This is a genomic window from Streptomyces sp. NPDC005955, from assembly GCF_042871255.1.
Classification (GTDB): domain Bacteria; phylum Actinomycetota; class Actinomycetes; order Streptomycetales; family Streptomycetaceae; genus Streptomyces.
The window spans coordinates 463,275-519,812 of record NZ_JBIAIF010000004.1 but is presented as its reverse complement, the minus strand read 5'-3'; the positions used below and the strand labels follow the sequence as shown (position 1 = coordinate 519,812).

General features: G+C 73.2%; 52 protein-coding genes (1 of these 52 cut by a window edge). 16 read left to right on the top strand and 36 right to left on the bottom strand.

The features are described 5' to 3' along the window. Positions 1-1,381, top strand: the 3' portion of a protein-coding gene (locus ACFYOU_RS13980) for a hypothetical protein (RefSeq protein ID WP_385761605.1). It extends 113 nt beyond the left edge of the window; the window shows 1,381 of its 1,494 coding nt (coding positions 114-1,494); its start codon lies beyond the left edge, outside the window; its stop codon occupies positions 1,379-1,381. A gap of 24 nt (positions 1,382-1,405) precedes the next feature. On the opposite strand, the gene ACFYOU_RS13975 is transcribed toward ACFYOU_RS13980, so the two are convergent. Continuing rightward, the gene (locus ACFYOU_RS13975; RefSeq protein ID WP_391305603.1) at positions 1,406-2,851 is read right to left on the bottom strand and encodes a SpoIIE family protein phosphatase; all 1,446 of its coding nucleotides are present in this window, start codon (positions 2,849-2,851) and stop codon (positions 1,406-1,408) included. Positions 2,852-3,226: 375 nt separating this feature from the next. Further along, positions 3,227-4,249, bottom strand: coding sequence for a Gfo/Idh/MocA family oxidoreductase (locus ACFYOU_RS13970; protein WP_391305601.1), 1,023 nt, complete (start codon positions 4,247-4,249; stop codon positions 3,227-3,229). A 298-nt stretch (positions 4,250-4,547) separates the two neighbouring features. On the opposite strand from ACFYOU_RS13970, the gene ACFYOU_RS13965 reads away from it, so the two are divergent. After that, on the top strand, positions 4,548-5,825 hold the full coding sequence (locus ACFYOU_RS13965) for a cytochrome P450 (protein WP_391305599.1): 1,278 nt from the start codon (positions 4,548-4,550) through the stop codon (positions 5,823-5,825). On the opposite strand, the gene ACFYOU_RS13960 is transcribed toward ACFYOU_RS13965, so the two are convergent. The 8 genes from ACFYOU_RS13960 to ACFYOU_RS13925 all read right to left on the bottom strand — a co-directional run bounded on the left by ACFYOU_RS13960 (position 5,788) and on the right by ACFYOU_RS13925 (position 13,558). Beyond that, positions 5,788-6,687: an SPFH domain-containing protein gene (locus ACFYOU_RS13960; RefSeq protein WP_391305597.1), complete on the bottom strand. Its 900-nt coding sequence runs from the start codon at positions 6,685-6,687 to the stop codon at positions 5,788-5,790. The two genes, ACFYOU_RS13965 and ACFYOU_RS13960, sit on opposite strands and share 38 nt — an antisense overlap. Before the next feature lie 86 nt (positions 6,688-6,773). Beyond that, a complete protein-coding gene (locus ACFYOU_RS13955) occupies positions 6,774-7,532 on the bottom strand; it encodes a GntR family transcriptional regulator (RefSeq protein WP_389767602.1) in 759 nt (252 codons plus the stop codon). A 71-nt stretch (positions 7,533-7,603) separates the two neighbouring features. Further along, entirely contained in the window at positions 7,604-8,317 is a 714-nt protein-coding gene (gene deoC / locus ACFYOU_RS13950; protein WP_391305595.1) for a deoxyribose-phosphate aldolase, read from the bottom strand. A gap of 104 nt (positions 8,318-8,421) precedes the next feature. Then, entirely contained in the window at positions 8,422-8,877 is a 456-nt protein-coding gene (rbsD, locus tag ACFYOU_RS13945) for a D-ribose pyranase (protein ID WP_391305593.1), read from the bottom strand. Positions 8,878-8,918: 41 nt separating this feature from the next. Continuing rightward, positions 8,919-10,454, bottom strand: a complete 1,536-nt coding sequence (locus ACFYOU_RS13940; RefSeq protein WP_391305591.1) for an ATP-binding cassette domain-containing protein — start codon at positions 10,452-10,454, stop codon at positions 8,919-8,921. After that, on the bottom strand, positions 10,454-11,488 hold the full coding sequence (locus ACFYOU_RS13935; RefSeq protein WP_391305590.1) for a substrate-binding domain-containing protein: 1,035 nt from the start codon (positions 11,486-11,488) through the stop codon (positions 10,454-10,456). Before ACFYOU_RS13935 ends, ACFYOU_RS13940 begins: the two co-directional genes overlap by 1 nt. Before the next feature lie 145 nt (positions 11,489-11,633). Then, positions 11,634-12,644 carry an ABC transporter permease gene (locus ACFYOU_RS13930; protein ID WP_391305587.1) on the bottom strand — a complete coding sequence of 337 codons (1,011 nt, stop codon included), beginning with the start codon at positions 12,642-12,644 and terminating at the stop codon, positions 11,634-11,636. Then, positions 12,641-13,558 carry a PfkB family carbohydrate kinase gene (locus tag ACFYOU_RS13925; protein ID WP_391305586.1) on the bottom strand — a complete coding sequence of 306 codons (918 nt, stop codon included), beginning with the start codon at positions 13,556-13,558 and terminating at the stop codon, positions 12,641-12,643. Before ACFYOU_RS13925 ends, ACFYOU_RS13930 begins: the two co-directional genes overlap by 4 nt. Positions 13,559-13,734: 176 nt before the next feature. Here ACFYOU_RS13925 and ACFYOU_RS13920 point away from each other — a divergent pair, with 176 nt between their 5' ends. Then, positions 13,735-14,220, top strand: coding sequence for a DUF5709 domain-containing protein (locus ACFYOU_RS13920; protein ID WP_389766210.1), 486 nt, complete (start codon positions 13,735-13,737; stop codon positions 14,218-14,220). Positions 14,221-14,328: 108 nt separating this feature from the next. Beyond that, positions 14,329-14,844: a DinB family protein gene (locus ACFYOU_RS13915; RefSeq protein WP_391305585.1), complete on the top strand. Its 516-nt coding sequence runs from the start codon at positions 14,329-14,331 to the stop codon at positions 14,842-14,844. A 31-nt stretch (positions 14,845-14,875) separates the two neighbouring features. Here the strand turns inward: ACFYOU_RS13915 and ACFYOU_RS13910 are convergent, their stop codons facing one another. Next, complete coding sequence (locus ACFYOU_RS13910; RefSeq protein ID WP_387001264.1) at positions 14,876-16,105, bottom strand: DUF4032 domain-containing protein; 1,230 nt, start codon at positions 16,103-16,105, stop codon at positions 14,876-14,878. Between the two features lie 142 nt (positions 16,106-16,247). Here ACFYOU_RS13910 and ACFYOU_RS13905 point away from each other — a divergent pair, with 142 nt between their 5' ends. Then, positions 16,248-16,646, top strand: a complete 399-nt coding sequence (locus ACFYOU_RS13905) for a hypothetical protein (RefSeq protein WP_389766216.1) — start codon at positions 16,248-16,250, stop codon at positions 16,644-16,646. 73 nt (positions 16,647-16,719) lie between these two features. On the opposite strand, the gene ACFYOU_RS13900 is transcribed toward ACFYOU_RS13905, so the two are convergent. Both ACFYOU_RS13900 and ACFYOU_RS13895 read right to left on the bottom strand, forming a co-directional pair. Continuing rightward, entirely contained in the window at positions 16,720-18,021 is a 1,302-nt protein-coding gene (locus tag ACFYOU_RS13900) for a cation:proton antiporter (RefSeq protein ID WP_391305583.1), read from the bottom strand. Between the two features lie 4 nt (positions 18,022-18,025). Then, complete coding sequence (locus ACFYOU_RS13895; protein ID WP_385495830.1) at positions 18,026-18,511, bottom strand: cation:proton antiporter regulatory subunit; 486 nt, start codon at positions 18,509-18,511, stop codon at positions 18,026-18,028. A 314-nt stretch (positions 18,512-18,825) separates the two neighbouring features. Here ACFYOU_RS13895 and ACFYOU_RS13890 point away from each other — a divergent pair, with 314 nt between their 5' ends. Next, positions 18,826-19,791 (top strand): histidine kinase, encoded by a 966-nt coding sequence (locus ACFYOU_RS13890; RefSeq protein WP_391305581.1) that lies wholly within the window; start codon positions 18,826-18,828, stop codon positions 19,789-19,791. Then, complete coding sequence (locus ACFYOU_RS13885; RefSeq protein ID WP_391305579.1) at positions 19,788-20,561, top strand: response regulator; 774 nt, start codon at positions 19,788-19,790, stop codon at positions 20,559-20,561. Before ACFYOU_RS13890 ends, ACFYOU_RS13885 begins: the two co-directional genes overlap by 4 nt. A gap of 3 nt (positions 20,562-20,564) precedes the next feature. Here the strand turns inward: ACFYOU_RS13885 and ACFYOU_RS13880 are convergent, their stop codons facing one another. The 5 genes from ACFYOU_RS13880 to ACFYOU_RS13860 all read right to left on the bottom strand — a co-directional run bounded on the left by ACFYOU_RS13880 (position 20,565) and on the right by ACFYOU_RS13860 (position 25,254). Continuing rightward, entirely contained in the window at positions 20,565-21,020 is a 456-nt protein-coding gene (locus ACFYOU_RS13880; RefSeq protein WP_387001252.1) for a peroxiredoxin, read from the bottom strand. Between the two features lie 206 nt (positions 21,021-21,226). After that, on the bottom strand, positions 21,227-21,670 hold the full coding sequence (locus ACFYOU_RS13875) for an SPW repeat protein (protein WP_389766224.1): 444 nt from the start codon (positions 21,668-21,670) through the stop codon (positions 21,227-21,229). Between the two features lie 243 nt (positions 21,671-21,913). Next, positions 21,914-23,035, bottom strand: coding sequence for a hypothetical protein (locus ACFYOU_RS13870; RefSeq protein ID WP_391305577.1), 1,122 nt, complete (start codon positions 23,033-23,035; stop codon positions 21,914-21,916). Positions 23,036-23,087: 52 nt separating this feature from the next. Next, positions 23,088-24,194, bottom strand: coding sequence for a hypothetical protein (locus ACFYOU_RS13865; RefSeq protein WP_391305575.1), 1,107 nt, complete (start codon positions 24,192-24,194; stop codon positions 23,088-23,090). Between the two features lie 202 nt (positions 24,195-24,396). Beyond that, positions 24,397-25,254: a methyltransferase gene (locus ACFYOU_RS13860; RefSeq protein ID WP_391305804.1), complete on the bottom strand. Its 858-nt coding sequence runs from the start codon at positions 25,252-25,254 to the stop codon at positions 24,397-24,399. Between the two features lie 488 nt (positions 25,255-25,742). Between ACFYOU_RS13860 and ACFYOU_RS13855 the strand changes: the two genes are divergently transcribed. Then, complete coding sequence (locus ACFYOU_RS13855; RefSeq protein WP_389766447.1) at positions 25,743-26,723, top strand: hydroxyacid dehydrogenase; 981 nt, start codon at positions 25,743-25,745, stop codon at positions 26,721-26,723. Between the two features lie 48 nt (positions 26,724-26,771). On the opposite strand, the gene ACFYOU_RS13850 is transcribed toward ACFYOU_RS13855, so the two are convergent. The 6 genes from ACFYOU_RS13850 to ACFYOU_RS13825 form a co-directional block, all read right to left on the bottom strand. After that, positions 26,772-27,536, bottom strand: coding sequence for a PIG-L family deacetylase (locus ACFYOU_RS13850; protein ID WP_391305573.1), 765 nt, complete (start codon positions 27,534-27,536; stop codon positions 26,772-26,774). A 7-nt stretch (positions 27,537-27,543) separates the two neighbouring features. Then, on the bottom strand, positions 27,544-28,302 hold the full coding sequence (locus tag ACFYOU_RS13845; RefSeq protein ID WP_391305571.1) for an MBL fold metallo-hydrolase: 759 nt from the start codon (positions 28,300-28,302) through the stop codon (positions 27,544-27,546). 91 nt (positions 28,303-28,393) lie between these two features. After that, entirely contained in the window at positions 28,394-29,662 is a 1,269-nt protein-coding gene (locus ACFYOU_RS13840; RefSeq protein WP_391305570.1) for an MFS transporter, read from the bottom strand. A 250-nt stretch (positions 29,663-29,912) separates the two neighbouring features. Then, entirely contained in the window at positions 29,913-30,425 is a 513-nt protein-coding gene (locus tag ACFYOU_RS13835; protein WP_391305568.1) for a lytic polysaccharide monooxygenase, read from the bottom strand. A gap of 508 nt (positions 30,426-30,933) precedes the next feature. Further along, the gene (locus ACFYOU_RS13830; RefSeq protein ID WP_391305567.1) at positions 30,934-31,593 is read right to left on the bottom strand and encodes a response regulator; all 660 of its coding nucleotides are present in this window, start codon (positions 31,591-31,593) and stop codon (positions 30,934-30,936) included. Next, positions 31,590-32,918 carry a histidine kinase gene (locus ACFYOU_RS13825; RefSeq protein WP_391305565.1) on the bottom strand — a complete coding sequence of 443 codons (1,329 nt, stop codon included), beginning with the start codon at positions 32,916-32,918 and terminating at the stop codon, positions 31,590-31,592. Before ACFYOU_RS13825 ends, ACFYOU_RS13830 begins: the two co-directional genes overlap by 4 nt. A gap of 133 nt (positions 32,919-33,051) precedes the next feature. Here ACFYOU_RS13825 and ACFYOU_RS13820 point away from each other — a divergent pair, with 133 nt between their 5' ends. Continuing rightward, entirely contained in the window at positions 33,052-33,963 is a 912-nt protein-coding gene (locus ACFYOU_RS13820) for an ATP-binding cassette domain-containing protein (RefSeq protein WP_391305563.1), read from the top strand. After that, positions 33,960-34,805, top strand: a complete 846-nt coding sequence (locus tag ACFYOU_RS13815; RefSeq protein WP_391305561.1) for an ABC transporter permease subunit — start codon at positions 33,960-33,962, stop codon at positions 34,803-34,805. The genes ACFYOU_RS13820 and ACFYOU_RS13815 overlap by 4 nt, the downstream gene beginning before the upstream one ends. A gap of 340 nt (positions 34,806-35,145) precedes the next feature. Here ACFYOU_RS13815 and ACFYOU_RS13810 read toward each other — a convergent pair whose 3' ends face one another. Then, positions 35,146-35,514 carry a hypothetical protein gene (locus tag ACFYOU_RS13810; protein ID WP_391305560.1) on the bottom strand — a complete coding sequence of 123 codons (369 nt, stop codon included), beginning with the start codon at positions 35,512-35,514 and terminating at the stop codon, positions 35,146-35,148. A 317-nt stretch (positions 35,515-35,831) separates the two neighbouring features. Between ACFYOU_RS13810 and ACFYOU_RS13805 the strand changes: the two genes are divergently transcribed. Beyond that, the gene (locus ACFYOU_RS13805) at positions 35,832-38,222 is read left to right on the top strand and encodes a phosphoketolase (RefSeq protein WP_391305558.1); all 2,391 of its coding nucleotides are present in this window, start codon (positions 35,832-35,834) and stop codon (positions 38,220-38,222) included. A gap of 89 nt (positions 38,223-38,311) precedes the next feature. On the opposite strand, the gene ACFYOU_RS13800 is transcribed toward ACFYOU_RS13805, so the two are convergent. Next, entirely contained in the window at positions 38,312-40,084 is a 1,773-nt protein-coding gene (locus tag ACFYOU_RS13800; RefSeq protein ID WP_391305801.1) for an ABC transporter transmembrane domain-containing protein, read from the bottom strand. A gap of 234 nt (positions 40,085-40,318) precedes the next feature. Beyond that, positions 40,319-40,759: an OsmC family protein gene (locus tag ACFYOU_RS13795; RefSeq protein WP_391305556.1), complete on the bottom strand. Its 441-nt coding sequence runs from the start codon at positions 40,757-40,759 to the stop codon at positions 40,319-40,321. A 264-nt stretch (positions 40,760-41,023) separates the two neighbouring features. On the opposite strand from ACFYOU_RS13795, the gene ACFYOU_RS13790 reads away from it, so the two are divergent. Then, entirely contained in the window at positions 41,024-41,656 is a 633-nt protein-coding gene (locus ACFYOU_RS13790) for a hypothetical protein (protein ID WP_391305554.1), read from the top strand. A gap of 63 nt (positions 41,657-41,719) precedes the next feature. Here the strand turns inward: ACFYOU_RS13790 and ACFYOU_RS13785 are convergent, their stop codons facing one another. Next, positions 41,720-42,376 (bottom strand): hypothetical protein, encoded by a 657-nt coding sequence (locus tag ACFYOU_RS13785; protein ID WP_391305552.1) that lies wholly within the window; start codon positions 42,374-42,376, stop codon positions 41,720-41,722. A 274-nt stretch (positions 42,377-42,650) separates the two neighbouring features. On the opposite strand from ACFYOU_RS13785, the gene ACFYOU_RS13780 reads away from it, so the two are divergent. Beyond that, complete coding sequence (locus ACFYOU_RS13780; protein ID WP_387001215.1) at positions 42,651-43,013, top strand: DUF6479 family protein; 363 nt, start codon at positions 42,651-42,653, stop codon at positions 43,011-43,013. 73 nt (positions 43,014-43,086) lie between these two features. Here the strand turns inward: ACFYOU_RS13780 and ACFYOU_RS13775 are convergent, their stop codons facing one another. Then, positions 43,087-44,136 carry a pentapeptide repeat-containing protein gene (locus tag ACFYOU_RS13775; protein ID WP_391305551.1) on the bottom strand — a complete coding sequence of 350 codons (1,050 nt, stop codon included), beginning with the start codon at positions 44,134-44,136 and terminating at the stop codon, positions 43,087-43,089. A gap of 419 nt (positions 44,137-44,555) precedes the next feature. On the opposite strand from ACFYOU_RS13775, the gene ACFYOU_RS13770 reads away from it, so the two are divergent. After that, on the top strand, positions 44,556-45,368 hold the full coding sequence (locus ACFYOU_RS13770) for a VOC family protein (protein WP_391305549.1): 813 nt from the start codon (positions 44,556-44,558) through the stop codon (positions 45,366-45,368). A gap of 68 nt (positions 45,369-45,436) precedes the next feature. Next, the gene (locus tag ACFYOU_RS13765; protein WP_389766250.1) at positions 45,437-46,207 is read left to right on the top strand and encodes a hypothetical protein; all 771 of its coding nucleotides are present in this window, start codon (positions 45,437-45,439) and stop codon (positions 46,205-46,207) included. A gap of 11 nt (positions 46,208-46,218) precedes the next feature. On the opposite strand, the gene ACFYOU_RS13760 is transcribed toward ACFYOU_RS13765, so the two are convergent. The 7 genes from ACFYOU_RS13760 to rho form a co-directional block, all read right to left on the bottom strand. Beyond that, on the bottom strand, positions 46,219-47,271 hold the full coding sequence (locus tag ACFYOU_RS13760; RefSeq protein ID WP_391305547.1) for a glutathione S-transferase C-terminal domain-containing protein: 1,053 nt from the start codon (positions 47,269-47,271) through the stop codon (positions 46,219-46,221). 81 nt (positions 47,272-47,352) lie between these two features. Continuing rightward, positions 47,353-48,393, bottom strand: coding sequence for a PHP domain-containing protein (locus ACFYOU_RS13755; protein ID WP_391305545.1), 1,041 nt, complete (start codon positions 48,391-48,393; stop codon positions 47,353-47,355). Between the two features lie 86 nt (positions 48,394-48,479). Continuing rightward, positions 48,480-49,058 (bottom strand): hypothetical protein, encoded by a 579-nt coding sequence (locus ACFYOU_RS13750; protein WP_391305544.1) that lies wholly within the window; start codon positions 49,056-49,058, stop codon positions 48,480-48,482. 5 nt (positions 49,059-49,063) lie between these two features. Further along, positions 49,064-49,987 carry a zinc metalloprotease HtpX gene (htpX, locus tag ACFYOU_RS13745; RefSeq protein WP_391305542.1) on the bottom strand — a complete coding sequence of 308 codons (924 nt, stop codon included), beginning with the start codon at positions 49,985-49,987 and terminating at the stop codon, positions 49,064-49,066. A 117-nt stretch (positions 49,988-50,104) separates the two neighbouring features. Beyond that, positions 50,105-51,133, bottom strand: a complete 1,029-nt coding sequence (ligD, locus tag ACFYOU_RS13740; RefSeq protein WP_391305540.1) for a non-homologous end-joining DNA ligase — start codon at positions 51,131-51,133, stop codon at positions 50,105-50,107. An 82-nt stretch (positions 51,134-51,215) separates the two neighbouring features. Next, positions 51,216-52,244 (bottom strand): methyltransferase, encoded by a 1,029-nt coding sequence (locus tag ACFYOU_RS13735; protein ID WP_391305539.1) that lies wholly within the window; start codon positions 52,242-52,244, stop codon positions 51,216-51,218. 260 nt (positions 52,245-52,504) lie between these two features. Beyond that, complete coding sequence (gene rho / locus ACFYOU_RS13730) at positions 52,505-53,668, bottom strand: transcription termination factor Rho (protein ID WP_391305537.1); 1,164 nt, start codon at positions 53,666-53,668, stop codon at positions 52,505-52,507. A 695-nt stretch (positions 53,669-54,363) separates the two neighbouring features. On the opposite strand from rho, the gene ACFYOU_RS13725 reads away from it, so the two are divergent. Continuing rightward, on the top strand, positions 54,364-56,538 hold a 2,175-nt coding region (locus tag ACFYOU_RS13725), incomplete at its 3' end, for a GDSL-type esterase/lipase family protein (protein ID WP_391305535.1).

The following is a 56,538-nucleotide window of genomic DNA, read 5'->3' as shown; positions in this document are numbered from 1 at the left end:
GCTGGCCACCGACACCTCGCGGGTGCGGCGTTGGATCGACACGGGGGAGATTCCGCGCGATCCGGTGCCCAGGGTGTTGGCGGCGCTGTTCACCGAGCGGCTCGGCCGTGTCGTGACCACTGAGGATCTCGGTCTGGTCCGGCACGGGCGCCCTGGCAAGCGGCGCGACGCCGGGAGTGCGGAGCACCCCGACGGCGTGCCCTGGGCCCCCGACCGGACGGCCGCGGTCCTCACCGAATTCACGGGAATGGACCTCATGCTCAACCGACGCGGCTTGGTGGGCGCGGGTGCCGCGCTCGCCGCTGGCTCAGCACTCAGCAGCGCCATGCACGACTGGCTGCACACCGATCCGGCCCTGGCGGCCGACGCCCCCCTCATGTTCGATCCGTTGCGCGCCGACCCCGCCGGGGCCGACCGCTACGAGGCGGCCCCCATCGGTTTCCAGGAGATCGAGGGGCTGGAGACCTCGGTGGAGGTGTTCCGCAAATGGGACGCGTCCCGGGGCGGCGGACTCCAACGCAAGGCCGTGGTGGGCCAGTTGAACGAGGTGGGCGGCATGCTGTCGTACCGCCACCCCGAAGCCATCCAGAAGAGGCTGTGGGGCGTCGCGGCCAATCTGGCCGTCCTCGCCGGCTGGATGTCCCACGACGTCGGCCTGGAGCCGACCGCCCAGAAGTACTTCGTCATCGCCGCCCATGCCGCCCGCGAGGGCGGTGACCGGCCCCGGGCCAGTGAGGCCCTGTCCCGGGCCGCCCGGCAGATGGTGCACCTGGGCCGCCCCGACGACGCGCTCGACCTGATGAAGCTCGCCCAGTCGGGCTCCGGGGACGAGACCCTGCCCCGCACCCGCGCGATGCTCTACACCATCGAGGCGTGGGCCCAGGCATCGATGGGGCGGGGCCAGGCCATGCGCCGCACCCTGGGGCACGCGGAGGACCTGTTCGGGTCCGACCGCAGCGACGTGCCCCCGCCGAGCTGGATGCAGATGTTCGACGAGGCGGACCTGCACGGGATGCAGGCCCTGGCGTACCGCACCCTCGCCGAACACGAACCGGCGGCGGCGCACACGGCGCAGCGGCACGCCCTGCGCGCACTGGCCCTGCGCAAGGAGGGGTACGACCGGTCGCAGATCTTCGACCACATCTCGATGGCTTCGGCCTGCTTCATCGCCGACGACCCGGAACAGGCCGATGTGTACGCCCGCCTCGCCCTGTCCTCGATCGGGGCGAACTCCTCGCACCGCACCTGGGACCGGCTGCGCGAGATGTACCGCTTGACCAGCCAGTTCTCGGGCTATCCGAAGATCGAGGACCTGCGGACGAGCATCGAACTGGTGATGCCCAAGGAGAAGCGCCGGGGAGGAGGGGCCGCCACGGCGTGACGACCGGGAGGACGGACCGCCCGTTCAGTCGGTGACCCGGGCGACGAGCACGCAGGCGTCGTCCTCGCGTTCCCGCTCACCCAGTTCCTCGACCACCAGTCGTACGCACTCCTGTGCGCAACCGGCCCGGGCGAACCGCGGTGCCAGGGCGAGCAGCCGCTGGGTGGCGGCGGTACCGGAGTGCCGGGGGACGAGTCCGTCGGTGTGGAGCAACAGCAGGTCACCGGGGTCCAGTTGCTCCTCGGCCTGGGCGTAGACGGCTCCCGTGGTGGCGCCGAGGAGGACACCGTCCGGTGGGCGCAGCGCACGCCCCGTCCCGTCGCGGAACAGCAGCGGGGCGGGGTGTCCGGCCTGTGCCCATTGCAGGGTGCGGGAGGCCGGTCGGTAGCGGCAGACCACGGCGCTGCCCAGGGAGGGTTGGACCGAGGCGTCGAGGAGGTGGTTGAGCAGTCCCAGGAGCGGGGCGGGCGCGGAGCCGGCCGTGGCCGTGGCGCGCAGACCGCCGAGCAGCAGGGCCATCCCGGAGGTGACGGAGACGCCGTGGCCGGTGAGGTCACCGACGCTGACCAGGACGTCGGAGTCCGGCAGTTCCAGTGCGTCGTACCAGTCGCCGCCAATCAGTGCGCTGGTCGAGGACGGCAGGTAGTGGGCGGCCAGGTCGAGCCCCGGGCCCCGGCGCGGGTAGCGCAGGGGCCCGCCCCACGGCGGGAGCACGGCTTCCTGGAGGGCGACGGCCACCTGGTGGGCGGCCCGTTCGACGTGGTCCTCGTGGTGCAGGGACTCGCGAGTGCGGCGCACGTCCCGTTCGCTGCGCCGTAGTTCGGTGACGTCGCGCACCACGGCCCACATGGCGGCGGTGCTGCCGTCGACGTCGAGGACGGGTTCCCCGGCCATGTGGACGGTGCGCTCGGTGCCGTCGGGGCGGGCGATCCGGAACTCGCCGTCGAGGGGTTTGCCGTCGATCAGGCAGCCGGTGACCATCGCGGTGAGCAGCGGTTGGTCCTCGGGGTGGACCAGCGAGGGGAGTTCGTCGAGGGTGAGCGGTGGGGTGGACGGGTCGAGGCCGAGGATCGCGTACAACTCACCGGTCCAGACGGCTTCGTCGGTGAGGAGGTTCCACTCCGCGCCACCCGCGCGGGCGAGCGGGGAGCCGGGGCGGCGCTCGGTGCCGGGGTGTCGGCCCGCAGGGGTCAGGACGCTGGGCGTGCCGCGGTCCGGGGTGCTCCGGACGTCCGGCGGTCCCTCGCGCAGTTGGGCGAGGTGTCCGTCCAGGTCGCCCAGGTGGCGCAGGGCCAGGTCGCACAGGGCCCGCCGCCACCGCGCTAGGGACTCGTCTCCGGGAGGGGTGCCGCGGCGCACCGCGTTGATGTCCCCCCGCAGTCGGCGGGTCTGCGTGATCAGCGAGTCGACCGGGTCATGCGGCGGGGGTGACGGGTCTGCGACGCGGTCCGCGAAGACATGGGGTGGCATGACGTACTCCGGAGAGGGAACGGTACGGCCAGGACGAGCGGGAGGACCGGGTACGACTGTCGCACAGCGCGGCAGGTGCCGTAAGGGATTTGGCAACACCCGAGAGGGGGTTGCGCAAGGCATATGCCTAAGGCGATACAGGTGGCCCCGTTCCCTGTGTCGACCGTGAGGGCGCTCCAGTCTCCCACTCCGTGCGTTTGGCTGGTGACGCGGGGTCATCGATCGCATGCGCGAATGCGATATGCAGCAAATGGCCCCGTTGGGTGATTGCGGGGCAATGTCGGGTTACCGTGGGTTGCGTGGCGTGAATCACATATGCCATGGGTGTGCGGTCCGTCCGAAGCGCCCCGCCCTCGCACCCGTTCCGGTCCCGCCTCACTCCCGTGGCGCGTACAGCGCCGGTCGCTCCGGCGGCGTCAGGGTGACCCGGCTCCCCGTCCGCCCGGCCCGGACCCCCGCCTCGGCGACCAGCGCCGCCGTGTACCCGTCCCAGGCGCTCGCGCCCGTCGTGCGGCCCGCCCGGACGTCCGCCACCCAGGACCGCACCTCCCGGTCGTACGCATCCGCGAAGCGCGGCAGGAAGTCCTGCGGAACCTCCCGCACCGCACCCGCCGCCGACTCCACCACGGGCCCCGGCTCCGCGCCGATCCGTACCGCTCCCCGCTCGCAGACCGCCTCGCACCGCACCTGGTAGCCGAAACCGCTGTTCACGAAGACCTCCACGTCCACCAGCACCCCGCCCTCGGTCTCGAACAGCACGAACTGGGGATCGGCCAACCCGGCCGGTGCGAACCCCGACGGGCGCGGCCGCAACGCCGTCACGGCCACGACCTCCTCCCCGAGCAGCCAGCGCGCCGCGTCGATCTCGTGCGCCACCGAACTGCTGACCAGCATCTGCGAGGTGAATCCGGGCGGCGACGACACATTGCGGTGCACGCAGTGCACCATCAGGGGCCGCCCCAGCCGCCCCGAGCGCAGCACCTCCCGCAGCCGCAGGTACTCGCTGTCGCTGCGCCGCATGAAGCCGAGCCGCAGCAGCCGGCGGCCGAGCCGTTCCTCGGCCGCCACCACCCGCAGCGCCGCCTCGGCCCCGGTGGCCAGCGGCTTCTCGCACAGCACCGGCAGCCCGCGCGCGAACGCCGCCAGCACCGCCTCCTCGTGCGCCTCGTCCGGGGAGGCCACCAGCACGGCGTCCACCCCGGGCGCGTCCAGGGCGCCGAGCGGATCGGTGTGCACGACCACGTCGTCGATCCCCGCCGTGGCGCTCCGCGCCCGCTCCGCGTCCGGATCGGCCACCGCCACCACCCGCGCGCCGGGGGTGACCCGGTCGATCCGCCGTACGTGATCGGCGCCCATGCGGCCGGCGCCCAGCACCGCCACCCCCACGCTCCGGCTCACCGACGTCCTCCCCACGACTCGAAAGCACCACGCCACGGGCGTCGGCCCGCGCCCCGGCATCGTGCCACGGCCGCCGTGCGGTCGGCCCCCGGGTCGCCGGGGCGTCTGCTCCGTTCGGGCGGCGGGCGGAGCGGGAGGCGTCGGACGGGTGCCCGAGCGGGAAGCCATCGACGTGACCAGGGGCCCGGGCGTCGGGTCGCCGCGCGCCTCCCCCGGGCCCGCACCCGCGCGCCGCACGGGACGGTGCGCACCCGCGTGCCGGACGGCGGCGGCACCCGACCCGGGGAGAACGACGACGATGACCTACCGGCCCAGCGACACCGCCCCGACCGCTTCTCCCGCCGGGTCGGCCCACCCGAGCCCGCCGCCCGGTCGCCCGGCCGAGCACCCCGTGCGCGACTGGGCCGTCGACGACCTCCCGGCGCTCACCTTCGACCCGCTCCTGTCCGACGTGCTGCACGGGGAGGGGGTCGCCCGGATCACCCTGCCCTTCGCGGGGGACCGCCACGAGGCCTGGCTGGTCACCCGCTACGAGGACGTCAAGTTCGTCACCTCCGACCCGCGGTTCAGCCGGACCGCCCTCACCGAGACGACCGTCACCGGCATGTCGGGCCACCGGGTCGCCTCCACCGCCGGCCTCAACTACGCCGACCCGCCCTACCACAGCCGCTTGCGCAAGAGCGTGCAGAAGGCGTTCACGGGACAGGCCATGAAGCGGCTGCGACCGCTCGCCCAAGAGACCTGCGACACCTTCCTCGACCGCATGGAGGAACACGGCTCCCCGGCCGACCTGATGGAGCACCTGCACGCACCGGTCCCGCTCGCCGTCGTCTGCGACCTGCTCGGCGTGCCGCGCGACGACCGCGACGGGCTCGTCGGCTGGGGCGACGTCATCTTGTCGATGACCACCCCGAAGGCCGGCAACGAGGCCAAGGCGCGCGTCACCGCGTTCATCGTGGAACTGCTCCACGCCCGGCGGGACCAGCCCTCCGACGACCTGGCCGGAGCGCTCGCCGAGGCGATGGGGGCCGGGGACATCACCGAGGCCGAGGCCGTCTCGCTGGCCACGGCGATCCTGGTCAGCGGCGCCCACGCGGTCCGCTACAACAGCGCCAACATGGTGTTCGTGCTGCTGACCCGCCCGGAGCTGATGGCCCGGCTGCGCGCCCACCCGCAGGACCTGCCGCAGGCGGTGGACGAGTTGATCCGGCACATCCCGCACCGCAACGGCGTCGGCCTGCCCCGGATCGCCACCGAGGACGTCGAGGTCGGCGGAGCGTCGATCCGTGCGGGCGAGGCGGTCTACGCGTCCTACCTCGCGGCCAACCGCGACCCCGAGGTCTTCGACGATCCCGACACCGTCGACTTCGACCGGCAGGGCACCGCACACTTGTCCTTCGGCCACGGCCCGCACCACTGCATGGGGGCGATGCTGGCGCGGATGGAGTCCGAGGTGATGGTGTCCACCCTGCTGTCCCGCTTCCCGGACCTACGGCTGGCCGTGGCCCCCGAGGACGTCCCCTTCCAGAGCAAGGGGTTCATCCGCGGTCCGCGGGTCCTTCCCGTCGCTTGGTAGCGGGGAGTTCCCGCGGCTCCCCGCCGCCCTCGCCGACCCCGTGCGTGTCTTCGCCCCCGCCCCCGTCCCCGGACGGCGGGTCGGGCGAGGCGGGTTCGGGGGTGCGTTGGGCCCGTTCCAGGAACCTGAGCAACTCCACCGGGAACGGCAGCACCAGCGTGGAGTTCTTCTCGGCGGCCACCGCGACCACGGTCTGGAGCAGCCGCAACTGGAGCGCCGCGGGCTCCTTGGACATCACCCCGGCCGCCTCGGAGAGCTTCTTGGACGCCTGGAGCTCGGCGTCGGCGTTGATGACCCGGGCCCGCCGCTCACGGTCGGCCTCCGCCTGGCGCGCCATCGAACGCTTCATCGTCTCGGGCAGCGACACGTCCTTGATCTCCACCCGGTCGATCTGCACGCCCCAGCCGACGGCCGGGCTGTCGATCATCAGCTCCAGGCCCTCGTTGAGCTTCTCGCGGTTCGACAGCAAGTCGTCCAGATCGCTCTTGCCGATGATCGAACGCAACGAGGTCTGCGCCATCTGGGACACCGCGAACCGGTAGTCCTCGACCCGGATGATCGCGTTGGCGGCGTCCACCACCCGGAAGTAGACCACCGCGTCCACCCGCACCGTCACGTTGTCCCGGGTGATGCCCTCCTGGGCGGGCACCGGCATCGTGATGATCTGCATGTTCACCTTGTGCAGTCGGTCCACCACCGGGACCACCATGGTGAAACCGGGCTCGCGCACCCCGCCGTACAGCCGTCCCAGGCGCAGCACCACGCCCCGCTCGTACTGCTTGACGACCCGGGCGGCGGCAGCCGTGTACACGCCCGCGACACCCGCGAGCCCCACGGCCGCCCCTATCAGCTCCTGGATCATGGCGACCCCCAGACCTCCGAGGCGTCCCCCGTACCAGGGTATGCCCGCCCGGCGCTGCCCGGGCCGCGCCTTCGGGGCCGGGCCCGCTACCTGCGCAGCAGCAGGGACGTCACGCGCAGCCGACCGCTGTGGATCCAGACGTCCGAATACTCCACCGGATGGTCGTCCGCCAGATAGGTGACCTGCTGGAGGTACTGGACCGGACTGCCCGGGGCCAGTGACAGGGCCTGGGCGACCTCCGTCGAGGCGGCCTCGGCGGAGAACGTGCGGCGGGCCGTCGCGATCTTCAGGCCGTAGGTGTTCTCCAGGACGCCGAAGAGGCTGGAGTCGGTGAAGTCCGACCCCTCGATGCCCGGCGCGAGATCGGTGCGCACGAAGTTGAACAGCAGGGCGACCGGCCCGTCCGCGGTGCTGCGCACCCGCACCAGCCGGAGCACGCGGGTGGCCGGCGGGACGTCGAGCAGCGCGGCGACGGGACGGGGCGGGGTGATCAGCGCGCACTCCCGCACCACGGTGGAGGTCACCACGCCCTGGCTGGCGAAGTCCTCGGAGAGGGTGCTCAGCTTCTGGGCGATGGCGGGTTCGATGACGGTGGAGGTGACGAACGTCCCGCGCCCGCGCACCTGCCGCAGCAAGCCCTCCTCGATGAGGGTCACCAGGGCGCGCCGCAGGGTGCCCCGGCTGACCCCGAACTCCTGGGCGAGTTCCGGTTCGCTCTTGAGCCGGTAGTGGGCGGGCCACTGGCCGCTCGCGATCCGCAGGCGGATGTGTTCCGAGATCTGGGTGTGGATCGCGGTGGGGACATCACGCCGGATGTCGGGCAGACCGGCTTCGTCGGCCGTCACGGTGCGGCGTCTCCTTTCCGGGGGGAGCGCCGTGCCCCGGCGTCGCACGGACGCCGGGGCACGGCGGCGGGTCAGTAGCTGGTGGTCGACTCGTCGGCGGTGTCGGTGACGATCTCCACCCCGGCGCTGGTGCCGAGGAGCACCGCACCGGCGTGCAACAGTTCCCGTGCTTGCTGCGCGTGCTTGATGGAACCGGACGCCTTCACCTGGACGCCGTCGCGGGCCCGGTCGACAAGGTAGCGAACACTCGTCGGGTTCGCGGTTTCGAGCTGACCGCTGCTGGCGTTCTTCAGGTATGATACGCCGGCTTCCATGGCCAGTTCGACGGCGGTCTCCCGCTCCTCTTCGGTGAGCAGCGGCAGTTCGAGCATGACCTTGACGGGCAGTCCCGAGGCGCGGACGACGCCCGCGATGTCCTCGCGGAACTCGTCGTACATCCCGCTCTTGAGCCAGCCGATCTGTACGCCCATGTCGAGCTGGGTCGCGCCGAGCCGGGCGATCTCGGCCGCCTCGGCCGCCTTGCCGGCGCTGGTCATGACGCCGACCGTCGGGAAGTCGAGGGCCGACGCGATGCCGATTCCGGTGCCGCGCAGCTCGGCGGCGACGACGGGCACCCAGGAGGCGGGGACCATCGCCGCGTTGAAGCCGTACCGGGCCGCTTCCCGGGCGTGGGCGACCATGTCGTCCCGGGTGGCGTTCGACTCGATCTTGGTGTGTTGGATGTAGGGCGCCAACTCCGCGGGCGTGAGGGCCAGTTCGGCGGGGCTGGTGAGGGTGTCGGACACGGGGTGTCTCCTTGTCGCGGTGGACGGACAACAGTGAGGGGTCGGTGGCGGGGGTCCGCCGGGGTCCGGGTCGGGCGGATCGCGCCCGCCCGGGGGTGGGAGGGTCAGATCCGGGACGCGTACTCCTCGGGCACCACGACGCCCTCCCCGCCGAACCACCGGGGCGCGTCGACACCGCAGTACAGGCCGATGTTGCCCCAGGGCTCGAAGGCCCCGGTCCGGACGACGACCTTCGCCTCGCGGGCCAACCGGCCCAGTACTTCGGCGTGCGGGCGGGTCGTGAACTCGGCGCCGGCGAAGCGCTCGTGCAGCCAGGAGTCGAGCCGCGGATGGTGGCTGGGGACGTTCTCCGCCCGCACCACGCCCTCCACCACCAGTTCGTCGGCGATCAGGGCGAGGACGGTACGCAGGTCGGGGAGGTTCTCGGCGAGCGCCAGATCGATCCGGTGGGCGTCGCGCGGGACGGGGAAGCCGGCGTCGACGACCAACAACAGGTCGGTGTGGCCGAGCGTGGCGAGCGCCCCGCTCAGTTCGGCGTGGAGGATGCCGGTGCGCTTCATCGGACGGTTCCTTTCGGGTGGGTGGGGGCGACGGGGGTGCGTCAGCGGGCCGGCGCGACCGCGGCGCCCGTCGCCAGGGTCATGAGGGACTCCTCCGTGGCCGACGCGGCGTCGACCACCGCGACGAGCCGGCCCTCGCTCATCACCGCGATCCGGTCGGTGAGGGCGAGCAGTTCGGGCAGGTCGGAGGAGGAACAGAGGATGGCGAGCCCCCGGTCGGCGAGGGCGAACAACTGCTCGTAGATCTCGGCCTTGGCGCCGACGTCCACGCCGCGGGTCGGTTCGTCGAGGATCAGTACGCCCGGGTCGATGGCGAGCCAACGACCGAGGACGGCCTTCTGCTGGTTGCCGCCCGACAGGCTGGTGATGGGCTGGTCCAGGGTCGCGGTCTTCACCCGCAGCCGTTCGGCCTGCTCGGCGGCCCGCCGGTCGAAGGCCCCCCGGCGGATCAACCCGAAGCGGCTGAACGCCTTCGCGGTCAGTACGCCGACGTTCTCGCCCACGCTCATCGTGCTCAGCAGGCCCTGGGCCCGTCGTTCGCCCGGCACGAAGGCCAGCCGGCGCTCGACGCTGGCGATCGGGTCGCGCCGTGCGTAGGGCCGGCCGAGCAGTTCGACGGTGCCGCCGGTGCCCCGGTCGCCGCCGAAGACGTTGTGCAGCAGTTCCACCCGGCCGGAGTCGGGCAGGCCCGCGACCCCCAGGATCTCCCCGGGCCGTAGGTCGAACGTGACGTCCCGGTGCCGTCGGCCGCTCAGCTCCCGTACCCGCAGGGCGGGCGCCGTCGCGGGGTCGACGGGCGGGGCCGCGCGCCGGTCGAAGCCGCCGAGTTCACGGCCGACCATCGCGGCCACCGCCCGGTCCGGCGTGGTGTCGGTGCCGCGCCAGGAGGCGACGTGGCTGCCGTCGCGCAGGACCTCGATCCGGTCGGCCAGCCGGAAGACCTCCGGCATCCGGTGGGAGACGTACAGCATCGTCGTCCCCGCCGCCTTGAGCCGGTCCATCAGGGCGAACAGCCGCTCGGCCTCGGCGGGGGTGAGCATCGCCGTCGGCTCGTCGAGGATCAGTACGCGGCAGCCCCGGGCGATGGACCGGGCGACCACGACCAGTTGTTGGGTGGCGAGGTCCAGCGTGCGTACGGGGGCGGTGGGGTCGAGGGCGAGGTCGAGTTCGGCCAGCAGCTCCCGGGTGCGTTCGACCATGCGGCGCCGGGAGGGGAACCAGCGGGTGCCGGGTTCCACTCCGCTCAGCACGTTCTCGGCCACGCTGCGGTCGGGCAGCAGGGAGAGTTCCTGCGGGACGATCGCCACGCCGTACCGGTCGAGCAGGGCGCTGGGGGAGTACGTGGTGACCCGCTCGCCGAAGACGGTGACGGTGCCGTCGCTGGGCGGTTGCAGTCCGGCGAGGATCTTGAGGAGCGTCGACTTGCCGGCACCGTTCTCGCCGAGCAGTGCGGTGGTCTCGCCGGGCCGCACGTCGAACGACACGTCGGACAGCGCCCGCACCGGGCCGAAGCTGCGGGACAGTCCGCGCACGCTGACGGCGAAGGGGGCCGCGGGGGCGTCCTGGGCGGCGGCCATCACTTCTCCACCGTGGCGGAGGCGAGGTTGTCCCGCGTGACGAACTGCGCGCCGGTGTTCACGCCCTGCACCCCGGTGCCGTCGGTGAGGAAGTCGTGGAGCACCTTCACGGCCTGGTAGCCCTGTTCGGTCGGGTTCTGGCTGATGGTGAAGTCGACGACGCCCTGGGTGAGGTACTCCGCGGTCTGCGGCAGCAGGTCGAAGCCGCCGACCACGACGTCGTCCCGGTCGGCGGAGCCCGCCACCCACTTGGCGGCGGCCGTGGTGGAGCAGCAGTCGAGCCCGGCGACGGCGACCACGTCCTGCTGACCGGACATCGTCGACTCGACGGTGTTGTACGCGGCGCTGGGCTCGTTGCCGACGTTGACCGGTCCGACGACCTTCAGACCGCTGCCCGCGAGGCCCTCCTCGAAACCGCCGAACCGGTCGTGCGACCAGCCCGCCCCGGTGTCCACGGAGAAGACGACCACCGTGCCGCTCTTCGTCGAGCCCTTCGCGCCCAGCTCCTTGACCAGCCGTTCGGCCTGCGCCTTCCCGGAGCCCTTGAGGTCCTGGCCGACGAAGCCCATCTGCTGGGAGTCGGGGTTGTCGGTGTTGAACGAGATCACCGGGACGCCCGCCCGGTACGCCTGGGAGATCACCGGCTTCAGGGCGTCGCTGGAGGCGGAGGAGACGGCGAGCCCGTCGAGGGCCTTCTGCTGGATCAGGGTCTGGATCTCGGAGACCTGTTGGGCCGCGTCCCCGCCGGTGGGGCCGATCAGGGCGGTCTCGGCGCCGAACTCGGCGGCGGCCTTCTTCATGCCCGCGGTGATCGGTGTCGCGAACGCGAGGGAGGGGTCGTGGTAGCTCAGCTTGACGCGCATCGGCTCGCCGTCGTCGACGCGCTCCTGGATGTACGGGGCGAGCGTGAACGAGCCGTCGTCATGGCCGCCGCCGTCGGCGGGCTGGACGGCGCCGCACGCCGTGACGGCGAGGGCGGCGGTGACGGTGGCGAGCGCGAGGAGACCTCTGCACGCAGGGGTGCGACGGGACATGGCAGGACTTCCTTGTCGTGCGGGGGGGGAGTGGTCAGTGGTGCCGGGCGCGGCGCGCGGGTGGGACGGTGCGCGGCGGGCGCGGCGGTGTCCTCCGTGGGGGCGGTCAGGACGGTCCGGTGTCGAGCGGGGGAGAACGGGGGTGTCAGGCGCGGGACTTGCGTCTGCGCTGCCAGGTGTCGGCGGCGACGGCGGCGACGATGACCAGACCGGTGACGACGGTCTGCCAGAAGGAGGAGATCCCCCGGATGTTCAGGATGTTCTGGAGCAGTCCGATGAAGGCGACGCCGATGACGGTGCCCCACATGGTGCCGGAGCCGCCGAACAGGGCCGCGCCGCCGATGATGACCGCGGAGATCACGGTGAGTTCGAGCCCCTGTCCGGTGACGCCCTGGACGTAGGAGAGGAACGACAGCCCGAGCACTCCGGCGAGGCCGGCGGTGAAGCCGGACAAGACGAACGCGGTCAGCTTCACCCGGTTGACGTGGACGCCGACCAGCCGGGCGGCTTCGCGGTTACCGCCGACCGCGTAGGAGTTGAAGCCGAATCGGGAGCGGGCCAGCAGCACCACGCCGATCGCGGCGACGGCGGCGAAGAACACCAGTTGCATCGGGATGACGCCGAACAACTCGCCCTGACCGAGCAGGTTGAACTCGGCGACGCCGGACTGCGAGGAACTGAGCGAGATCGGGGCGCCGTCCGAGATCAACAGGGCGATCCCGCGGAAGACGCTGAGCGTTCCCAGCGTGACGATGAACGAGGGCACGCCGAGCACCACCGCGGCGAGCCCGTTGAGCAGGCCGGCCAGCGCTCCCACGGCGAGCCCGGTCCCCATGGCGAGCGGCCAGGCCCAGCCGTCCGAGATCAGCATGCCGGTCGAGATCGCCGACAGCGCGTACGTCGAGCCGACCGAGAGGTCGATCTCCCCGTTGACGATCACGAACGTCACGCCGACGGCCATGATGCCGATCTGGGCGATCTGTTGACCGACCGACAGCAGGTTGTCGGACTGCGCGAACCCGGGGGTGAGGACGGTGCCGAGCAGGAAGAGCAGGACCAGTGCGGCGAACACGCCCGCCTCGCGGGCGTGCAGCAGTCTGCGCAGCGGGAGCGCGAACTCCCGCGCCGGGGCGGGGGTCGAGGTCGTTGAGGTCACGGGGCGGTTCCAATCCGGGCGGCTAGCTGGTCTCGGGTGGGCAGGGCGGGGACGACCCCGGCCACGGTGACGGCGTGGGCGCCCGCGGCGGCGGCGTACCGCACGGCCCGCTCGGGGGCGTCGCCCGCGGCGAGTCGGACGGCGAGCGCGGCGGTGAACGCGTCCCCGGCTCCGGTGGTGTCGACGACGGAGCCGACCGGGGAGGGCGGGGTCGCCGTCACGGTGTCCTCCCGGGCGATCAGGGCCCCCGCGCCGCCCCGGGTGAGCACGGCGACCGCGCCGGTGCGTTCCCGCAGGGCGCGCACCAGGTCCTCGTCGGTCAGGCCGTGCCCGGGGTCGAGACCGAGGAGGACGGGGGCCTCGGTCTGGTTCGGGGTGATCACGTCGATGAGCGGCCACAGGTCGTCGCCCAGCGGTCGGGCGGGCGCGGGGTTCAGCAGGGTCCGGGTGCCCGTCGCGCGGGCGGTGCGCAGGGCGGCGGCCACGGCCTCCTCGGGGATCTCCATCGACACCACCAGGACGTCGGCGGCGGCGATCTCCCCGCGGAACGCCTCGACGGCGTCCGCGCCGAGTTCGTCGAGGGCGCCCGGTGCGATGACGATGCGGTTCTCGCCCGAGGGCTCGACCAGGATGAAACCGACCATGGTCGGCGCCGCCGTGGTCACCACGTGGTCGGCGCGCACCCCCTCCGCCCGCCACAGCGCCCGGGCGGCGCGGCCGAAGTCGTCGTCCCCGAGGGCGGTCAGCAGGGCGACGTCGGCGCCCAGCCGGGCGGCGCCGATGGCCTGGTTGCTGCCCTTGCCGCCGGGGCCGGAATCGAAGGTTCCGCCGGACAGGGTCTCGCCCGCGACCGGTGACCTCGGGACCCTCATGGTGAGACCGGCGCCGTAGCTGCCGACAACAGCGATCTTCATCGATGCACCGCACTTTGTACGTGGACAACTATGGACATGAGGAATGTAGGTACAGGGATGTCCCTAGTCAATAGGGGAAGACGAGGTGAACTTTCGTGTCGCCGTCCGGGGCATGGCCCAGCGGCCGGGGCACGGCCCGGGGTGCGGAACGGGGACGCGGGTGGACGATGGAAGACATGGACCGCGACAACGCCCGCGGCGATGACGTCTATCAGCCCGACGGGTCCGAGGTGCAGGACGACGAGGGGCTGCTCGACGCGGCGGACACCCTCGTCGCCGACGGCGTCGACGACCCGCTGGACCGGGGCTACTCCCCGCCCGACCGCCCGCGCGCCGTCGACCGGGAGGACCTGACCTTCGCCGATCAGCTGCGCGGCGAGACCCTGGACGAGCGGCTGGCCGAGGAGCTGCCGGACGTGCGGGAACCCGAGGGGGACGGCATCGGTGACACCGTCGATACCGACGGCGAACCGCGGGACGGCGAAGTCGGCGCGGCCCGCGCCGGCCGTCTGGTCGCCCCCGACGAGGGCGCCCACGAGAACACCGTCGGTGACCTGGTCGCCCAGGACGTCGGCATCGACGGTGCGGCGGCCTCCGCCGAGGAGGCCGCCGTCCACCTGGTCGAGCCGGAGGACGAACGCGCCGCCCGCGACGGCTGGTAGGGGACGCCCGACCGACGGGGCCGGGCGGCGACCACGCGGCCCCGTCGGCTGGTCACCGGAAAATCCGTTTCACCGGCCCCCGCCCTGTGCTTGGGTCAGTCGGTGACCGTGAACCGAATCGCTGTGCTGCGTTGGCAGTTCGACCTGACCTGGTCCCTCTTCGCGTACCACCTGGAGCGGCTGGAACCGGGCGACTTCCTCGCCGAGCCCGCCCCCCTCAGCTGGAACGTCCGGCCCGCCGAGGACGGCTCCTGGGTGCCCGACTGGGCGGACGTCGAGCCCGATCCCGTCCCCGTGCCCACCATCGGCTGGCTGAGTTGGCACATCGGCTGGTGGTGGTCCACCGCCCTCGACCACGTGCACGGGCGCACTCCCCGGGACCGTACCGAGGTCACCTGGCCCGGCGACGGCGACGCCGCCATCGGCTGGTTGCGGGGGCTGCACGGACAGTGGACGACCCTGCTCGACGGGCTCGGCGACGCCGACCTCGACGTGCCGGCGTCCTACCCGGTGCCCGACGACCCCACCTACACGGTGGCCCACCTGCTGGCGTGGGTGAACGCGGAACTCATGAAGAACGTCGCCGAGATCGGCCAGTTGAGGATGGTGCGCGCGGCCTCCTGAACGGTGGGCCGCGCGTCGCGGCGGTACCCGTTCACTCCGCTTCGGGGGCGCTCTCCATCACCGGGGGGCGCCAGTTGTCGACGTAGTCCCTCGCCGCCGCGTCGAGCCCCACGTCGTGCTGGGCGCGCTCCGACATGCTCCAGCGGTGCTCCAGCAACTCGTGGAAGATCTGCGCCGGGTCCAACTGCCCCCGGATCTCCAGCGGAACGGACCGGACGGTGGGCCGGAACACCTCACGCACCCAGCGGTGGGCCAGGACCTCGGGACGCGCCCCCAGGGGGTCCCCGGGCGCGTAGTCGTCCTGGGTCGCCATCCAGCTCTCCAGGTCACTGAGCAGCCGCCGGGCCTGGTTCTCCTCGGTGTCGAGGCCGGTCAGCCGCAGCAGTTGGCGCTGGTGGTGACCCGCGTCGACCACCTTGGGCACGAAGGTGACGGTGTCGCCCACGTCGCCCTGGCTGATCTGCATCTCGGCGACGTCGAACCCGAGGTCGTTGAGCCGACGTATCCGCCGGTCGATGTAGTGCCGCTTGCCGACCGGGTACACCGACCGTCGGGTCAGCTCGGTCCACAGCTCCTCGTACCGTCCGCAGATCGTCGTGCCGAACTCCACCGGGTCCACCGAGGGGTGCAGCGCCCCCGCCGCCTCCAGGTCCATCAGCTCACCGGCGATGTTCACCCGGGCCAGGTCCACGTCGTAGCTGCGCTGACCGTTGCTGAGGCGCTCGTGCAGCTCCCCGGTCTCGGCGTCCACCAGGTACGCCGCGAACGCGCCCGCGTCCCGTCGGAACAGGGTGTTCGACAAGGAGCAGTCGCCCCACGCGAAGCCGGCCAGGTGCAGCCGCACCAGCAGCACGGCCAGCGCGTCCATCAGGCGGCCCATGGTGGAGGGCCGCATCGTCGTCTCGAACATCGACCGGTACGGCAGCGAACCCTTCAGATGGCGGGTGATCAACACCGGCTCCAGGGGTTCGCCCGAGGTGTCCGTCCGGCCGGTGACCACGGCCAGCGGGTCGACCCCGGGTATGCCCAGCCGGTCCAGGACGCGGAGCAGTTCGTACTCGCGCAGCGCCGGTCTGGCGGCCAGCTCCTTGACCGCGACCACCTCGTCTCCCGCCCGCGCGTAACGGACCACGTGCCGGGAGATGCCGCGTGGCAACGCCACTAGGTGTTCCTCGGGCCAGTGTTCGAGGGGGACGTCCCAGGGCAGGTCGAGGAGGAGGGCCGGGTGCTCGGGATTGGTGGCGCTGATCTGAAGAACCATGGACCGTAAGCTACTGGCCCGGCACCGCGGGACGGCAACGGCGGTGCCCGTCGGGCGCGCGGGCTGACCGGCCGGTCGGACGCCCGGATGCGTCGTACGTCAGGGGGGTAGGGGCAGTGGGGACGGCGAGGAGGGCGGACACGTGCAGTGGCGTTTGCTGAGTGCCGGAGCGAGAGCGGTCCCCGAACCGCTGGCGACACCGCGCGTGTGGACGGGCGCAGTCCTCGGCTCGGCCCTGTTGGTCGGCGGACTCAACCAGGTGGCCGGGCCCGGTGAGCCGCTGGTGCACCTCGCGGCCCTGTCCGTGCTCGCCGCGGTGCTCGGCACCCGGGCCCGGCTCGGGGCCGTCCCCGGCATCGCCTGCCTGTGCTGGCTGTTCTTCAACGCCTTCGGGATTCCGCCCGCCGGGGTGCTGACCTGGAGCCCTTCCGTGGACCTCCAACGCATGTCCCTGTTGGCGGGCGCCGCGCTCACCGGCACCCTGGTCGGCCGGGTGGTCCATGCCCGCACGGCCTACCGGCGGATATCGCCGCCACGGTAGCCGCGGGAGCGGTCCCAGGGACCGCACCCGGGCCCGTGGGGTGCCCGTCCGCGCGGACGGACACCCCTGGCGCTCATTCCAGGGCCGAGGACCGTTCCACCCCGGGTGCGGAGTCCGGTGCCTTCGACAGGGCCACCGGCTGCTCGGGTGCGCCGCCCGGAGCGTCGCACGCGTCACCGGTACCGTCCGCCAGCGGCGGCTCCGTTCCGCGCCGCTCCCGCAGGTACGCGGTGACACGTGCCGCGACCGGCTCGGTGAAGCGGGCGGTCACCGGACCGATCACCACCAGGATGAGGACGTACGCGGTGGCCAGCGGGCCGAGCGACGGTTCGACGCCGGCCGCCACCGCGAGACCCGCGATGACGATGGAGAACTCGCCGCGCGCCACGAGCGTGCCGCCCGCCCGCCAACGGCCCTTCACCCCGACTCCGGCGCGTTTCGCCGCCCAGTAGCCGGTCGCGATCTTCGTGCCGGCCGTGACCACGGCCAGGGCGAGCGCCGGCACCAGCACCGGCGGAATGCTCGCCGGGTCCGTGTGCAGCCCGAAGAAGACGAAGAACACCGCGGCGAACAGGTCCCGCAGCGGACTCAGCAGGGTGTGGGCGCCCTCGGCGACCTCGCCGGACAGGGCGATGCCCACCAGGAACGCGCCGACCGCCGCCGACACCTGGAGCTCCTGCGCGATGCCCGCGACCAGGATCGTCAGACCGAGCACCACCAACAGCAGCTTCTCCGGGTCGTCGCTGGACACGAACCGCGAGATCACCCGTCCGTAGCGCACCGCGACGAACAGCACCAGACCGGCGACCCCCAGTGCGATCGCCAGCGTCACGCTGCCCGCCGCGAGGGAGACCCCGGCCACCAGCGCCGTCACGATCGGCAGGTAGACCGCCATCGCCAGGTCCTCCAGGACCAGCACGCTGAGGATCACCGGAGTCTCCCGGTTGCCGACCCGGCCCAGGTCGCCCAGTACCTTGGCGATCACTCCGGACGAGGAGATCCACGTCACGCCGCCCAGCACCACGGCGGCCACCGGACCCCAGCCCAGCAGCAGCGCGGCGGCGGCCCCGGGCAGGGCGTTCAGCGCGAAGTCCACGGCACCCGCCGGGTACTGCGTCTTCAGGTTCGACACCAGATCGCTCGCCGTGTACTCCAGGCCGAGCATCAGCAGGAGCAGGATCACCCCGATCTCGGCCCCGGTCGCGATGAACTCCTCGCTCGCCCCGAGCGGCAGCAACCCGCCCTGCCCGAAGGCGAGCCCCGCCAGCAGGTAGAGGGGTATCGGCGAGAAGCGGAGTCTGCCCGCTATGCGTCCGAGCAGCCCCAGGGCGAGGATGATCGCACCGAACTCGATCAGCAGGACCGCAGAATGCACGCGCTCACTCCTGCCCGAGAATCGTCGCCGCCGCCTCGACACCCTCACGGGTGCCGATCACGATCAGGGTGTCGCCGCCCGCGAGCCGGAAGTCGGGCGTCGGGGAGGGTATCGCCCCGGACCGCCGCAGCACGGCGACGACCGAAGCGCCGGTATCGGTGCGGATCCGGGTGTCGCCCAACACCTTGCCGTTCCACGCGGACACCGCGGCGAGCTCGATCCGCTCGGCCACCAGGCCCAGGTCGGTGGTGTGCAGCAGACTGGAGCTGTGGTGCTCCGGGGTCAGCGCGTCGATCAGGGAGGCCGTCTCGGCACCGGACAGGTGCAGCGAGTGCGCGCAGGCGTCGGGGTCGTCCGAGCGGTAGACGTTCACCGTGCGGGTGCCGTCCCGGTGGGCCACCACCGACAGGTGCCGATGCTCCCGTGTCGTCAGGTCGTACTGGACGCCGATCCCCGGCAGGGGCGTCGTCCGCATCCGTGGAGCAGGCACAGCCTGTCCCCCCTCGTTGTCGTTTCTCTGTTGATGCGTTGATGCGTGTGGCTTGAATTCGATCATGCGGTCCGCCCGTCCCCGCCCACCGGTCCGTCGAACGCGATGTCGTCCGTGCGACCGGTCGGCTCGGGAGGGGGCCCGCGGAGCCGCCCCATGCTGCCATCAGCACGGCACCGCGGACATGGGTGTCACCACGGATGGACGGTATCCCGACCGGTGGGCGAGACTGGCGGGGGAGAGGTCCGCGCCGCGGGTCCGGGGGCCGTGGCGGGTGGACCGCCACGCGCACGTACGAGAAAGGTACGGGGAGCGTGTCGCTGTTCTGGCGGATCTTCCTGCTGAACGCCGCCATGCTGGTCGTGGCCGCCGTCCTGCTGCTGGGCCCGGTGACGGTCTCCACGCCGGTGCTGCCGGGCGAAGCGCTCGCCGTCGTGGCGGGCCTCGCCCTGATGCTCGTCGTCAGCGCCGTCATCCTGCGCATCGGCCTCGCCCCGCTCGGCCGCCTCAACCGGGCCATGGCCACCGCCGACCTGCTGCGCCCCGGTGGGCGCCCCCCGGTCACCGGCCCCGCCGAGATGGCCGAGTTGATCGGCACCTACCACACCATGCTGGACCGGCTCGAACACGATCGGGCCAGCAGCACGGCCCTGGTGCTCTCCGCGCAGGAGGACGAGCGCCAGCGCGTCGCCCAGGAACTGCACGACGAGGTGGGGCAGACCCTGACCGCCGTCCTCCTCCAGCTGAAGCGGGTCGCCGACCGGGCGCCCGGCGAGCTGCGGGAAGAGGTCTCCCTCGCCCAGGAGGCCACCCGGGGCAGTCTGGACGAGATCCGGCGCATCGCCCGCAGGCTCCGCCCCGGAGTGCTCGACGAACTCGGTCTCACCAGCGCACTGCGCGCCCTGGTCGCCGAGTTCCCGGACCACGACGTGAGCGTCCGTCCCCGCTTCACCGGGGCCGCCGACACCGCGCCCTGTCTCGACCACGACACGGAACTCGTGCTGTACCGCGTCGCACAGGAAGCCCTGACCAACGCCGCCCGCCACGCCCGCGCTGCGCACGTCACCCTGGAGCTGCGCCGGCTGCCGGACCGCACCGAACTGCGGGTCCTCGACGACGGTCGCGGCATCGCCGGCGCTCCCGAGGGGGCCGGCATCCGGGGGATGCGGGAACGCGCCCTGTTGATCGGCGCGGAACTGACCGTGGGTCCCCGGCCCGGGGCACCGGGGACCGAAGTGCTGCTCTGCGTCCGCGAACCGCTGGAGGAATCCGACCGATGACCGCCCCCGAACCGCCCACCGCCGGCCGCACCCCCAGACCGCCGGGCCGCCGACCCGGGCAACCCGCGGGGTCCGCCCGTCCGCCGGCCCCGGCGGGACGACCCACCACGGGGGCCCGGAGCGCCCCCACCCGCATCCTCCTCGCCGACGACCACGCCCTCGTCCGCAGGGGAGTGCGGCTCATCCTCGACGGCGAGCCCGACCTGACGGTGGTCGCCGAGGCCGGAGACGGCGCCGAAGCGGTGGCCCGGGCCCGGGCGGTCCCGGTCGACCTGGCCATCCTCGACATCGGCATGCCCCGGATGACGGGCCTCCAGGCGGCCAGGGAACTCACCAGGCGCCTGCCCCACCTGCGCATCCTCTTCCTGACGATGTACGACAACGAGCAGTACTTCTTCGAGGCGTTGAAGGTCGGCGCGAGCGGCTACGTCCTGAAGTCGGTCGCCGACCGGGACCTGGTCGAGGCGTGCCGGGCCGCCATGCGCGACGAGCCCTTCGTGCACCCGGGGGCGGTGCCCGCACTGGTGCGCGGCTATCTGGAGCGGGTCAGAGCGGGCGAACGGCTGCCCGCCCGCACGATCACCGAGCGCGAGGAGGAGATCCTCAAGCTGGTGGCCGAGGGGCACACCTCCAAGGAGATCGCGGACCTGCTGGTCATCAGCGTCAAGACGGTCGAGCGGCACCGGGCCAACCTGCTCCAGAAACTCGGCCTCAAGGACCGCCTGGAACTCACCCGGTACGCGATCCGGGCCGGCCTCATCGACCCCTGAGGGTCAGGCGCTCCACTGCCGTACCGCGGCGAGCGCCCGGTCGGCGTGCACGTTCATCCGCAGCTCGCTGCGCACCACCTCCAGGACCGTGCGGTCGGTGCCGATCACGAAGGTGACCCGCTTGGTCGGCGCGAGCGAGAACCCGCGCTTCACCCCGAACCGTTCCCGCACCGCCCCGTCCGGGTCGGCGAGCAGCGGGTAACCGAACGCGTGCCGGTCCGCGAACTCCTTCTGCCGTTCGACGGCGTCCCCGCTGATCCCGACCGGCTGGGCGCCCGCCGCCCGGAACTCGGCCGCCAGGTCGCGGAAGTGACACGCCTCGGCCGTGCACCCCGACGTCATCGCGGCGGGATAGAAGAACAGCACCACCGGACCGTCCAGCAGCAGGTGCGAGAGCGTACGGGAGGTTCCCGTCTCGTCCGGGAGCGTGAAGTCCTCCACCGGGTCACCGACGTTCATGCGCGTGTACGTCCCTTCGTCGGGCCGGGGCCGACGAGCCGTGTCCCGGCGTCCTGCCGGACGGTAGCCCAGGGCCCCGCGCCCGCGCGAACCGGCCCCGGTCCCACCGCAGCTGAGGATCGCGCGGCGGCCACCGGCCGGTCCGCACCTGCGGCGGGACCGGCCGGTGGCGGGGGAGTGGTGGGGTGCGGGGAACTGGGCGGCCGTCACTTCTGTTGACGGCCGGTCCGCATCGCCGCGCCCACGCACACCAGCCCGAGCACGAACGTCAGCGCACCCACGATGACGTTGTTCAGGATGACACCGGTGTCGGGGCTGCTGCCGACCACCCAGGGCGCGATGACCAGCCAGGCGCCCATGGCGCACATGGCCCAACTGAGGCCGTACATCCTGGCCGGCATCGCGGTGAACCCGAGGGCCAGCGCCGCGATCGCGATGCCCACGATCAGGTTGTGGGTCGCCAGGGTGGGCTGGCCGGCCGCGAAGTGGACCGTCCACGGGGAGATGGCGCAGTAGAGACCGACGAGGAACACCGGTCCGTCCACGAGCGCCACGTCGCGGCCACCGAGTACGCGTTCGTACCGGGCCCGCATTTCGGATGCATCAGGGTGGGAGGTGATGTCCGCCCTCTGATGTGAGACGTCGGCCATGGGACTCGACTCCTTCGTTCCGCCGGTGCGATCGAACGGGTGCGGCGCCTTTGCGCCGCATGTGTCGATATGTCCATAGTGCTCTCATTTTTTCTTTATGTGTAGGCCGCTGACGGGGAACTTCCTCCCGGAGTGCCTGACCCGCTCCGCGTCCGCCCCCGGCGGGAAGCGCCGGACGGGACGGACCGGACGGTATGCGCCGGACGGGACGGGCGGACCCCGGGGTCACCGTCCCCGCGGCCCTCAGCCGGAAGCGTCCGGCAGCGAGATCCGGAGTTCCCCGCAGCCCACCCGGGCCGCCTCCGCCCGCACGTAGCCGGGCAGCAGGGCACGGACGTCGCCGGCGCGCTCCCCGTCCTCGGCGGCGACCAGGAAGACCACCGGACCCGTGGGGCACTCGGCCCGGAACGCCCCCAGGTCGGCGCGGACGACCCCCCGCCCCCGGTCGTGCCGCACGGGCGTCCCGGCGTCCGTGGCCAACCGGTCGAAGACCTGCGCCAACCGGGGATCGGAGACCGTCATCAACCGCAGGTCAGGACGGTCCGGGCCGTTCCCCCGGTCACAGGTGCGGACCGGGCCCGCGCCCTCGGTGACCAGGGGCCGGTACTCCTCGTACGTCCGCTTCCCCGGCAATCGCAGCCCCTTGATCCCGCAGAACGCGTCGGCCGCCTCGTCCCGGTGCTCGGGGGGCGCGGGCAGGTCCTTGACGGGATCGGGGACGGTACCGGGGCAACCCTCCCGAGTCGTGAGGGCGTTGACCGCGCGGACCACCGAGCGGGCCAGTACGGCGCGGTCCCGGACGTCGACCTCGTCGCCCGCGTTCCCCGCACCGTTGACGACGTCCACGACCGTCGGCCCTTCGCCCTGGTCGGCCCGACCCGTGCAGCCGTCCGGCAGGGCCAGCCACGCCCGGGTGTCCGAAGCCATGCCGAGCAGCCCGCCGCCGAGCGGGCTGAGCCGCGCGCCGAGGAACTCGTCCGCCCACCGGCCCGCCCCGGCGTACCGGGTGTCCAACCGGTGCACCCGCACGGTGACCTGCCAGGTGTCGCTGGTGAGACGACAGGTGCCGGCCGGGCCGGACAGGCTGCGCCGACCCTCCCAGAGCGGGAGTAGTGCCCCCGTCACGTCCGGGGAGCCCCGGAACAGCCGCTCCACGTCCGCGTCGTCGAACGTTCCCCCGCACCAGCTGGCCGCCCGCGCGAACGGCCCTGTTTCGGCCCGCCACGCGGTCACCCCGGCACCGAGCAGCGCGCCCACGGTCGCGGCGATCAGCGCCGTGCGCGGTGCCCCGCGCAGCAGACGGCGCGGATGCCACCGGGGGGCCCGGGCGTCGGGAGCGTGCGGGGCTTCGGGCGTGGTGGTCATCGTCTGTTCCCAGGGTGCGCGGGGGCGGGTGGTCGGCGGCTACGGGGGCGGGTCACGGGCGGGGCGCCACGGCGGGACACCCCAACCGTGCGGCGACGGAGTCGGCGAACGCTCCCGCCCGCTCCTCGTTCATCCCGCTCATCACGAACGCCACCGGGCGGCCCGCGCACTCGGTGCGCAGCACCCGGTGGTCGGCGGTGAACGAACCGGTGGCGCGCCACCCCTTCGCCGGGGGCCGGTTCCCCACCGCCCCGTCCAGCAGGGTCACCAGCCGGGGTTCGGCCACCATCAGCGCCGAGAGGTGGGTCCCCGTGCCGTTGCGGTACCCGACCGAACAGGACTGGAGGTCGGGGCCGACCGTACCCACCTGGTAGCCGGCCAGGAGGGCGGCGGTCTCCTCGTCCACCTCCAGGCCGGGGATCCGGCACAGCGGCGAGTGGGCGAACCGTTCCGGGTCCTCGGGCAGGGTGAGCACGGGGGAGTCCGTGCGCACGGCGGGGCCCGCGCAGCCCGCGCGTTCCTTGGCCGCGTTGGCCGCGGCCACCAGCAGCCGTGCGGTGCTCGTCGCGCCGCCGAACCCGGTGGACGCGGCCCGGCGGCCGTCGCCCGTGCTCCGGCTGGACTCCGCGGTCAGCGTCACCGTCGTCGGGCGACCGTCCGGGGCGTCACAGCGCTCCGGCAACACCAACAGCCCCGAACCGCCGGTCACGGCGCCCGGCAGCCCGTCCGGGAGGGGCACCGCGGAACCCCCGAGGTGGGACAGCAACCAGTCCCACCTCGGGGCGGCCTCCTCGGGCGCGGGCCCGTACGTCACGGTGATCTCGGACCGTAGGTCCTCCTCACCGCCGGAGCCGATGCTGAGCGTGCAGACTCCGTTCGGGCGGTCCGGGGTCGGCCCCCGCTCGGTGGCGGTGCGGGCGCCGCCCTCCGCCACCCGGGCGTCGGAGAGGAACGAGGGGCCGCTGTTCTCCTGCCAGGCCCCCCAGCAGTAACGATCCTCCTCGTCGAACGGCCACCGGTCCGTCGCCCAGCCGGTGGTGAGCAGCGCCGCCAGCAGGACGAGCACCGCGCCCCCGGCGAACACCGCCCGCCAGCCCCGCCGTCCGGGCCCGGCCCCGTTCGTCCGTCGTCCGTCGCCCGTCGAAGGGTCGCCGCCCATCGTGCCCACCCCGTGCCCCTCGCCGTTCCCCGGTCGTGTGATCCGTCCCGCACCCGCCACCTGTGCGGCTTCCCGTCCGACGACGCGCGGCCGTCAGCTGCGGTTCCCCGCCTCCGCGGCCGTCGGCGCACCGGTCGGTGCGGTACGGGTGCGCGGTCGCGTCACGACGGGGGTGAGCGTAGCGGTCCGGGTGCGGGGACCGTCAGGGCGCGGACGCCCGCAGGGCGAACAGGTGCGGCACGCGCGGCGCCTCGTCGGGCAGCCGCCACCAACCGGAGGGCGTGCGGACCATGCCGGGCCACCGCGGCCACGGCAACTCGTCGTGCTCCCGCAGCACCTCGATGCGCAGCCCCGCGCCGACGACCGCGGTCACGACCTCACCGAGTCCGTGCATCCACTCGAAGCAGTCCGTCGCCCCTTCGACGGCCGGACCGTCCGTGTAGGTGTACCGGCCGTCCCGGTGGATCGCGCCCCGCCCCGCCAGGTAGTCGTGCCGCAGGAGGAGTTCCGGCCCGTCATCGGCGCCCGGCTTGGGGCCGAGCGCATTGAGCAGGGGATGGAACTCCACGAGGTAGAGCTGCCCGCCCGGACGCAACAGCGCGGCCACCGTCCGGGCCCAGCGGTCCAGGTCCGGCAGGTAGCACAACGCCCCCTTGCCGGTGTACACCAGGTCGAACCGCCGCCCCTGGAGCGCCTGTTCGGCGTCGTACACATTGCCCTGCACATAGGTCACCTCGGCGCCGGCCCGCGCGGCGATGGACCGCGCCGCGGACACGGAGGACCCCGACAGGTCGAGGCCGACGGCCCGCGCACCGCGCTCGGCGAAGGCCAGGGTCTCGGTGCCGAGGTGGCACTGGAGGTGGACCAGGTCCCTTCCGTCCAGTGGTCCCAGGTCGTCCCACTCGAAGGGGGCGAACCACCGGGCCGGATCGAGGTCCTCCTCCAGCCCGTAGAAGGTGCTCGCCAGATGAACCGGAGTGCGCGCGTCCCAGTTGGCCCGGTTGGCGTCCATCATGCGCAGCGCCTCGTCCGGCAGGGCGTCCGGCCCCGCCGTGGCCATCGGCCGTACGTCCGGGCGCCCGTGAACCTCTTCGTCGGTGTTCTTGATCGCGTCGGTCATGCCCCCATGGAACCGTACGGACCGGCCTCCCCGCGCCCCGTCCCAGGAACGCGGGGCCGGCCGGCCCCGGGCGAGCGCCGAAGGACCGGGGTCGGCGCTCGCGGGTGTCACCCCTGCAACGGTGCGCCTGCCCCGGTCGGCGCCGAACATGCCCCCGTCCTCACGGGACGACGCACCCGTCCTACGGCACGACGCCCCGTTCCCGCGCAATCGTTCATATGACCGCCCCGGCGGTCCGCCCGGCCGTCGTCTTGACCGATTCCGGAACGGACGCCCAGGATGCCCGTACCCGCACCGCGGTGGGCGGGTACGGGCCGGCCGTCCGCCGGAGCACGTCGACCCCGTCCGACGCGAGAGGCAAGCGAGCCGTGACCCCGACCGGCCTGAGCGCCACCACCCCGTCCGTCCGTCCCCGCGCAGCCGTCGCCATGTCCCAACAGGCCGCGACCGCCCTCCTCGAACCGGAGACCCTGGCGGCGCTGGCGGCCGTCTGCGACCTCCAGGCCCTGCCGGTCCTCGACGACTTCGACACCGATCACGCCCGCGCCGCCCTCGCCGACGTCGAACTCCTCGTCACCGGCTGGGGCTGTCCACCCCTCGACGCCGGGGTACTGGCAGCCGCACCGGGGCTGAGGGCGGTGGTCCACACGGCCGGCTCGGTGCGCCACCACATCACCGACGCCTGCTGGGACCGCGGGATCGAGGTCTCGTCCGCCGCCGCGGCCAACGCCCTGCCCGTCGCCGAGTACACGGTGGCGATGATCCTGCTCTCCGGCAAGCGCGTGGTCGAACGCGCCCGCGCCTACCGCGGCGCCCGCACCCGGGACGAGGGGTTCGGCATCCCCCGCAGCGACGGCAACTACCGGCGCACGGTGGGTGTCCTGTCCGCCTCCACCATCGGACGGCGGGTGCTCGAACTCCTGCGTCCGTACGACCTCCGACTCCTGCTGCACGACCCCTACGTCACCGACGAGGAGGTGCGGGCCCTCGGAGCGCGACCGGTCGGGCTCGCCGAACTCTTCACCGCCAGCGACGTGGTGAGCGTCCACACGCCCCTGTTGCCCGAGACGGAAGGGCTGGTCAGCCGGGCTCTGCTGACCTCGATGCGGCAGGACGCGGTGCTCGTGAACACCGCGCGGGGCGCCGTCGTCGACCAGAGCGCCCTCACCGACCTGCTGCTGACCGACCGGATCCGGGCGGTCCTCGACGTCACCGACCCCGAGGTGCTGCCGTCCGACCATCCGCTCTGGGAGTGCGACAACGTCCTCATCACCCCGCACCTCGCGGGCTCCCAGGGCAACGAGTGGCGGCGGCTCACCGATCTGACGGTCGCCGAGGTCACCCGGTGGGCGCAGGGCCACGGCTTCGCCCACCCCGTCCTGCGGACCCGGCTGCCCTTCATGGCCTAGCCACCGGCCGCGCCCCGCCCCCGAGCGGTGCGCCGGGCGCCGGTGGCTTCACTCCTGGGGCGGGATCAGTTCGTGGACGTCGAACAGGACCGCCGCCGGCACCCCCGCGGCCCGTCCGGCGGCCTCGGCCATGCCGCTCAGGAACGCCCGCGGATCGAAGGCGTGCTCGCCCAGGCCCGCGATGTACGCGGCGTGCGCCGAGAGGGAGGCGATGCCCCGTTCCAGGGGTTCGCCCGTCACCTCGACGCTGTGCGTGGGACGTTCGGCGCCCGCGACGCACACCATGCGGACCCCGTCCCAGGGGGTGAGGCCCTCATCGGCGAGTTCCGGGAAGATCCACCGGTTGCCGGCGTCCCGGGCCGCGTCCAGCGCGGCGAGTCCGACCGCCCGGTGATCCGCCTGATTGGTGTAGCCCTCCACCATCCGGATCGCGAACTCCCCGGTCACCACCACGTCCGGACGGTGGGTGCGGATCGCCCGCGCGATGTCCCGGCGCAGGTCCAGGCCGTACTCGACGGCGCCGTCCCGGTGGCCGAGGAACTCCACGGTGCTGACGCCGACTTCCCGCGCACCGGCCCGTTCCTCCCGTTCGCGCAGCGGCCCCGCCTCCTGAGGGTGCAGGGTGGCGATCCCGGCCTCGCCCCGCGTGGCCAACAGGTACGTGACCTGTTTTCCCTGTGCCGTCCAACGGGCGACGGCCGCGGCCGTGCCGTACTCGATGTCGTCGGGGTGCGCGACCACGGTCAGGCACCTGTTCCAGTCCTCGGCCAGCGGGGTGAACGCCCCGCTCACGGCCTGCTCCGGCGTGTCCATCACCCCATCATGCCCTTCCGCCGGTCTGCTCGGCCGCCCGGGCGGCGGCCCCGGCGACCGATCCCCGGTACAGCGGTCCGTGGCCGGGGAGCAGCACGTCCCCGTCCAGTTCCGCGATGGTGGGGAGGGAGGCGACGGCCCCGGCGCGTTCGTGGTCGAACATCGGCGGCAGCAGTTGGGGACCCCGGATCCGGGACGTGGAGTGTCCGCAGACCAGGGCGTCGCCGGAGATCACCACGCCCTTCGACGGCAGGTGGTACACGCAGTGGCCCGCCGTGTGGCCAGGGGTGTGGACGGGCACCGGCCGCCCCGGCAGGTCCAGGGCGCCGGCCACCGGGAAGGCCCGCGCCCCGGTCACCGGGACGTGCTCCGTCCCGCCCGAGCGCAGCACCCGTACGGCCCACGGCAGGACACCGGGTCGCCAGGCGTTCGCCAGTACGGTGCCCACCCCGATCTGGTGCAGGAACTCCCGCCGCGCGTGGGGCACTTCGCTCGGATGCAGCAGGACGGGGATGCCGTGGGCCCGGCTCAGGTGCTCGGCCGAGCCGATGTGGTCGTTGTGCGCATGGGTGACGAGGACCGCGACGACGTCCCCGGGCCGGTGGCCCAACTCGGCGAGCGAAGCGAGCAGCCGCGGCCGGTCCCCGGGGTAGCCGGTGTCCACCAGGGTCACCGCGTCCCCGTCGGCGATGACCACCCAGTTGGTGTCGCTGCCGTGCACCAGGTGCACCCCGGGTGCGGCCTCCACGATCGTGCCCGTGTGCATGGCGCCCCTTTCCTCCTGCGTTCGCCGCCGTGGCGCGTCGGGGAACGCCCGGCCGGGCGTCCGGGGCACCGCGGTCGGGCCGTGCGGAAGGCTACGGGAGCGGAGGTTCGGGAGCGAGGAACGGCGGGCCGGACTCCGGTGCGTGTCCCGGTCGGGCGGCCCGGCGCGGGAGGAGCAGCGGGGTGGCGAGCAGGAGCACCCCGGCGGCCGCGATCGCGGTGCGGGGGCTGGTGAGGGCGGCCAGCAGGCCCCATCCGGCGGTCAGCACCGCGATGCAGGCACTGGTGCTGACCGACCAGGCGGTCAGGGTGCGGACGGTGCGGTCGGGGTCGGTGTGGTCGAGCCGGTAGGTGGCCAGTACGGGGTTGAACAGGCCGCAGCAGGTCACGAGGCCGAGTTGGACGGTGATGACGAGGACGATCCCGGCTGCGCCCGGTGGGACGAACGCCAGCCCGAGGGGCCAGCAGGCGCGCAGCGTTCCCGCGACGAGGAGCACCCGGTGCTGTCCGTGGCGCGCCACGAGCCGGTGCGCCAGCCGTGAGCCGACGAGGCCGCCGATGCAGGGCAGGGCGAACACGAGACCGTACTGCCAGGGTGCGAACCCGAGGTCGCGCAGCAGGAGCACCGCGAGCAGCGGCTCGGAGGCCATGATCAGACCGTTGACCAGGATCGTGTTGAGGAACAGCGGGCGCAGCGCGGGGCGGGTGAGGATGTGGCGCCACCCTTCGAGCAGATCGCGTGCGCGCGGTCGTGGTGCGCCGGTCCGCACGGGGCGGGGTTCCGTCCCGCCGATGGAGCGGATGCCCAGGGCCGAGAGCAGATGGCTGACCGCGTCGACGAGCACGGTCGTCACCGGACCGAACATCCCGATCGCGGCCCCGCCGAGGGGTGGTCCGACCATGGTCGCGGTCCAGGTCGTGGACTCGAACCGGCTGTTCGCGACGAGCAGGTCCGCCGCGGGCACCAGCGACCTGAGGTACGCGCCGCTGGCCGCCCTGAAGGCGATGCCGGCCGCGGCGACGACCACGGACACGACGAGGAGTTGGGCGAAGCTCAGCACCCCGCACACGAAGGCGGTGGGGATGCTGAGCAGGGCCGCGCACCGGGTGAGGTCCATGGCCACCATGACCGGTCGTTTGCGGCGGAACTCCACCCACGGGCCGAGCGGCACCGCGAGCACGGCGCCCACGGCCCGTCCGGTGGCAGCCAGCGCCGCCACCTGGGCCGGCCCGGACTCCAGCACGAGGACCGCCAGCAGCGGAAAAGCGCCGAACCCGAGGGAGGTGCCGTACGTGCTGACGGCGTACGCGGCCCACAGCCGTCCGAACCGGCGCCCCAACGTCCGTCTTCTTCCGCTCACCCGGGCGCCTCCGACGGTTCGCACGTCCTCACTGACCGTCGGTATCCAAGCGGGGTGGGGGTCCCCCGATCAAACAACCGGTCCGGGGGTGGGCACAACCGGCCGTGGTGCCCGGGCGGTGGCCCCTCGTGCGGACCGCACCCGGTCGGTGCCGGCTCCACGGCCCCGGACGTGCCGCGTCGCCGCGTCCCCGAGGGGACGCGGCGACGCGGTGGTGTCCGGAGTCCGTCCCGGACGTCGGGGCCTTCGGTCAGCGGATGTTGACGTCGATGCAGGCGTAGAAGGCGTTGGGCGTGTCGGCGATGTTCCACACCGCGAGCACCTTCTGCTTGCCCGAGGCGCCGAGGTTGACCGAATGGCTCACCGTCGAACCGGGCTGGGCGCCACCGTCGTTGAACTCGGCCACCTTGCGGCCCCCGACGTAGTACTGCCAGGTGCTCGTGGCGTGACGGGCTGTCAGTCGCCAATTGAACTGAGTGGTGCGGCTGACGGGAGTGGCCGTCCAGTTCTTCCCGTCGTTGTCGAGTTCGGCGAAGCGGGCGTTGCCGCCGCTACAACTGCGCAGCCCCTTGGGGCCTTCCACGCTCTGCGGCTCGTACTTGATGTCGCCGCAGCTCACCGTTCCGGCAGCGCACTGCGCCTGCCTGCTGGGCGGGGACGAGACGTAACCGTGGGCGCTGGCCGTGGAGGCCGGGAGGCTCAGGGCGATGGCGGGGGCGAGTGCGACGCCGATGATCGCGGCGGTCTTCTTCCTGGAGTGCACGGTCTCTCCTTCGTTTCGGAGCCGTCCCGGTTCGTTCCGCGGGGCGTGGGGAGCCCGGGCGGGGCGGGACGGCCACTCGTGGGTGGGGCCAGGAGTCGTGGCCGTCCGCGTACCGAGGGTGCGGAACGGGCCACGTTCATCCGGAAGGATTTGCTCTGCTTTGCTGACTGGTTCAGACCATACCGATGGCTCGGGAAGCGTCAAGAGGGGTGGAAGGAAGTCGAGTTGGGCATCGGGCGGTGCCGGGAATGTCGTGGCGGGGGTGGGTCTGTCACCGGGGGCGGGGACGACGGAATCCGGGAGAGACCGACATGTCGCCCCGCGGGGTCGTCGGTGCGGGGACGGATACCGCAGGCAACCATTCACCGCATCCCCGCGTCGGGTTCACCCTTCCTCCCCGGAGCGCGGCCGAAACGATCCGTGCCGTTTCGGCAACGGGCGCACCCGCACCGGCGACGGCCCGGCCGAGCGGCAGGAGACGGGAGTGCGGGAGGCGACGGGAGCGCGCTCAGGAGGACGGGGCAACCAACCCCGCCTCGTAGGCGAGGATCACGAGGTGCACCCGGTCACGTGCGTCGAGCTTGGAGAGCAGCCGGGTCAGATAGGTCTTGGCGGTGGCGACGCTGATGGAGAGCCGATCGGCGATCTCGGTGTTGGACAGGCCCTTGCCGACCAGGGTGAGCACCTCACGTTCCCGGTCGGTGATGCGCCGGAGCTCCGTCCGCGGTCGCGGCTCCGGCGCGGGGCGGGCGGCGAACTCCTTGATCAGCCTACGGGTGACGCTCGGCGCCACGAGGGCGTCACCGGCGGCCACCACGCGGACCGCGGCAAGGATGTCGTCCAGCGCCATGTCCTTGACCAGGAACCCCGAAGCGCCGGCGCGCAGCGCCCCGTAGACGTAGTCGTCGTCATCGAAGGTCGTCAGGACGACGACGCGGGCGCCGCTGGTGCCCCTGGTGATCAGCCGGGTGGCCTCGATGCCGTCCGTGCCGGGCATCCGGATGTCCATCACCACCACGTCGGGGGCGAGTTCCCCGGTCAGCCGGACCGCCTCGGCGCCGTCCCGGGCCTCGCCCACGACCTCGATGTCCGTGGTGTCGGTGATGACCATCCGTAGGGCGGCGCGGACCAGGGGCTGGTCATCGGCGAGTACCACGCGGATGCTCATCGGGCTTCCGTCGTCGCTGCGGGTCCGGTGCCCGCCGCGGTCGGCAGGGGAAGTCGGGCGGCCACGCGGAAGCCGCTGCCCGCACGCGGACCGGCGGTGAAGCGGCCGTCCAACAGGGCGACCCGCTCCCGCATGCCGACCAGGCCGAACCCGGTGCCCACGGCCGCCGTGCGCTCGGTGTGCTGGATGTGCTGGATGTGCTGGGTGTTCATGCTGCTCTTCCCTCGGTCGACGACCTCGACGAGGAGTTCGTCCTCGCGGTAGTCGACCGTCACCTGACAGCGGTCGGCGGCCGAGTGCCGTACGACGTTGGTCACCGCCTCCTGGACGATGCGGAACGCCGCGAGGTCGATGTCGGCGGGCAGCGGGCGGCGCCGGCCCCGCCACCACACCTCCACGCGGACGCCGGCCGCCGTCGTCGTCGCGGCGAGCCGTTCCAGATCCCCCAGCCCGTCGGCCGGCCCCGAAGGAGCGGGTGCACGCCCCCGGTCACGGCCGGTCGGACCCTGATCCCCGTGGGCGGGTTCCTCCTCCCGGTCGGCCTGCCGCAGCGCCCCCAGCAGCCGCCGCAGTCCCGTGAGCGTCTCGCGCCCCACGTGTTCCACCGTGACCATCGCCTCGCGGGCCCTGGCCGGCTGGGTGTCCACCACCCGGGCTGCGGCCCCGGCCTGGAGGGCGATGATGCCGATGCTGTGGGCGACCGTGTCGTGCATGTCGCGGGCGATGCGCAGCCGTTCGGCGGTGACGGCCTGGGTGGCGGCCCGGGCGTGCAACTCCGCGGTGTGGGCCCGCGCTTGGTGCACCGAGTTGCCGATGAGCCAGGCGATGACGACCGTCAGGGCGACGAACGGTTCGGAGGAGGTGCCCGACTCCTCCCCCCTGACCCACCGCAGGACCAGGTAACCGGCGAGCACGCCCAACGCGCCGCCGGCGGCGACGATCGCGGTACGCCGGGTCCGGGTGGCCGCGACGTAGCAGAGGGCGACGTCCACCGCCAGGAACGGGAGCGGCAGGACCTCGTTCTGCCGCCAGGCCACCGACGAGATGACCGTGCCGACGAGCACCAGCCCGTAGGCCGGCGCGGTCCGTCGGCGCAGCAGTGCGCTGCCGGTCAGCACCACCAGGAAGGCCAGGGCGAGCAGCGCCCGGGCCGTGAACGAGTCGAGCCCGTCCCGGGGATGGCTGAGGGAGTACTGCTGCCGCGGCGGCATCAGCACGTACTCCACGACGGGCTGCACCGTGGCCGCGACCCACACCAGCGCCGTCCACAGGCCCGGCGGTACGCGTTTGAGCAGCGGCAACGGCGGGGGTGCGGAGGCGGGCATGCCGAGATCGTAGGCGGGTACCCGCAACGGGGCATCGTTCTGCGGTCGTACAGCCGGGGTCGACACCCGCACTCGGCGATTGTCAGCACCGGTCCGACGACGGGCGGTGGCGCCGAACGGCACCGTGGACACCGTGATCGAAGTCAACGCACTCACCAAGAGGTACGGCGGTACGACCGCCGTCAAGGACCTGACCTTCACCGTGCGCCCCGGCCGGGTGACCGGCTTCCTCGGGCCCAACGGCTCCGGCAAGAGCACCACGCTCCGGATGGTCCTCGGCCTGCAGCGGCCCACCAGCGGCACGGCCACCGTCGAGGGACGGCCCTTCGGCGACCGTCGTCGGGGCCTGCGTCAGGTCGGCGCCCTCCTCGACGCGCACGACGTGCACGGCGGGCGCAGTGCCGTGGCGCACCTGGCGACGCTGGCGCGCAGCAACCGTATTCCGCGGTCCCGGGTGGACGAGGTGCTGCGGGAGGTCGGTCTCGCTGCGGTCGCCGGGCGCCGCATCGGCGGGTTCTCGCTCGGTATGAAGCAACGGCTCGGCATCGCGTCCGCCCTGCTCGGCGACCCCCCGGTCCTGCTCTTCGACGAACCCCTCAACGGCCTGGACCCCGCCGGAGTGAAGTGGGTACGCGAACTGTTCGGTCGGCTCGCCGCCGAGGGGCGCACCGTGTTCGTCTCCAGCCATCTGATGTCGGAGATGGAGCACACCGCCGATCAGCTGGTCGTGATCGGCCGCGGCGAGTTGATCGCGGCCCAGAGCCTGGCGGAGTTCTCGGCCCGCAGCGACCGGCAGCGCGTCACCGTGACCACGCCCGCCGCGACCGCCCTGCGGGACCTGTTGACGGCCGAGGGCGCGGCCGTGCACCTCGAAGGCGCGCGGCTCACCGTGAGCGGCCTGACCGCGGCGCGGATCGGCGAGGTCGCCCAGGGGCACGGCCTCCCGCTGCACGAACTCGCCAGCGCATCGGCCTCCTTGGAGGAGGCGTTCATGGAACTCACCGCCGAACGGGTGCAGTTCCCCGGAGGAGGGGAGTCCCGATGACCGCCACCGCCAACAGGACCGGCCCCGTACCCGCCCGCACCCCCCGCGCCCGCTTCGGTGACCTGGTCGCCGCCGAGTGGGGCAAACACCGCTCGCTGCGCTCGACCTGGATCGCCTACGGGGCCGCCGCCCTGGCCGTCATCGGCTTCAACGTGGGCACCGCCTACGACACGTACCGCACCTGGGAGCTCCAGGTGGCGGGGGACCGCGGCGCGTTCGTCGGGGACGGGATCGCGTTGCAGCACGCGTTCACCGCGAACGCGGCCCTGCTCCTGGCCCTCGCCCTCGGCGCGATCGGTGCCCTCACGATCATCGGCGAGTACAGCACGGGCACCATCCGGACGACGTTCGCGGCCGTGCCGGCCCGCCGCTCGGTGATGGCGGCCAAGGCGGTCGTCGTCACCGTGGTCACCACCGTCTTCGGCACGGTCGTCGCCGGGCTCTCGTTCGCCGTGACGCAGGCCCTCTTCGACCGTCGCGACGTGGGCGTCTCCCTCGGCGACCCGGGAGCCCTCCGCGTCGTCGTGGCCTCGGCGCTCCTCGCCCCGGTGTGTGCGCTCGCCGGCCTGGCACTGGGTGCCGTCATCCGGCACACCGCCTCCACCATGATGACGACGGTGGTGGTCACCGCGCTGCTGCCGCTGTTCCTCACCGACGGCCGCCACTGGTCGGCGGTCGCCGGACACACCCTGCCCTACCGTGCGTGGCTCCGGCTCGTCGACGTCGACCACGCCCCGGTCGCCTTCCCGTGGACCACCGGCGGAGCCTGGACCGTCTACGCGGTCTGGGCCTGCGCCGCCGGTGTGATCGCCGTCATCGGGGTCCACGCACGGGACCAGTGAGCGGCCGGGGCCGTCCCGGGGACACCGGGCGACGAGGAGCGGGCGGGGCGCGCTGGTGCGAGCCGGTGCGTCGAGGGAGCGGCGGCGCGGGGCCACCGCGCGGCGCCCGCCCCCGTACGCCCTCCTGACCCCACCCGCGCAGCGCCCCCCGGGGCGAGCGCCCCCGTCGAAGCTGCGAAACCATCGGGACACAGGGCGCATCCACGAGCGCCGGAGCGCGCGCCGCGCTCCGGCGCTCGCCCGTCGTCGCGGAAGGCGCTCGGCGGATCACGGGGCGCGCGGACGCCCGCGCGTGCGACGCGCCCGGGACGGTCCGGCACGGGCCCGGCCCCGGGAGCCGTCAGCCGCTGCGCAGCAGGAGTTCCACTTCCTTCTCCTGGTCCCCGGCCGCCATGCCCTCCTGGGCCACCGTGAACGCCGCCGCGAGCGCCGTGCGCAACCGGTCCACGGCCAGGTAACCGCCCTGCACCTCGGCCGTGACCGAGTCGTGCAGGGGCGTGGCCGGGGGTGCCTCACGGATGCTGGTGGTGTCGAAGGTCGCCGACCAGACGGACGGACGTCCGCCCGCAGCGTCCTGCGGAAGGTCCTGCGGCCCCCGGTCGCAGTCGAAGACGGACCGCAGGACGCCGAAGACCGTACCCGCGTCGTCCTTGGAGCAGTCGCTCAACTCCACCACGACCTCGGCCGCGGGGTGTGTCGTGCTGTTCACGATGGGTCATCCCCTCTCAGGGGTGCGGGACCGGTCGGCCGCCGGGCCGTCACTACCAGGCTCGCCCCCGGGGCCCGCCGGGGCGAGCCGAGCCGGACCGCACGTCGCCCGGCTACGGTCGCGCGTCCAGCGCTGAGTACCGCGTTCTACGGAGTGTGCCTACGGTAATGAATCCTTCGAGGTCGGCCGGGGCACGTGCCCTAGGTATGTACCCGCGCGTACGGCGGGCCGTCTGCGTTGCGTGCCCGGCCCGACGGAGCCAGGGTCGGAACAGCACCACGTACGTGGAACAGCCGACGCATCAGGAGATGAGGCCCATGCCGGACGTCCGCACACCGGCTCCCACCGCACTCACCGACACCGAAGCAGCCGCACTGGACGCCCACTGGCGGGCCGCCAACTACCTGGCCGTCGGCCAGATCTATCTGATGGCCAACCCCCTGCTCACCGAGCCGTTGCGCCCCGAGCACATCAAGCCCCGACTGCTCGGCCACTGGGGGACCTCGCCCGGGCTGAACCTCGTGCACACCCACCTCAACCGGGTGATCCGCGCCCGGGACCTGGACGCGCTGTGCGTCTGGGGCCCGGGCCACGGAGGTCCCGCCGTGCTCGCCAACTCCTGGCTGGAGGGCACCTACTCGGAGACGTACCCCGACGTCAGCAGGGACGCCGACGGCATGGAACTGCTGTTCCGACAGTTCTCGTTCCCCGGCGGAGTGCCCAGCCACATCGCGCCCGAGGTGCCCGGTTCCGTCCACGAGGGCGGCGAACTCGGCTACTCCCTCGCCCACGCCTACGGCGCCGCCCTGGACAACCCGCGGCTCCTCGTCGCCTGCGTCATCGGGGACGGCGAGGCCGAGACCGGCCCGCTCGCCACCTCCTGGCACTCCAACAAGTTCCTCGACCCGGTGCGCGACGGCGCGGTCCTGCCGATCCTCCACCTCAACGGGTACAAGATCAGCAACCCGACCGTGCTGGCCCGCCTTCCCGAGGACGAGCTGGACGACCTGTTGCGCGGCTACGGACACGAACCGCTGCACGTGAGCGGTGACGACCCGCTGGCCGTGCACCACGCCATGGCCGCGACCCTGGACACCGCCCTGGACCGCATCGACACCTTCCAGCGGCAGGCGCGGGAGGGGCGCAGCCCCGAGCGCCCCCGCTGGCCGGTGATCGTCCTGCGCACCCCCAAGGGCTGGACCGGGCCGTCCGAGGTGGACGGGGTGCCGGTGGAGAACACCTGGCGCTCGCACCAGGTCCCGCTGGCCGGGGTCCGCGACGATCCGGACCACCTGCGACAACTGGAGGGATGGCTCCGGTCCTACCGGCCCGAGGAACTGTTCGACCCGACGGGCCGCCCCACCGCACAGGTGCTGTCCGTCGTCCCCGAGGGCGTCCACCGGCTGGGCGCCAGCCCGCACGCCAACGGCGGACTGCTCCTGCGCGACCTGCCGCTCCCGCCGCTGGAGGACCACGGGGTGACCGTGGACAAGCGCGGCACCGGCGTCCACGAACCCACCCGGGTCCTGGGCGGGTTGCTCGCCGCGGTCATGCGGGACACCGCCCGGCGCCGTGACTTCAGGGTCATGGGCCCCGACGAGACCTCCTCCAACCGGCTGGACGCGCTCTACGAGGTCACCGCCAAGGCGTGGCAGGGCGAGTTCCTCGACACGGACCAGGACCTCGCCCGGGACGGCCGGGTGATGGAGGTGCTTTCCGAGCACCTGTGTCAGGGCTGGCTGGAGGGCTACCTCCTGACCGGTCGGCACGGGGTGTTCTCCAGCTACGAGGCGTTCGCGCACATCGTCGACTCGATGGTCAACCAGCACATCAAGTGGCTCAGGACCGCCCGTCGCCTGGCGTGGCGCCGCCCCATCGCCTCGTTGAACTACCTCCTCACCTCGCACGTGTGGCGCCAGGACCACAACGGCTTCTCCCACCAGGACCCCGGCTTCGTGGACCACGTGCTCAACAAGAGCCCCGAGGTGGTGCGCGTCTACCTGCCGCCGGACACCAACACCCTGCTCGCCACCGCCGACCACGTGCTGCGCAGCCGTGACCTGGTCAACGTGGTGGTGGCCGGCAAACAGCCGACCTTCGACTGGCTCACCCTCGACGAGGCGCGCGCGCACTGCGCCCGGGGGGCCGGCGTCTGGGAGTGGGCCGGGACGGAGGGGGCGGGGCGGGGCGACGGGCCCGACGTGGTGCTGGCGTGCGCCGGTGACGTGCCCACCCTGGAGGTGTTGGCCGCCGCCGACCTGCTCCGCCGCCACCTGCCCGACCTGGCGGTGCGGGTGGTGAACGTGGTGGACATGGCGCGACTGCTTCCCCAGGGCGAACACCCGCACGGAATGACGGACTTCGAGTACGACGCCCTGTTCACGCCGGACAAGCCGGTCGTCTTCGCCTACCACGGCTATCCGTGGCTGGTGCACAGGCTGGCGTACCGGCGCACCGGTCACGCGCATCTGCACGTGCGTGGTTACAAGGAGGAGGGCACCACCACCACGCCCTTCGACATGGTCGTCCGCAACGACCTCGACCGCTACCGGCTGGTCATGGACGTGGTGGACCGGGTGCCCGGGCTGGGCGTCCGGGCGGTGGCGCTGCGCCAGGCCATGGCCGACGCCCGTACCCGTCACCACCGGTGGATCCGGGAACACGGAACGGACCTGCCGGAGGTCGCCGACTGGACCTGGACGGGCTGATCGACCCGCTGGGGCGGGCCCGGGCCTGCGCGGCAGCGCGCCGGAACGTGACGCCCCGGCGCGCTGCCGCCCCGGGGCGTCCGAGGGACCTAACCCGGCGTCGTGGGGGCCGCCGCGGGGACGGATCCCTCCTCGGGCGGGGAGCCGTCGGCACCCTCGCCGGTGAGGAACTGGGTGGTCGCCAGCTCCGCGTACAGCGCGTCCTCGCCCACCAGTTCCTGGTGGGTGCCCACCGCACGCACCCGCCCCGCGTCCATGACCACGATCCGGTCCGCCAGGGTCACCGTGGACAGCCGGTGGGCGACGACGAGGACCGTGGTGGTCCGGGCGACCTCCGCCACGGTGTCCCGCAGCGCGGCCTCGTTGACCGCGTCGAGTTGGCTCGTCGCCTCGTCCAGCATCAGCAGTCGGGGGCGCCGCAGCAGGGCCCGGGCGATCGCCACCCGCTGCCGCTCACCGCCCGACAGCTTGGTCCCCCGGTGCCCCACGAGGGTGCCGAGCCCGTCCGGCAGCCGTTCGACCAGCGCACTGAGCCGGGTCGTCCGGATCACCTGCCGGATGTCGTCCTCGGACGCCGAGGGGTTGCCGAGCAGCAGGTTGTCGCGCAGCGTGCCGGAGAGCACCGGGGCGTCCTGCTCGACGTACCCGATGGCGGCGCGCAGCCGGGACAGCTCCCAGTCGCCCACCGGCCGTCCGTCGACCTCGATCCGGCCCGCCGTGGGGTCGTAGAACCGTTCGATGAGCGAGAACACCGTCGTCTTGCCCGCTCCGGACGGCCCCACGAACGCGGTCATCCCGCGCGCCGGCACCTCGAACGTCACCCCGTGGTGGACGGGCGGGGCCTCGTCGTCGTAGCGGAAGTGCACCCGGTCGAAGGCGAGGGACAGCGGCGGCTCGTCCGGTCCGGGCAGCGGTACCGGGCCCGTGGCGGGCTCCCCGGGCAACCGCTGGGCCTCCTGGATGCGCACCACCGCGGCGGACCCCGTCTGGTACTGCATCACCGCCGACACCACCTGCTGGATCGGGCTCATCAGATAGAACACGTACAGCAGGAACGCCACCAGGGTGCCCACCGAGATCGCCCCGGTGGCGACCCGGGCGCCGCCCACGGCGAGCACGGTCAGGAAGGCGACCTGGATGGCGAGTCCGGCGGTGTTCCCGGCTATCGCCTCCCACTTGGCGGCCCGCACGCTCTGCCGCCAGGAGTCCTCGGCCGCCCGGTGCACCGCCTCCTCCTCGCGCAGCTCCGCACCGGACGCCTTCACGGTCCGCAGGGAGCCGAGGACGCGTTCCAGTGCCGCGCCCATCAGCCCCACCGACTCCTGGGCGCGTTTGGTGGCCTTGTTGATCCGCGGCACGATCGTCCCGAGGACCGCACCGGCGAGGACGATCACCCCGAAGGTGACGCCGAGCAGCACCGGGTCGGTCCAGCCCATCATCACCAGGGTCGCCACCAGGGTGAGACCGCCGGTGCCCAGCCCGACGAGCGCGTCGGTGGTGACCTCGCGCAGCAGCGTGGTGTCCGAGGTGACCCGGGCCATCAGGTCGCCGGGCTCGCTGCGGTCCATCGCGGAGATCCGTAGGCGCAGCAGGTACGAGGTGAGCCGGCGCCGGGCGCCGAGGACCACCGACTCGGCGGTGCGGCGCAGCAGGTACCCGCCGAGCGCGCCGATCACGGCGTTCAGCAGCACCAGGGACGACATCAGGACGAGCGGGCCGGCGATGGACTCGTCCCGGCCCAGGTTCTCGATGAGGGTCTTCGCCACCAGGGGCAGCGCCAGCCCGGTGGCTCCGGTGAGGAGGCCCAGCAGGGCGCCGCCGAGCAGCGCCCACCGGTGCGGCTTGGCGTACTCCAGGAGCATCCGCCACGGCGGAGCGTCCACCGCGTCGGGCCGATCGGGCTGATCCGGGCGGTTCGGCTTCGGGTCGGCGGGGTCGAAGTCACCGACCGGCGCGGTGCGGGGCCGCGGTGGACGCGGTGCGGGTCGGGCGGATGGTGCTGGTCGTCGATCGTCGTGCTGTACGTCCACGGGTCCCCTCGGAGGTCGGGCCACTCGTCCGTCCGCCGGCCCGTTCGCATCCTGGCGGCACGGCGGTCAGCCCGCCGCGAAGGCGACCGTTCCGTCCGGCAGGACGGCCTCGACCCGGGCGCCGTGCTCCACGGTGCGGCTCACGGTGCAGTACCTCTCGTGGGTGAGGCGGACACCGCGTGCGAAGACCTCGGCAGCCCGGTCGTCGCCCTCGGGCAGAACCATCTCGTACGTTACGCGCACCCTCCCCACCCGGCCGTCATCCTCAGGGAGGGACCTCGACTCCACCGTGATGCGTAGGTTCGGGTGTTCGACGGTCCGTGCGGTGCGGTCGACGACGAGTCCGCCGCAGCCGCCGATCGCGGCCAGCAGCAGTTCCACGGGGGTGAAGGAGGGCTGGACGAGGGGGTCGTCGGCCGCGCCGATCCGGACCTCCGCGCCCCGGTCGTTGCGGGCGGTCCAGTCCCGGTGACCGTTGCGGACGGTCTCGATGCGGTAGTCGGCCATGGCGGTTCCTCCTCGGCGGGCCGTGCTTCACCCCGCCATCGAACCGTGGTCCGCGCGTCCCGGCCACACGGGCGCCCGCCGCGGCCGCCCCCGGACCGGGAGGAGCGAGCCCCGCGACCCCCGATGGGCCGAATCGGCGGTAATGCGGCAAGGGTGATTATTCATCAGCACATCAGGAGATAGGGGCTGAGACGGCTCGGGCTCCGCCGGGCCCACCCGGGACCGCGCGGTGACCGAGGTGGAAGACGGAGAGGACACCCCCCCATGTTCCGTAGGCGCACGGCGTTCGCGGTCATCGCTGCCGCACTGGTACCGGTACTCGGCGGCGCACCCGGCGCGATGGCCGTCGACGCGGGCGGTGCCAGCGCCGCGGTGACCCCTTCGGTGGTCGCACCGGGAGGGTCCTTCACCCTCATCGTCGACTGTTCGGCGGTCACCTCGCCGACGCCCCGGGTGGGCAACGGACAGGGGCTCGCCGCACCGCTGACCCTTTCCCCGGCCGGCGGCGGACGCTTCCAGGCCACCGGCCGGCTGTCCCGCGACCTCACCGGGGCGACGGCCGTGGGCCTCGACGGCGACTGCGGCGGCCCGGACAGCCGGTGGATCGCGAGCATGCTCGTCGGCGGGTCGGCCGCGTCGACGCCGCCGGCGACCCGCACCCCCGCTCCCGTGCCCGTCGCGCCCGCACCGGTGTCGAGCGCTCCGTCGGCTCCGGGTCGCGCCCCGGCCCCGTCGAGCGGTTCGCCCACGGCGGGCGGGGTGCGCGGCGGCCTCGGGGGAACCTTCGCCGGCCACCCGACCCCGACCGAGGTCATGGCCGGGACCGGGCTCCTGGCCGCGGGGGTCCTGGGAGTGGGTCTCGCGCTACGGCGACGCGCCCGCGCCCGCCGCCACTGACCCCCGGTCGCCGCAGCACCGCACCGACCCGCCCGGACGGCCACCGGGTCGTCCCCGCCGGGCTCACCGGGTCGCGCGGCGTCGCACGGCGAAGTACGCCGCGGCGGCGAGGGAGCCCGTGACCAGGGTGGCGCCCAGGGCGAGCTGCACCGGACCGAGCCGTCCGAAGTCGCCGCCGAACCCGGCCCGCACCCCCTTGCGGCCCTCGTCCTCCAGCGGCTCCGGCGGGTGGACGACCCCCTCCTCGTGGCCCGGCTGCGGGCGCGCGGGCTCGTGGAGCCCGGCCCCGTCCCGTTCGCCGAGGGTGACCCGTACGGCCTTGGCCTGACCGTCGCAGGTGAACGTCACCTCGTGCTCGGCCGCCGGTTCGGCGTCCAGGGACACGACGGCCGGCGCGGAACGGCCCTCGGTGAACTCGGTGAGCTCGAAGAGTCCCGAGTCCACGCTGACCCGGGGAACCCGGCACCCCCGGGAGGTGAGCGTCACCGTCTCGCCCGGGCGCACATGGGTCGGGGTGACCCCCACCTCCCAAGCGGCCGGCGGCTGCTCCTGGGCGGGACCCCCTTCCTCGACCAGCGGCACCGCGTCGTCCTCGACCCGTGGCACCGCGTCCTGCGGCGGGGGTGGCACGCCGTCTGCCGCCCCCGCGGCCGGGGCGGCGGTCAGTGCGAGGACCGCCGCCACGGCGACGGCCCCCGAAGTCCGTACGATCGCCCGCATCACATCACTCCCGTCCTCCGGGCGGGCCCGGAGGCGGGCCGCGGAGTCGTCGGTCAGTCGCGCAGGATCCCTGCTGGCTTGGACGCTAGGAGTCCGCCGGCGCCGGCGCCGCTCGGCAGGGGCCATCCGGGCGCACCGGACCGCCCGGGCCGCAGCCGCCGGACGGAACGCGCCTCCGTCACCCAACGTCACGTCCGCAGGGCGCTGCGTGCTCTTCGGACAGTGGTCGGGCGCGGGAGGACTGGGGTGACTCCCGGAAGGGTATTCGGGTGATATGACCGCAAATGCGTTTTTTCTGGCAGCGCCCAACGGGGCCCTCGTGGCCATCCCGATCGTCGCCGGAGCGATCATCGTCGGCGCGCTGATCTGGATCGTCTGGGTCGGCATCGGCGTGCGCAGCAGGGAGCCCGACCCTCCCACCCGTGAGGAGCAAACCCACCTACCGGAGGGCGGCGCCGTCCGGGAGATCAGCGAGCGCCGCGAGCCGGACGTCCTCCCCCTCGACAAACAGGGCGGCCTGAACCCCTACCAGCTCCACGGTCACCTGCCCAACAAACGCAGCGAGGACCAGCGCCGCAGGCGCTGGACCCCCGGACACAGCGGCTCCTTCGGAGGTGGCGGCGGCGGGGCGCACTGACCGGACCGGACGACCACCGCGACCCGGGAGTTCCGCGCGGCACCCGCCGCGCGGAACTCCCGTACGCCCCCGATCAGCGCCGGCGCGCACCCCGACCGCTCCGGCCACCCGAACCGCTCCGGCCCGCGGAGCCGTTCCCCTGCCCGGAGCCGTTTCCCGTCGCCGAGCCGCTGCGCCGCCCGGCGTCGCCACGCTGGCCCGACGGGGTGACGGCACCCCAGTGCTCCGGCCGCACGAACCCCTCGGGCAGCAGGGTCGCCGCGTCGCCCCGTGCCGCGTCCACCTGCGCCTGGGTCAGGAACAGGCAGCCCGTCAGGTCGGCCCCGCGCAGATCCGCGTCCCGCAGGTCCGCACCGATCACGTCCGCGCCCCGCAGATCGGCGCCGGACAGGTCCGCGGCCACCAGCAGCGCCCCGCGCAGGCTCGCGCCCCGCAGCCGCGCCCCGCGCAACCGGGCCCCGAACAGATCCGCGCCCCGCAGCTCACGGCCCCGCTGCCCGGCCCGCACCGACTCACTGGCCCGCAGCAGCAGCTCGCTGACCTCGTGCCGCACCTCGGGCACGTCGAGCCGGGCGAGCACGTCCGCGTCGGCGAAGGTGAGGGCCGTCACCCGCGCGCAGGCCGCGGACAGCTCCCCGTGCACGGCGCGCGCCCCGGGGTGCCGCACGACCTCCTGGAGGTAGCGCAGCAACTCGTGGAGCTGCCGCATGACCGGGAACACCGCGAACATCGGCCCCGCGACGGACCGGTCCGCGCGCCAGTCCCGACCTCCGAACGTCACCTGGGACACCTGCTGCCCGGCGCCGGCACAGTCGAAGACCGTGCAGCCGGTGTACCCGCTGCGCCGCAGGTCCCGGTGGATGCCGCAGCGGAAGTCCGCGCCCAGGTTGCCGCACGGCTTCCCGGCCGGTTTGTCCACCGCGAAGTCCGTCGACCTGGCGAAGGGCAGCGCCACGCAACACAGCGCGAAGCAGCGCGAACAGTCAGCCCGCAGCTCCGGCAGTACCGGCAGCTCGCGTAGCTCCGGCGCGCCGACCGGCGGCCCCGCCGGCTCGGACGCCGCGGCACGGGCGGGGGACGGAACTCCGGCTCCGGGGACGGCATCCCGCCGGGACGACTCCACGCAACCCTCCTGAGCGCTCACGGGGCGCCCCGGACGACGGTCTTGCCCCGCCGCTCCCGGCGGACCCCTCCGGTACCCGCCCATTGTCCCCTCCGGAGATCGTGCGCGGTCCCCGCCCGCCCCTCACCCGAACGCCGTGCCCGGCGCCACCACCCCGCCCCCGCCGGCCCGGCGCCCCTCACGGGTGACCGTCCCGTACCGCGCCGGCGCGTCCGGGACGTCCGCCCTGCGGCGCCCCTCGATTGCTGGCAGGCTGGGGGCAGACCACGGGCCCCGCCGGTCCCGTGGACGGCGGCCGACCGTCAACCGCGGCGCCCCCCCGTCAGGCCCGTCGTCGTTCGGCGGCTTTCCCCGGTGCGGGGCCACCGACGGCGACCGGAGCCCCGGCGGACCTGCGACGGACCTGCGATGGACCTGCCATGGACGAGGAAACCCCGGCGAACGCCGAACAGCCCCTGACCACCGACGCCGTCTTCGGTGCTCCCTGCTGGGTGAGCCTGTTGGCCCGCGACCTCGGCGCGGCGCAGGAGTTCTACGGCCGTGTCTTCGGCTGGACGTTCCGCAAGGGACGCCTCGGCGACGACTTCAGCGTGGCGGTCAGCGCCGGGGTGCCCGTGGCGGGCATCGGCGCCCTCGCGTCCACGCTCCGGATGGCCGTGGCCTGGACGCCCTACTTCGCGGTGAGCGACGTCGACGTCACCGCCGCCCGCATCCGCGAACGCAGCGGCACGGTCGCCGTCGGCCCCCTCTCCCTGGCCGGGGGCCGGGGCGCCCTCGCGGCCGACCGGGACGGCGCCGTCTTCGGGATCTGGGCCGGAAGCCTCTACGCGGGGTGGGACATCTGGCACAAGGACGCCCCCGCCTGGATCAGGCTGCGCACCCGCAACGCCTTCGACGCGGCGATCTTCTACGGCGAGGTCCTCGAATGGGCCTGCGACCGCCCCGGCTGCTGCGACGTCGGCTACGAACACGACGAGGTCGTGCTCCGCAGCGGCGGCCACCTCGTGGCCCGGCTCAGCTCCGGCACCGCCGAATCGGCCGCCGACCCCGCGGTCCGCCCCCGCTGGCAGGTGTACTTCGCGGTCGCCGACGTCGAGACCTGCGTCCGGGCCGCCCTCGCCCACGGCGGGCAGGAAGTCGCCCGGGAGGCCACCCCGTACGGCCCCGACGTGACGCTGCGCGACCCCGACGGCGGCCTGTTCACGGTCACCAGCGACGTCCCCCGCGAATGAGCCGCCGCACCGCCCACGGCGCCCCCGCCCACGGCGCGCGCGTCCCCACCGCCGGGGCACGGTGACCGGTGGACGGCGGCTGGTGGCACCGCGAGATCGTCGAACCGGGCAAGCTCCCGCTGCTGCTCGCCCTGGTGTCCTTCGTGCTCACCTTCGCCGTCACCCGACTGGTGACCCGCATGATCCGCGCCGGGAAGGGACCCTTCCGCAACGTCACCCCGGGCGGGCTCCACATCCACCACGTCGTGCCCGGCATCCTCCTCATGGTCGTCGGCGGCTTCACCGTCATCGCCGGGGAGGGCCACGGCTTCGGCTCGGGTCTGGCCGCCGTCCTGTTCGGCGTGGGCACCGGACTGGTGCTCGACGAGTTCGCGCTGGTCCTCTACCTCAGCGACGTGTACTGGACCAGCGAGGGGACCAAGAGCGTCGAGGTCGTCGTCATCACCGTGGCCCTCGCCTCGCTGCTGCTCCTCGGGTTCTCGCCGTTCGGCGTCAACGACCTCTCCGGCGCGGAGGTCCAGGACCGGGCGGGCGCCCTCCTCACCATCGCCGGGAACCTGCTGCTGTCGCTCGTCTCCCTGCTGAAGGGCAAGACGAGGATCGCGGTCCTCGGCGTCCTGGTCCCCTTCGTCGCCCTCGTCGGAGCCCTCCGGCTGGCCCGCCCCACCTCCCCGTGGGCCCGGCGCTGTTACCGCCGCCGCCCGCGGGCCCGGGCCCGCGCCCTCACCCGGGCCTACCACCACGACCGCCGCTGGAGCGGGCTGAGCCGGCGGGTCACCTACCTGATCGGCGGGCGCCCCACCCCGAGCCTGCCCGGCCCGCCACCGCACCGGCCCTAGGGCCGGTGCGGTCAGTGCCGCGGCACCGGACGGCCCGCCGGCGGAACCTCCTCACCCGGCGGCACCGGACCCGGCGGGGTCCCGTCACCGAAGGGACGGCCGCCCAGCCGCTCCCGACCGTGCGGGGCGAGCCACCCGGTCAGATCGGGGCCCAGCGGCACGATCCCCGTCGGGTTCACCCCCGTGTGGACCTGGTAGTAGTGCCGCTTGACGTGGTCGAAGTCGACCGTGTCCCCGAACCCCGGGGTCTGGTAGAGGTCACGGGCGTAGGCCCAGAGCACCGGGTTCTCGGCGATCTTCCACAGATTGCACTTGAAGTGGCCGTGGTAGACGGGATCGAAGCGCACCAGGGTCGTGAACAGCCGGACGTCCGCTTCCGTGATCGACTCCCCGACCAGGTACCGCTGGTCCGACAGCCGCTCCGTCAGCTCGTCCAGCCGTCGGAACAGCGCACGGCACGCCTTCTCGTACGTCTCCTGGTCCGCTGCGAAACCGGAGCGGTACACCCCGTTGTTGACGTCCTGGTAGACGTCCTCCATCACGGTGTCGATCTCCTCCCGCAGCGCGACCGGATAGAGGTCCGGCGCGCCCTCGCGGTGCAGGGCCGTCCACTGGGTGGCGAAGTCCAGGGTGATCTGCTGGAAGTCGTTGGTGACGAGCTTCCCGCTGGGCACGTCCACGATCGCGGGCACGCTGACCCCGCCCGGATACCCGGTCTCCCGGGCGTCGTACGCCTCACTGAGGTACCGGATGCCGAGCACCGGGTCCCGGTCCTCGGGGTCGAGCGTGAACCGCCAACTGCGGTCGTCCTGGATCGGGTCCGTGATCGCCAGGGACAGCGCCGCCTCCAACCCCAGCAGCCGCCGGGAGATCATGGTGCGGTTCGCCCACGGACAGGCCCGGCTCACCACCAGCCGGTAGCGTCCCGCCTCCACCGGCCAACCGTCCCGTCCGTCCGCGGTGATGCGGTCCGCGAAGTGGCTGCGCGAGCGTTTGAACGGCTTCTTGCCGTACGCGGCGTTGCTGCTCGCGGTGCCGTCCGCGGCGCCGTTGGTCGGGCTCATCAGACACGTTCCCCTCAGTCGTTCCCGCCCGGCGTCGTGCGACGCCGGACCCGTGTGGGACCTGCACCGGGCGCCCGCGCTTCAGGCCCGCGCCCCGAAAGGGGCGGGGGTCCGGCGGGTCGTCGTCCAGGCCACCACCTCGTCCACGGTCCAAGTGTTGACGATCCGCTCCGCCGGCACGCCGCACTCCTCGGCGCGGGCACACCCGTAGGGCTGCCAGTCGAGTTGCCCCGGAGCGTGCGCGTCCGTGTCGACGGCGAAGAGCACCCCCGCCGCCACCGCACGGCGCAACAGCCGGCGCGGCGGATCGAGCCGCTCGGGACGGCAGTTGATCTCGACCGCGGTGCCCGTCTCGGCGCACGCGGCGAACACCGCGTCCGCGTCGAAGGAGGACTCGGGGCGGCCGGGGTCGCCCAACAGCCGGCCCGTGCAGTGACCGAGCACGTCGGAGTGCGGATCGCGCACCGCGGCCACCATCCGCCGGGTCATCGCCGCGGCGTCCATCCGCAGCTTCGAGTGCACCGACACCACGACCAGGTCCAACGCGTCCAGCAACTCCGGTTCCTGGTCGAGCGAGCCGTCGTCCAGGATGTCGCACTCGATGCCCTTGAGCAGCCGGAACGGTGCCAGCGGCCCGGCCAGCGCGGCGAGGTCGGCGAGCTGGGCGCGCAGCCGCTCGGGCGACAGCCCGCGGGCCACCTTCAGTCGCGGCGAGTGGTCGGTGAGCACCGCCCAGTCATGGCCGAGCGCCGCCGCCGTGCGCGCCATCTGCTCGACGGGGCTGCCGCCGTCCGACCAGTCGGAGTGCAGATGGCAGTCGCCGCGCAGCCGTCGCCGCAGTTCCCCTCCCTCCTGGGTGAGGGGGCCGCCGGACTCCTCCTCCACCCGTGCCAGGTACTCCGGAACCCGCCCCTGGAGCGCTTCCCGCACCACTTGCGCGGTCTTCGGGCCGATGCCCTTGACCTTGGCCAGCGAGCCGGCCGACACCCGCTGGGACACCTCGTCCGCGGACAGCGCCGCCACCACCCCGGCCGCGGTGCGGAACGCCTTCGCCCGGTAGGCCGGGGCGAGCGAGCGCTCCAGCAGGAACGCGATGCGTTCCAGCGCCTCCACCGGCTCCATCTCGCCTCCCACCGGGCTTCGCCCCCGTGGCTCCAGCTTCACCCACCCGGTGGGGGCCCGCACGACGGCCCCGCGGCACCTGCGGTTCAGAGCCCCGGGGCGCCCCACAGCGCGAACCAGCGGGACAGGTCCGCCTCCACCCGCAGCTCGTCCGACAGGGCCGCCCGCACCTGGAGCTCCAGGGCGTTGTCCCGCCGCTGTCCGGACAGCGGCGCGAAGGGGTAGAACGTGCCCCGCTTGTACAGGTACACCAGGGCCAGCGGGCGCCCACCGGGATCGCCGAAGCCGATCAGCGAACAGAGGAGCTGGGGCCCGAAGCCCCCGTCCTGGAGGGTCGAATTCACCGCGTGCAGATCGCTGACCAGGGCCGGAAGGTCGTCCGGGGCGCGCCGTGACACCAGCCACGAGTACCCGAACGGGTCCTGGGCCGACTCCACGGGCGGGCCGGACCGTGCGGTGTCCGCGGCCAGCAGCTCCCGCACCTCCTGCGTGATCCGGGCGAACTCCGCGCCCTCGACGCTGGAGAAGCACACCGACCCCACCCCGGTGGGGGAGAAGCCGACCGCCGCACTCAGGGTGAGCGCCGCTCCGGGCACCGCGAACAGGTTGTCCAGGTCGGGCGGGACGGGACGGGTCCGGCCGAAGAGGGCGTCGAGGAACCGCACGGCGCTCAGCTCCGCTGCCCGGCCGCCGGACCGAGCTGCTCGGTGATCCTGGCCAACTGGTCCAACCGGGTCTCAAGCGGGGGGTGCGTCGACAACAGCCGGGACAGCGTCGGGCTCGCCTCCCCGCTGATCGCGGGCGCGAAGTAGAACGCGCTGAACGCCTGCGCGGTGCGCAGGTCCGAGGTGGGGATGCGCGCGATGTCACCGGTCAGCTTGGTCAGCGCCGACGCCAGGGCCGAGGGGCGGCCGGTGAGCAGCGCGGCGGCCCGGTCCGCGGCCAGCTCCCGGTACCGGGACAGGGCCCTGATCAGCAGGAAACTGATCGCGTACACCGCCGCGGACACCGCCACCACGGTGAGCACGACGACGAAGGTGTTCTGGTCGGCGCGCCGCCGGCCGCCCACCATTCCCGAGTAGAACGCGAACCGCACCGCGATGCCGGCGAGCACCCCCAGGAACGAGGCGACCGTGATCACGGCGACGTCCCGGTGCGCGATGTGCGACAGCTCGTGCGCGAGCACCCCCTCCAGTTCCTCGGGCTCCAGCCGCGCGGTGAGCCCCCGGGTCACGCAGACCACCGCGTGGTTGGCGTTGCGGCCCGTCGCGAACGCGTTGGGCAGGTCCAGTTCCGAGACCGCGACCTCGGGTTTCGGCATGTCCGCCGTGGCGCACAGCCGGTCGACGACGCCGTGCAGCCGGGGTTCCTCGGCGGGCGTCACGATCCGTCCGTGCATGGCGTACAGCGCGATCCGGTCGGAGAACCAGTACTGCGCCCACAGGGCTCCCGCCGCGATCACCACGACCAGGACCCACGACTTCAGCAGGACGATCAGCACTCCCACGAAGATGACGTACAGCAGACCGAGCAGGAACAGCGTCAGCCCCATGCGCGCGGTCAGACGTCGATCGGGTTCGAAGCGGCTCCGCATGGGCCACCTCCCCGTCGTTCGGGCGATGTACCCGACCTTCGGGCCGGGTACCTCCATGGTCCGTCATCGGCCGCCCGAAGGACAGCGGCGCAGGGGGCCGCCCCGGCCGGGGCGGCCCTACCGCCCGCCGCCCCCGTCGTGCTCCCGCACCACGTCCCCGGGCCGCTTGTCGTCGCGCAGGCCCACGAACCGGGGATGGCGCAGTATGCCGTCCCGGGTCCACTCCGCGAACTCCACCTGCGCCACCAGCTGCGGCGACACCCATCGGGGACGCCGCTCGGCCACCGGCCCGGCGAACGGCGAACCGGTCACCCGCAGCCCCTCCAGCCGGGCCCGCAGGTCGACGAGGGCCCGGTGCGCGAATCCGGTGCCGACCTTCCCCGCGTACCGCAGTTCCCCGGCGGCGTAGGTGCCGAGCAGCAGCGCCCCGAACCCCTCCCGGGCGCCCGTGGGCTCGGTGAACCCGCCGATCACGAACTCCTGGCCGTGGACGCACTTGAGCTTCAGCCAATCGGGCGACCTGCGCGGTTGGTAGCGGCTGTCGGCGCGTTTGGCGATCAGCCCCTCCCAGCCGCGGGCGCACGCCTCGGCGAGCAGCGCGGCGCCCCCCTCGTTGCGGTGCGGAGTGAACCGCAACGGCGGCCGGTAGACCAGGGCCCGGTGAAGCAGCGACTTGCGCGCCCGCAGCGGCAGCCCGGTGGTGTCGGCGCCGGCGAGTCGCAGCAGGTCGAAGGCGCAGTAGGTGACGCGCACCCCGCTCGCCGCGACCTCGGCCGCGCGGCTGAGGCCCATCCGCTGCTGGAGCAGCCCGAAGTCGGTCCGGCCACCGCTGTACGCCACGATCTCGCCGTCCACGGTGAAGTCGGTGCGTTCCTGGGCCGCGAGCGCGGCGACGACCTCCGGGTAGGTGTCGTCGACCCGACGCCCGCTGCGGGACAGCAGGGTGACGCCGCCGGCCTCCCGCACGGCCAGCACCCGCACGCCGTCGAGCTTCCGTTCGAAGACCCACTGCGCGGAGAACGCGCGGCGTGCGCTGGGGGTGGCCAGCATCGGGCGCGCGGCCAGCTCCCGTCCGGGGCGGGCCACGGTCAGCAGCCGCACCTGCTCGGGCGGCAGTGAGCTGAGCAGTTCGCTTCCGTCGGGCACGGGCGGACTCCTTGGGCCGGGGGCTCGGCCTCCCGCCCTCAGCATGGCCCGGGGCGCGCACCGGCGCACGGCCGCGCCCGGGCTACCGGGTCCGGGCCTCGATCACGTGCATCCCGGGCGCGGAGGCGAGCGGGAGCGTCCGCACGTGGCGGTACCCGGCCGCGTCCAGCAGCCCGGCGTACTCGGCCCCGGTGCGCTCGCGCCCGCCCAGACCGAACAGCATCACCAGGTCCAGGGAGGTGGCCAGGTCATCACCCGGCCGCTCGGGGAGGACGGCCTCCACGATGAGCAGCCGCCCCTGGCCGTCGTCCTGCGCCGCCCGGCAGTTGTGCAGGATCCGGAGGGACTGCTCGTCGTCCCAGTCGTGCAGGATCCAGGAGAGCAGGAGGGTGTCGGCCCCGGGCACGGCGGTGAAGAAGTCGCCGGACCGCACGTCCGTGCGGTCGCCGAGACCGGCCTCGGCCAGGGCGGCCCGGGCGGGCTCCGCCAACCGGGGCAGGTCGAAGACCGTTGCGGTGGCCCCCGGGGTGCGCGCGAGGACCTCGGCGACCAGGGTGCCGAGGCCGCCGCCGACGTCCGTGAGGGTACCGGCGTCCGTGAAGTCGTAGGCGGTGGCCACCGCACGGGCCGTGCGGCGGGTGAAGGAGGCCATCGCGGCGTGGAAGACCTCGTTGTCCTCCGGGTGGGCGGCCAGGTGGCCGAAGTACGTGTTCCCGAACCGCTCCTCGAAGGCGGGCCGCCCGGTCCGGAGGCTGACCATCGGGTCGTCGAACATCCGGAAGGTCACCCGGTACATCAGCCGGAACCAGGGGCGCAGGGTGTCCGGATGGTCCGACTCCAGCAGGTGGCTGGTCTCGGTGGGCAGGTAGCGGCCCTCGTCGTCCAGACCGAGCGCCCCGACGGCGACCAGCGGACGCAACTGCCGGAGCAGGGCGTCGGGCCGGGTGTCGGTGGCCGTGGCGAGCTCGGCCAGGGGCGTCGGGCCCTGGGCGACCAGGTCCGGTATCCCGAGTTCCGCCGCGGTCTGGAGCGCCCGGTCCGCGACGAACCCCCAGGACTCGTGGATCAGCCGGTCGACGGCGGTGGCGGGGGAGGGGGCGACGGCAGTCACGTGGCGTTCTCCGGGGGAGGGTCGGTCGGGGCGCACCGGACCGGGCGGTCCCGGGGCGTGCGGCGCCGTCCCCGGTGAACGCACGGTTGCCGCACGGGGGATGGGTCCCGTGCACCCGGTTCACGATGATCATGACGGACCCGGGGCGGGGGCGCCAGCCCCGGGCGGGAGCCGCGCGCAACGTGCCCGCACCGGGCGCGAGTTGGCTTCCGACCCGTTCCCCTCCTGCTCCTCGCCCCGGTGCGCCGGCGGGGAGGTCGTCATGCCGCGGGCACGGTGCCCGACACCTGGCGCAGGAACGCGGCATTGGACGCCGTGCCCCGCATCCGGTCGAGCAGGGTCTCCAGGGCGCTGCGCCCGTCACGGCCGAGGAACGCCCGCCGCATGCCGTGAACAACCGTCAGTTCCCGTGGGGAGAACAGTAGTTCGTCCTTGCGGGTGCCCGAAGCGGTGATGTCGACGGCCGGGTACACCCGCTTGTCCGCGAGGTCGCGGCTGAGCCGTAGCTCCATGTTGCCGGTGCTCTTCAACTCTTCGAAGTAGTAGTCGTCCGCCCGCGATCCGGTGCCGACGAGCACGGTGGCGAGGATCGTGAGGGAACCGCCCTCCTCGGCGTGGCGCGCGGCGCCGAACAGCCGCTTCGGTCCGGTCAGGGCCGTCACGTCGACCCCGCCGCTGAGGGTGCGCCCGCCGGCCTCGGCCGCGTTGTTGTGCGCCCGGCACAGCCGGGTCAGCGAATCCAGCAGGAGGACGACGTCCTTGCCCTGTTCGACCAGGCGTTTGGCCCGTTCCACGGCGAGGTCCGCGAGCGCGATGTGGTCCCCCGCGGGTCGGTCGAAGGTGGACGCGTACACCTCGCCGTGCACGGCGCGCCGCAGGTCCGTGACCTCTTCGGGGCGTTCGTCGACGAGGACGACCATGAGCACGCAGTCGGGGTGGTTGCGGGTGACGGCGTCGGCGAGTTGCTGGAGCAGCACGGTCTTGCCGCTCTTGGGCGGGGCCACGATCAGACCGCGCTGGCCCTTGCCCATCGGGGCGATGAGGTCGGTGACCCGCAGGGTGAGCGGACCGCCGGGGTGTTCCATCCGCAGGCGGTCCCGCGGGTACAGCGGAGTGAGGTCGCGGAAGTGCGGACGCGCGGAGGAGCGTCCGGCGGGCAGTCCGCCGACGAGGTCCACCCGGGTCAGCACCCGCCGTCGGCCGCGCGGCGTGTCGACGGCCTGACCGGCCACGCTGTCCCCCGGGCGCAGCCCGAACTCGCGGACCAGGGCGGCACAGACCTGGGGGTCGCGGGGTGTGGACGCGAGATCGGGGCCGCGCAGGAAGCCGTGTCCCTGCGGGGACAGGTCCAGGACGCCGGACACCGGCGTCAGGACGTCGGGGTCGGCGGCGGTGTGGACGGGGCGTTCGAGGGCGAGGGTCATGGGGTTTCCGGTCCTTTCACGGAATGCCGCTTCACGGCGGCGGGGGAGCAGGGCATGGCAGGGGAGGGGAAGGGCCCGGTGGGCCCGGCGAGGGCATCGCGGCCCGTCGGAACCTCCGCGCGGGCCGGGAAGGGCCCGGATGACCGGAGGAGCGGCCACGACGTCGTGCGTAGGAGCACCGGTCGATCGGGAAACGACGGAGCCCGACGGCGCCGATCGGTGCGGAAGGCGATGCGTGCTGAGCGGGAGACCCCGAAGGGGGACTGAAGATGAGGTGACACGGGCGCCGGATTCGGCGTACACACGTGCCTCCCTCACGCTAACACAGCCCGATGGGCGCGTCAGGGGCGCAGCGGTGCTGAAGTGGGGGCGCACGGAGCGAAAGGCGCATCCGAAGCCGGGGCGGCTGCTTCGTGCGCCGTGGGCGTGGCTGATTCCGCAACCGTGCGGAACCCCAAGAGGATTGACGACGTCTGGCAGGCCGGAAGATCATCTTCCGCGTCGTTCCGGCCCGTCGGCGGCCGTACGGCGCACCGACGGAGAGGTACCCCTTGAGATCGAGATCCACGGCGCAGGCCCACGGCCGCCCCGTCGACCCGCGCCCCCCGAAGTCCATGAGCGGTCCGCGCCGTTCAGGCTCACTGCCCGGCCGGAGCCCCGGCGCCCCGCGGGCCGCACACCGGGCCGTCGTTCATATGCTTGTCGTGACCCTGACTGTCGGCTTGCTCGCGGCCGGTGCGTTCACCGGAGGTCCCCGTACCGCGGCGGCGGCCCCCGCCGCGCTGCCCACCGAGCTCGTCTACCTCCAGAACCTGGTAACCGGGAACCAGGCCGCCGCCGACGGGTCCGGACGGACCGTCATGGTCAACCCGCCCAAGGGCGGTGAGGACCACCAGCAGTGGCGGCTGGAGACGACCGGCAGCGGCACCGTCCAGATCAAGAACTCCGACTGGCCCACCCTCTGCCTGGGGCGCCGCGGCACCTCCGACCTCACCACCCTGCGGGACTGCGGGGCCGACACCGAGTGGCGGTTCACCCCACTCGCCGGCGACCGGTACCGGATCACCGAGCCCGGCAGCGGTGCGCACCTCGCCGACGTGGGCAACGCCTTCTCGCTCGCCCCGGGCGCCGGCAACGAGGCGACCTGGTTCGTCACTCCGATCGCCCCCGTGACCTCGCCCATGCCGGCGGACCCCACGTACGACCAGATGACCTATCTGACCACCCACAACTCCTACCAGAACACCGAGGACCTGTCGGCGCCGTTCGCGCCCAACCAGCCGCACTCGATCCAGGCGCAACTCGAATTCGGCGTCCGCGGTCTGATGATCGACGTGTATGACGTCCACGGCGTGGTCGGCATGTGCCACAAGAAGGCCGCCTGCGAAGCCCTCGGGTACAAGCGCTTCAGCCAGGCGCTGACGACCATCGACACCTGGCTGCGGGCCAACCCGAACGAGGTGGTCACGGTCTTCCTGGAGGACTACCTGACGGAGGCCAAACTGCGGACGGAGTTCGAGGGCGCCACCGGTCTGCGCGAGTTGATCTACAACCCCGAAGCGTCCGAGGTGCGCAAGGACGGCTGGCCCAAGGTCTCCGAGATGGTCCGCACCAACAAGCGGCTCGTCGTCTTCTCCAGCAGCAACGTCCTGAGCGACTACGGCGTCATGCGCCAGTCCGACTGGACCGTGGAGAACCACTGGAGCATGGGCCCGGGCCTCGGCAACAGCGACTGGACGTGCACGACCCGTTGGGGCCACGTACCGCTGGTCGCCGAGGAGCCCGGGTTCCGGCGCCTGTTCGTCATGAACCACTTCCGTGACCTCCCGATGGCCCCGACCTACGGCAACGACAACCGCAAGCTCCAGGACCGGGCCGAGCGGTTCTGCATGCCCGCGGCCCGCAAGAAGCCCAACTTCCTCGCGATCGACCAGTACAAGGACGGCGACCCGATGGCCGCCGTGACCGCGCTGAACCGGTACACCTACCGCGGTGAGACCCCGGGGCACGGAGTGCCCACCCGCCCCCAGTGGCGCGTTCCCCGACTCGCCGTGATGCCGCTCGGTGACTCCATCACCCAGGGCGTCGGCAGCTCCGCGGGCAACGGCTACCGGGCCGAGCTGCGGAACCTGCTCAACCGCCACGCCACCACGGTGGACTTCGTCGGGTCGCTGCGGCACGGCACCCACGCCGACGCCGAACACGAGGGCCACTCCGGGTTCCGGATCGACCAGATCGCCGCCGGCATCGGCCCCTGGCTGCTCGCCGCCCGGCCGAACGTGGTCACCCTGCACCTCGGGTCCAACGACATCAACCGGGACTACCACGTCGCGGGGGCGCCCGCGCGCCTCGCCGAACTGATCGACCAGATCGTCACGGCCGCACCGGACGTCACCGTGCTCGTCGCCCCGATCGTCCCCAACAGCAGGGCGGGTGCACAGCCACGGGTGGACGCCTTCAACCGTGCGCTGCCGCAGCTCGTCCATGAGCGCCAGACCAAGGGACACAAGGTCAGGCTGGTCGACTTCGGCGCCCTCAACAACGCGGACCTCGCCGACGGATTGCACCCCAACGACAGCGGCTACCAGAAGATGGCCGAGGCCTTCTACGCCGGACTGACGGGCGCCGCCCAGGAGAACCTGATCACCGAGAACGTCCCCGTCCACCCCGTCCCCCCGACCTCGGGCCTCCACGGCGACTACGACGTCGACCTGGACGGTGACGGCAAGGCGGACTATTTGGTGGTCGGCCCGAACGGCTCTGTTGACGCGCACCAGAATGTTGATGGGAAGGGTGCGTGGACGAAGTTGGGGCAGGTGGCGACTGGTTCTACGCAGTGGTCGGATTGGCAGGTGCGGTTTGCTGATTTG

What these genes read in the sequence shown, in the direction of transcription:
- htpX (WP_391305542.1), bottom strand. Translation starts at nt 49,987, where the DNA reads ATGCGGAGCCGCTTCGAACCCGATCGACGTCTGACCGCGCGCATGGGG.
- ACFYOU_RS13940 (WP_391305591.1), bottom strand. Translation starts at nt 10,454, where the DNA reads ATGGCCGCCGCCCAGGACGCCCCCGCGGCCCCCTTCGCCGTCAGCGTG.
- ACFYOU_RS13885 (WP_391305579.1), top strand. Translation starts at nt 19,788, where the DNA reads ATGACCGCCCCCGAACCGCCCACCGCCGGCCGCACCCCCAGACCGCCG.
- ACFYOU_RS13860 (WP_391305804.1), bottom strand. Translation starts at nt 25,254, where the DNA reads ATGGCCACGGCGGGGCCGGACGCCCTGCCGGACGAGGCGCTGCGCATG.
- ACFYOU_RS13875 (WP_389766224.1), bottom strand. Translation starts at nt 21,670, where the DNA reads ATGGCCGACGTCTCACATCAGAGGGCGGACATCACCTCCCACCCTGAT.
- ACFYOU_RS13780 (WP_387001215.1), top strand. Translation starts at nt 42,651, where the DNA reads ATGACCGCAAATGCGTTTTTTCTGGCAGCGCCCAACGGGGCCCTCGTG.
- ACFYOU_RS13770 (WP_391305549.1), top strand. Translation starts at nt 44,556, where the DNA reads ATGGACGAGGAAACCCCGGCGAACGCCGAACAGCCCCTGACCACCGAC.
- ACFYOU_RS13790 (WP_391305554.1), top strand. Translation starts at nt 41,024, where the DNA reads ATGTTCCGTAGGCGCACGGCGTTCGCGGTCATCGCTGCCGCACTGGTA.
- ACFYOU_RS13755 (WP_391305545.1), bottom strand. Translation starts at nt 48,393, where the DNA reads ATGGAGCCGGTGGAGGCGCTGGAACGCATCGCGTTCCTGCTGGAGCGC.
- ACFYOU_RS13785 (WP_391305552.1), bottom strand. Translation starts at nt 42,376, where the DNA reads ATGCGGGCGATCGTACGGACTTCGGGGGCCGTCGCCGTGGCGGCGGTC.
- ACFYOU_RS13845 (WP_391305571.1), bottom strand. Translation starts at nt 28,302, where the DNA reads ATGCACACGGGCACGATCGTGGAGGCCGCACCCGGGGTGCACCTGGTG.
- ACFYOU_RS13800 (WP_391305801.1), bottom strand. Translation starts at nt 40,084, where the DNA reads ATGCTCCTGGAGTACGCCAAGCCGCACCGGTGGGCGCTGCTCGGCGGC.
- ACFYOU_RS13870 (WP_391305577.1), bottom strand. Translation starts at nt 23,035, where the DNA reads ATGACCACCACGCCCGAAGCCCCGCACGCTCCCGACGCCCGGGCCCCC.
- ACFYOU_RS13920 (WP_389766210.1), top strand. Translation starts at nt 13,735, where the DNA reads ATGGACCGCGACAACGCCCGCGGCGATGACGTCTATCAGCCCGACGGG.
- ACFYOU_RS13975 (WP_391305603.1), bottom strand. Translation starts at nt 2,851, where the DNA reads ATGCCACCCCATGTCTTCGCGGACCGCGTCGCAGACCCGTCACCCCCG.
- ACFYOU_RS13850 (WP_391305573.1), bottom strand. Translation starts at nt 27,536, where the DNA reads ATGGACACGCCGGAGCAGGCCGTGAGCGGGGCGTTCACCCCGCTGGCC.
- ACFYOU_RS13760 (WP_391305547.1), bottom strand. Translation starts at nt 47,271, where the DNA reads ATGAGCCCGACCAACGGCGCCGCGGACGGCACCGCGAGCAGCAACGCC.
- ACFYOU_RS13815 (WP_391305561.1), top strand. Translation starts at nt 33,960, where the DNA reads ATGACCGCCACCGCCAACAGGACCGGCCCCGTACCCGCCCGCACCCCC.
- ACFYOU_RS13960 (WP_391305597.1), bottom strand. Translation starts at nt 6,687, where the DNA reads ATGATCCAGGAGCTGATAGGGGCGGCCGTGGGGCTCGCGGGTGTCGCG.
- ACFYOU_RS13805 (WP_391305558.1), top strand. Translation starts at nt 35,832, where the DNA reads ATGCCGGACGTCCGCACACCGGCTCCCACCGCACTCACCGACACCGAA.
- ACFYOU_RS13935 (WP_391305590.1), bottom strand. Translation starts at nt 11,488, where the DNA reads ATGTCCCGTCGCACCCCTGCGTGCAGAGGTCTCCTCGCGCTCGCCACC.
- ACFYOU_RS13925 (WP_391305586.1), bottom strand. Translation starts at nt 13,558, where the DNA reads ATGAAGATCGCTGTTGTCGGCAGCTACGGCGCCGGTCTCACCATGAGG.
- ACFYOU_RS13880 (WP_387001252.1), bottom strand. Translation starts at nt 21,020, where the DNA reads ATGAACGTCGGTGACCCGGTGGAGGACTTCACGCTCCCGGACGAGACG.
- rbsD (WP_391305593.1), bottom strand. Translation starts at nt 8,877, where the DNA reads ATGAAGCGCACCGGCATCCTCCACGCCGAACTGAGCGGGGCGCTCGCC.
- ACFYOU_RS13965 (WP_391305599.1), top strand. Translation starts at nt 4,548, where the DNA reads ATGACCTACCGGCCCAGCGACACCGCCCCGACCGCTTCTCCCGCCGGG.
- ACFYOU_RS13855 (WP_389766447.1), top strand. Translation starts at nt 25,743, where the DNA reads ATGTCCCAACAGGCCGCGACCGCCCTCCTCGAACCGGAGACCCTGGCG.
- ACFYOU_RS13795 (WP_391305556.1), bottom strand. Translation starts at nt 40,759, where the DNA reads ATGGCCGACTACCGCATCGAGACCGTCCGCAACGGTCACCGGGACTGG.
- ACFYOU_RS13830 (WP_391305567.1), bottom strand. Translation starts at nt 31,593, where the DNA reads ATGAGCATCCGCGTGGTACTCGCCGATGACCAGCCCCTGGTCCGCGCC.
- ACFYOU_RS13825 (WP_391305565.1), bottom strand. Translation starts at nt 32,918, where the DNA reads ATGCCCGCCTCCGCACCCCCGCCGTTGCCGCTGCTCAAACGCGTACCG.
- rho (WP_391305537.1), bottom strand. Translation starts at nt 53,668, where the DNA reads ATGACCCTCGCCCTCGAACGCCCCGTCCACACCGCCGCCGACCCCGAC.
- ACFYOU_RS13910 (WP_387001264.1), bottom strand. Translation starts at nt 16,105, where the DNA reads ATGGTTCTTCAGATCAGCGCCACCAATCCCGAGCACCCGGCCCTCCTC.
- ACFYOU_RS13865 (WP_391305575.1), bottom strand. Translation starts at nt 24,194, where the DNA reads ATGGGCGGCGACCCTTCGACGGGCGACGGACGACGGACGAACGGGGCC.